This is a genomic window from Bacillus sp. AR8-1 (assembly GCF_008042345.1).
GTDB classification, from domain to species: Bacteria; Bacillota; Bacilli; order Bacillales; family Bacillaceae_G; genus Bacillus_A; species Bacillus_A cereus.
The window spans coordinates 1-56,429 of sequence record NZ_QNUB01000008.1 but is presented as its reverse complement, the minus strand read 5'-3'; the positions used below and the strand labels follow the sequence as shown (position 1 = coordinate 56,429).

Sequence of the window (56,429 nt, the reverse complement as noted above, 5' to 3'; positions counted from 1 at the left end):
AATAACCAAGGAGTAAATACTCCTTGGTTATTTTAATTGCTGAAATGCGTAATGTGCCATTTTCTTCGTATCAGGATACAGTTGCTTGCGGGTAGAAGATAATACAACATTAATGACACGTTTACCGTCTTTTTCATCCACTGTTACGACTGTATATTTGCCAAGTGCTGATAGACCGCTTTTACTTCCAATCGCATATGGATCGTCATATAGTTCTTCTCGTCCATAGTTTGCGATGTTTGGAGAGCGTTCTGAAGTATGTAGAGTTGTACGTGTTGAATTCATATATTCTAAAACAACTGGATACTTTAATGCTTCTTTCGTAATAATAGCAATGTCATATGGTGATACTTTATTCCCAATTGCATCAGCACCACTTGCGTTCTTGAAAGTTGCATGCTTTGTACCAAGTTCCTTTGCTCTAGCATTCATCATTTTCACAAATTCATTTTTTGATCCTGCGATATGTTCTGCAATTGATTCAGCTATTGGATCTGCACTAATGATAAGCATAAGTTTTAATGCCTCATCACGCTTTAATTTTTCTCCAGCACGAAGTTTAATTTTCTTGCTTTGACTTTCTGTTTTAATTGCATTTTCTGTAACCGTAATTTCTTCATCTTCTTTTACATTCTCTAGTAAAAGAAGGGTTGTCATCATTTTGGCTATACTAGCCGGATAAGAACGTTCGTCTTCGCGTTTCCCATATAAAATTTCACCTGTGTTTGCATCGATTGTAACCCCATATTGCCCAGTAATGTTAGGTTGATCAGCTCTTACAGCTTGTTGCCTTTGTGCATAAGAGAAGAAAATCATCCCTGTAAATAGTGTAGCAATCATTACAATCATAACTATTGTTCGTTTCATCATCGTTCCCTCTTTTGTTTTCCATATGTACAAATAAATTGGGCAGAAAAAGCAGCCATTAATCATTATGCCACGTTCTCTGCCCAAAAATATAGCGTTATTTTTCGCCCATATTATGCTTCTTATATTGTTGGTTATTACCTTGGCGTCCTTTTTCAACACCGTGATTATGTGGACCTGCGTTTCCAGTTACACTAGCTGCACTAATTCCAGCCTTTGAAGGGTTCTTCTTAAGTTTTGCCATATATATTCCTCCAGTTTCGTCAGATTATAAAAAGGAAAAGTGCATTTAAACAAAGAAAATACACATGTATAGCATAGCCAAATGAAAGAAAAATATTTATTTCAGAAAATTTTATCAATAAATATATTGCGAAAATTTAAATAGTATCATATATTTATTAGTAGAGGCTCACTCATTGATTGCGACTTATGTCGAAAAATTGAATGAGCATTCATTCAAGAATAGGGGGAGAATTGGATGTTCCAAATTAAAAAGGCTGCTGTTCTAGGTTCAGGCGTAATGGGTTCGGGAATTGCGGCACACTTAGCTAATATTGGTATTCCGACATTATTGCTTGATATTGTACCACCTGCGCTTACGAAAGAAGAGGAAGCGAAGGGACTTACATTAGAACATAGAAGTGTGAGAAATCGTTTTAGTAATACGGCTGTACAGAAACTATTGAAGCAAAAACCAGCTCCTCTGACAGTGAAAGGAAATCTAGCACTGATTGAAGCAGGTAACTTAGAAGATGATCTTGAGCTTCTTGCTGATGTAGATTGGATTATTGAAGTAGTAGTTGAAAACTTAGATATTAAAAAGAAATTATTTGAAAAAGTAGACGCTGTTCGTAAACCAGGTTCTATTGTAAGCTCGAATACGTCAGGTATTTCAGTTGAAAAAATGGCAGAAGGTCGTTCAGACGACTTCCAGAAACACTTCTTAGGCACACACTTTTTTAACCCACCACGATATTTAAAACTTCTAGAGGTAATACCGACGAAAGAAACAGATCCACAAGTATTAAGCTTCATGAAACTATTTGGCGAAGACGTTCTTGGAAAAGGCGTTGTTATCGCAAAAGACACACCAAACTTTATTGGAAACCGCATCGGTACGTACGGTTTATTAGTAACTCTTCAAGAGATGATAAAACGGGGCTACAGCATTGGGGAAGTTGATTCTGTAACAGGTCCATTAATTGGTCGTCCGAAGAGTGCAACGTTCCGTACATTAGATGTTGTTGGTTTAGATACATTCGTACACGTTGCAAATAACGTATATGAAAACGTACAAGAAGAAGAGCGTGATGTATTTAAAGTACCAGCTTTCATGCATGACATGCTTGATAAAAAATGGCTTGGAAGCAAAACAGGTCAAGGCTTCTTCTTAAAACAAGGAAAAGAAATTTTAGAACTAAATCCTGAAACGATGGAATATGAAGCGCGTAAAAAATTAAAAGCTGCATCCGTAGAGTTAAGTAAACAAGAAAAAGGATTAGCGAATAAATTGAAAGCGCTTGTATACGCAAAAGACCGCGCAGGAGAGTTATTATGGAACATCATTACACCAACTCTTTTATACTCTGCAAAACTTCATAAAGAAATTGCTGACGATATCGTTGCAATTGACCAAGCGATGAAGTGGGGCTTCGGCTGGGAGCAAGGGCCGTTTGAAGTTTGGGATGCAATCGGCGTTGAAAAATCTGTTCAAAAGATGGAAGAAAACGGCGTAGTCGTTCCTACTTGGGTGAAAGAAATGTTAGAGAAAGGTTTCACTACTTTCTATAAACATGATAACGGCGATAGCTACTATTACGATAATGGCGAATATAAGCTAATCGAGCGTAATAAAAAAGCAATTTCTCTTAAGCAATTAAAAGCGAAAAATGGTGTATTAAAGAAAAATAGCGGAGCGAGCTTAATTGATTTAGGCGACGGCATCCTTTGCTTAGAGTTCCATTCGAAGAGCAATGCAATCGGTATGGATATTACGCAAATGATTAACTACGCTGTTGATGAAGTAGAAAAGAATTATAAAGGTCTTGTTATCGGTAACCAATCGAAGAACTTCTGCGTTGGTGCGAACCTAGCAATGATCTTAATGGAAGCACAAGACGACAATTACTTTGAAATTGAGTTGGTTGTGAAAAACTTCCAAGATGCAATGACGAAAATTAAGTACTCTTCTAAGCCAGTTGTAGCAGCACCATACGGTATGACGCTTGGCGGAGGTACAGAAGTTTGCTTACCAGCAGCTAGCATTCAAGCTTCTAGTGAAACGTATATGGGCTTAGTAGAAGTTGGTGTTGGCTTAATCCCTGGCGGAGGCGGTAATAAAGAGCTATACATTAAACACTTAAATAAAATGCCAAACGGTGTAGAGTTTGATCTGCAAAAAGTTGCGAATAAAGTGTTCGAATCTGTAGCGATGGCGAAAGTTTCTACATCAGCACAAGAAGCTGTATCGAACAACTTCTTAGGCGATAAAGACGGTATTAGTGTGAATGGTGATCACTTACTATATGATGCGAAACAGAAAGCACTTGCTTTATATGAAGCGGGCTATAAAGCACCGATTCGTAAAAAGATACCAGTTGTTGGTGAAACAGGATATGCAACTCTTGTACTTGGTGCAGAAGCAATGCATTTATCAGGTTACATTTCTGAACATGATCTTCACATTGCGAAGAAACTTGCATATGTCATTGCGGGCGGAAAAGTGCCGTACGGAACAGAAGTTGATGAGCAGTATTTATTAGATGTAGAACGTGAAGCATTTATTAGCTTAGTAAGTGAGATGAAATCACAAGCAAGAATGCAGCACATGCTTGTAAAAGGAAAGCCATTACGTAACTAATAACGAGGGGAGATATCGTTCATGAGAGAAGCTGTCATTGTTGCGGGAGCAAGAACACCAATTGGAAAAGCAAAGAGGGGTTCATTAAAAACAGTTCGTCCTGACGATCTAGGGGCGTTAGTAGTAAAGGAAACGTTAAAGCGTGCAAATTATGAAGGACCAATCGATGATTTAATTTTCGGTTGTGCGATGCCAGAAGCAGAACAAGGTTTAAATATGGCTCGTAATATCGGCGGACTAGCAGGACTTTCTTACGATGTTCCAGCTATTACAATTAACCGTTACTGTTCTTCTGGTTTACAAAGTATCGCTTACGGAGCAGAGCGCATTATGCTTGGTCACTCTGAAGCTGTATTATCAGGCGGAGCGGAATCAATGAGTTTAGTTCCAATGATGGGACACGTTGTTCGTCCGAATAGTCGCCTTGTAGAAGCGGCTCCGGAATATTATATGGGTATGGGACATACAGCAGAGCAAGTTGCTGTGAAATATGGAATTTCTCGTGAAGAGCAAGATGCATTTGCAGTAAGAAGTCATCAACGTGCTGCCAAAGCATTAGCGGCAGGAAACTTTGCTGATGAAACAGTATCTGTAGATGTGACGTTACGCTCGGTTGGCTCAAACAATAAACTGCAAGAAGAAACAATCATTTTCGCACAAGATGAAGGTGTAAGAGCAGAGACGACGCTAGACATTTTAGGGAAATTACGTCCAGCATTTAACGTTCGCGGTTCTGTAACAGCTGGTAACTCTTCACAAATGAGTGACGGTGCAGCATCTGTACTATTAATGGATCGTGAAAAAGCAGTGAGCGATGGCATGAAGCCACTTGCGAAATTCCGTTCATTTGCAGTAGCTGGCGTACCACCAGAAGTAATGGGAATCGGCCCAATCGCTGCAATTCCAAAAGCGTTAAAACTAGCTGGCTTAGAGCTATCTGATATTGGCTTATTCGAACTAAACGAAGCATTTGCTTCTCAATCGATCCAAGTTATTCGTGAACTTGGTTTAGATGAAGAAAAAGTAAACGTAAACGGTGGTGCAATCGCACTTGGACATCCACTTGGCTGTACAGGAGCAAAACTAACACTATCTCTTATTCACGAAATGAAACGCCGCAACGAACAATTCGGTATCGTAACAATGTGTATTGGCGGCGGAATGGGAGCAGCGGGAGTGTTTGAATTACTATAAAAAAAGTGGAAGCGGCTTGTTCAGAATGTGAGGGGGATGGAGCTTCAGACGTAGAGGCGCTCTTTACCTCGTAGGAAGAAGCGAAGCCACCGAACATTCTAGCCGCTGGAACTGGATTATAAAAAAAGTGCAGGTGGCTCGCTCAGAACAGGAGGGCGTTGGAAGCCCTGACGAAGAGGCGCTTTTTGCCTCACAGGAAGGGGTGAAACGACCGACTGTTCTAGCCACTGGAACTGGATTATAAAAAAAGTGCAAGCAGTTCGCTCAGAACGAGACGACGCTAAAGCAAAGAATGGAAGCAACAAAGGTTTATAAAAAATAAACGGGAGAGCCAGCTTCTTTCAAAAAGAGAGAAGCTGCTCATGAAAATATGAAGGAGGAAATTTTCATGGAAAAAACAGTAGGAAATGCGGTTAAAGGCGGTAGCTTTTTAGTTGATGAGATTACGATTGATCAAGTGTTTACGCCAGAAGATTTTTCATCTGAGCATAAAATGATTGCAAAAACGACAGAGGACTTTATCGTAAATGAAGTTCTTCCAGAGCTTGAATATTTAGAGCAACATGAATTTGATCGTTCAGTTCGTCTTTTAAAAGAAGCTGGGGAGCTTGGTTTATTAGGCGCTGACGTACCAGAAGAGTACGGTGGGATTGGTCTTGATAAAGTAAGCTCAGCGTTAATCGCAGAGAAATTCTCTCGCGCTGGCGGCTTTGCAATCACTCACGGTGCTCACGTAGGTATCGGATCTTTACCAATCGTATTATTCGGTAACGAAGAGCAAAAGAAAAAGTATTTACCATTACTTGCAACTGGTGAAAAATTAGCTGCATACGCATTAACTGAGCCAGGTTCAGGATCTGACGCATTAGGCGCAAAAACAACTGCACGTTTAAATGCAGAAGGTACACATTATGTATTAAACGGTGAAAAACAGTGGATTACAAACTCTGCATTCGCTGACGTATTCGTTGTATATGCAAAAATTGATGGAGAGCATTTCTCAGCATTTATCGTAGAGAAAGAATACGCTGGTGTATCTACAAGCCCTGAAGAGAAGAAAATGGGTATTAAATGTTCTTCAACTCGTACGTTAATTTTAGAAGATGCGTTAGTACCGAAAGAAAACCTACTTGGTGAAATCGGTAAAGGTCATATTATCGCATTCAACATTTTAAATATCGGTCGTTATAAATTAGGTGTTGGTACAGTTGGATCTGCAAAACGTGCAGTAGAAATTTCAGCACAATATGCAAACCAACGTCAACAGTTCAAGCAACCAATCGCTCGCTTCCCATTAATTCAAGAGAAACTTGCGAATATGGCAGCAAAAACATATGCAGCTGAAAGTTCTGTATATCGTACAGTAGGTTTATTCGAAAGCCGCATGAGCACATTATCTGAAGAAGAAGTAAAAGACGGTAAAGCAGTAGCAGCTTCTATCGCTGAATATGCAATCGAGTGCTCTTTAAACAAAGTATTCGGTTCTGAAGTATTAGACTATACAGTAGATGAAGGTGTTCAAATTCACGGTGGTTACGGGTTTATGGCAGAGTACGAGATTGAAAGAATGTACCGTGATTCTCGTATTAACCGTATTTTCGAAGGAACGAACGAAATTAATCGCCTAATCGTACCAGGTACGTTCTTACGTAAAGCGATGAAAGGTGAATTACCACTTCTTCAAAAAGCACAAAAATTACAAGAAGAGTTAATGATGATGATGCCAGAAGAAGTAGGCGATGAGCCATTAGCACTTCAAAAATATTTAGTAACTAACGCGAAGAAAATCGGCTTAATGGTAGCTGGATTAGCTGCTCAAAAATACGGTAAAGCATTAGATAAAGAGCAAGAAATTCTTGTGAATATCGCTGACATTGTAAGCAATCTATACGCAATGGAATCAGCTGTTCTTCGTACAGAAAAAGCAATCAAAACAACTGGTCTTGAAAAGAATAAACAAAAAGTGTTATACACTGAAGTATTCTGCCAAGAAGCATTTAACGAAATCGAAGCAGATGCGAAAGAAACACTTATCGCAGTTGAAAACGGCGACATGCTGCGCATGATGTTATCATCATTACGTAAATTAACTCGCCACACACCACTTAACGTAATTCCGAAGAAACGTGAAATCGCTGCGAAAATTTTAGAAGATGAGCGTTACACAGTTTAATATCTTTAAAGAACAGTAGTCGTTTATACGGCTACTGTTCTTTTTTCTGAAAAAATGAAATTTTTAGTGGTATAAAACTAATACCATTAGTATAATAAAACTAATGGTATTAGTTTTCGTGAAGAGGGAGATGGGAATATGAGAATGATGCATGAAAAAACGGTATATCAATTGTCATTTTTGCCAAGAGCGTTTCCTGTGAATTGTTACTTTGTGGAGGAAGAGGATGGTTTAACTTTAATTGATGCTGCTTTGCCATATAGCGCAAAAGGAATTTTACAGGCGGCTGAGAAAATAGGAAAACCAATTACGAATATTGTATTAACACATGCGCATGATGATCACATCGGTGCATTAGACGCATTAAAGGAAGTACTTCCTCATGTTCCAGTCTACATTTCTAAGCGGGACGCAAAGCTGTTAGAAGGAGATACGACGTTACAAAAGGATGAACCAAATACGCCAATAAAAGGCGGTGTACCTAAAAAGATAAAAACGGTACCTGATGTTTTATTGGAAGATGGCGACCGAGTTGGATCGCTTCTTGCGATTATGACACCGGGACATACGCCGGGCTCCATGTCGTTTCTTGATGTACGAAATAAAGCTCTTATTGTTGGGGATGCATTTCAAACAAGAGGAGGTATGGCTGTTTCGGGACAAATGAAATTTTGGTTTCCGTTTCCAGCGATGGCAACGTGGAGCAAAGAAATATCATTACAAAGTGCACAGAAGCTAAGCGAATATGAACCTTCCTTGCTTGCGGCAGGGCACGGAAAAATGATAAAGGATCCAGGGGCTGTCATAGAGCTTGCTATTCAGGAAGCGAAGCGGAATATAGAAAGTAAGAAAGAGGGTTAATTTATGTCACCTAGAATCGGACTTACATTACAGAAAATTGTAGAAACAGCTGCAGAAATTGCAGATACAAATGGAATACAAGAAGTAACGTTAGCTTCATTAGCGCAAAGATTAGGGATACGTTCGCCCTCACTATATAATCATGTAAAAGGGTTACAAGATGTACGGAAAAATCTTGGTATTTACGGAATACAACAGCTGCATAACAAACTGGAAGAAGCAGCCGAGGATAAACAGATGGATGAAGCAATTCATGCATTAGGAGAAGCATATGTAGCATTTGTCCGAAAACATCCTGGACTATATGAAGCAACTTTTTTACGAGATGAAGAAGTAAGAAAAGCAGGTGACGGAATTGTAAAGCTTTGTCTTCGAGTTTTACAACAGTATGGCTTAGAAGGAGAGAATGCACTTCATGCGACACGCGGATTCAGAAGTATTTGTCATGGATTTGCTTCGATTGAACAGCAAGGCGGATTTGGTTTGCCGTTAGATCTGGATATAAGTTTACATGTATTATTGGAAACGTTTATTAAAGGATTACGTGAATAAGAAACGAGGCAAACAAAAACCTTAGAAGTGATTCTAAGGTTTTTTAGTGCATATAATTCGAAAAGAGCGGTAGGCTTTTTCTCATTACATGATATTATTTAGCAGGTTTGAAAAATGTGTATATAGCTACGGAAAGGCAAACGAAAATAAAAGCAATAGGATCTTGATATGGACTAGGCTCAGAGCCCTTCTGGATTTCTGTAAGGAAGTCATGTGTTTTCATGTTCATTGCTCCTTTAACTAATAAGTTTTATATGATGCGAGGGTTATGGTGGATATATAAGAAATTTTTGGAATTTCATCTAATAATTATTCTATAGTAATCTAATTCCAAAACTATATAATACAAAGCTTTCATGATATGTAAAATTGCATATTATTCTTTTTGAAAAATTTGTTATATTATCTATATATTTGTATTAAAGGGTTTTTGTTAAGGTAATGAAAACAAATGGAGGAATAGTATGAGAAAAACAGTATTAGACGCGTATAATGCAGAAAGAGAAGTAGATAACATAACATATAAAAATCTAGTTGTAACGATTGCAAGCATTCTAGGGTTCTCACTCTTAGGGGGATTATTCCTTGCTTTAGCCCTTGGGATTTTTGGAGAAGAGGTATTACGTGCTAATTTAGAGGGATATTATTTACTTCTATTTGATGCAGCTGTTGTTACTATTGTTTTATTTGCGTATAAACCAGTGCTTCATTTTATTAAGAACATATGGGATGTATCTATTTTAAAAAATGGGAAAACCTACTTGTATTTATTAATAGGTTTTATCATCATTGCATTAACTCAGTATGTAATGTTAGAGTTGTTTAGCTTTGAAAGTGCAGAGCAGCAACGAGATCAATTAGGGAGCTTAGGACTTCAAAATAGTCTACAAAGTATTATATATGTGTTAAGTGTTGCTATAATTACACCAATTAAAGAAGAAATTTTATATAGAGGTATTTTGTATCGATTTTTTGAAAAGAAATATAGTTTTCTAGTTGGTATCATTATTTCTTCCTTTATCTTTGGGATTCTTCATGGTGGTTTTCCGGTTACGGCAATGATTATGGGGATTGTATTTGCTATGTTATATAAGAAAACACAATCTATTTTACCTAGCATCATTTTACATATTGTATGGAACCTACTTGTGAGTATAAGTATGATTGTTTCTTTATAAAATTGAATGAATATTTAGCATAAAAAATGAATGGCCTAGCTATTCATCTTTTATTTTGTTTATATGTGCGAAAAGTTGATGAATACAATCCAAAAAGAACCAAATACTAATGATGAATGAACAAAGAAAGGCGGGTATGTTATATGCAAAACTTAACAGAGCTTGAAGTAGAAAACTTACGTCATTTAATTGGTGGACACGCAACAATTATTAACAAGTTGGAGCAGTATGCACAGACGTGTACAGATCCACAACTGAAACAAATGCTACAAAAAGATGCGCAAGATGCACGAAATACAAAACAGCAATTACTGACTTTCCTAGGATAGGAGGAAGAGAAAGATGAATGAAAAAGATATGGTAAATGATTATTTAGCAGGATTGAATGCAAGTTTAACAAGCTATGCAAATTATATTGCTCAGTCTGATAATGAACAGTTACATCAAACGTTAATTCAAATTCGTAATCAAGACGAGGCGCGCCAACGTAATATGTATGAGTACGCAAAGCAAAAGAGTTATTACAAACCGGCAGCACCTGCTAATCCAATGATTGTACAGCAATTAAAAAGTCAATTAAGTGCGGAACAATAGTGAAAAGAAAACGAGCGAATTTATTCGCTCGTTTTCTTTTTGTATATGTCAATAAATACATAATAAATATTTTTCCAGTTGTAACAAATATGACGAAAATGGAATATAACAATTCACAAAAAGGACAAAAACTTTGTTCGATATTTCACAAAGTATCCATGGTTTCTATCGTGAGAACCTCTATAATTAGGAGTGTAAAGAGCAAAAGAAATAGATTATATGATCAATTAGGAGAGATTGCTATGAAAAGACATACAAGAAAAATTGCAATTATCGGTACTGGATTAGTTGGATCAAGTTGTGCGTATTCTATTGTGAATCAAGGTATTTGCGAAGAGCTATTATTAATTGATATAAATCATGAACGTGCAGTTGGGGAAGCAATGGATTTATCACATTGCATTAACTTTACAAATACAAGAACAAAAGTATATGCAGGAAACTATGAAGACTGCAAAGATATGGACATTGTCATTATTACAGCAGGACCAGCACCAAAACCAGGGCAAAGTCGCTTAGATACTTTAGGAGCGAGTGCGAAGATTATGGAAAGTGTTGTTGGTGGCGTAATGGAAAGTGGATTTGATGGTATTTTCTTACTTGCATCGAACCCAGTTGATATTATTACATATCAAGTTTGGAAATTATCTGGATTACCTAGAAATCGCGTAATCGGTACTGGTACATCACTAGATTCTTCTCGCTTAAGAACAATTTTATCTGAAATGCTACATGTAGACCCTCGTAGTATTCATGGGTATTCATTAGGAGAACATGGTGATTCTCAAATGGTTGCTTGGTCTCATGTAACTGTTGGTGGAAAGCCAATTCTGCAAATTTTAGAAGAACAAAAAGAACGATTTGGAGAAATAAATTTAGATGAAATTGTTGAGAAAACTGCAAAAGCTGGCTGGGAAATTTATAAACGTAAAGGAACTACTTATTACGGAATCGGAAACTCTCTAGCGTATATTGCGAGTTCAATCTTTAACGATGATCACCGTGTCATTGCTGTATCAGCCATTTTAGATGGTGAGTACGGTGAATACGATATTTGTACAGGAGTACCAGCTATTATTACTAGAGACGGTATAAGAGAAGTTGTAGAACTCAATTTAACAGAGGATGAAGAATCTCGATTCGCAAAATCAAACGATATTTTACGTGATTATATGAAAACAATTGGTTACTAACTTATAGAAGAAGGTGAAACAAATGAAGGAATATATAATGTCTCGTGTATTTAAAGCATCTGCTGGAATCGCACAAGGTATTTTCGTATCCCTCGGAATTGGTTTACTAATCGAAAATATAGGAAGAATTGTTGATATTCCGTTGCTTATTACAATCGGAGTTGTTGCAAAATCACTAATGGCACCAGCGATTGGTGCCGGCATTGCTTTTATGCTCGGTGCAAACGGTCTTGTAATCTTCTCGGCGATGGTAGCCGGAGCGATTGGTGCCGGATCCATTTCAATTACTGAAGCTGGTCTAATTATTAAAACAGGTGAGCCAATCGGTGCATTATTAACAGCAACTTTAGCTGTATATATTGGTAAACGTTTAAGCGGAAAAACTGCTTTAGATATGATGCTCGTTCCATTTGCGGCCATATTAGGTTCTGGTTTAGTTGGTATTTGGTTATCTCATAATATTACTCCTGTTTTAAATGCAGTTGGAGCGTTCATTAAAGATAGCTCAGCTGGTAGCCCGTTTATCGCTTCTATCGTCATTGCAGTAGTTTGGGGACTATTACTTATCTCTCCAGCTTCATCAGCTGCGTTAGCGATCGCACTTAGCTTAGACGGTGTTGCAGGTGGTGCAGCTCTTGCCGGATGCGTCGCTCAGTTTATCGGATTCTCTGTCATCTCAGCAAAAGAAAACAATTTAGGTGGCATATTAGCTCAAGCTCTTTGTACTCCGAAAGTACAGTTGCCAAATATCACTAAAAATCCAATGATTCTCGTCCCAACTGTCGTCGCCAGTGCTATAGTTGGTCCGGTATCCGCATTAATTTTCCAACTGGAAGCAGGAAAAGAAATTGCAGGTCTTGGATTAAGTTCTCTTATCGCACCAATTAATTTAATTTCCAGCGAAGGATGGGAAGTTCTCCCGGCGATGGTAATTACTTATATCGTCATTCCAGTAGCTGTTTCTTATATACTTTACATTGCTCTTAAAAAAGCAGGTCGTATTCATTCTGGTGATATGACTGTACCACAATCTTAAATTGAAAATCTCCTTAATAATAGATAAAAGCAGACTGAGAAGCCACAGTCTGCTTTTTTGTCATGTTACATTCTATGATTTTGTTTTACTGGAACTCTTATTGGTTCTTTGGCCAATAAGAGTTGAACGCCGAAGTAAAGTATGCTTGCAAGTGTCATTCCAGAAACGGCATCTACAAAGGCATGTTGCTTCGTAAATAGCGTTGATAAAATAATAAGTGTACCGAAGAAAGTAAGGATGTAATATTCAAAAGCATGTTGTTCTCTACGCTTAAAGGCAGCTAACATAATTACAAATGTAGTAAGAACGTGAATGCTAGGGAAACAGTTTACTGGCTGGTCGATACTATAAATATAGCGAACTAGTTCAGAAAATACATCTGTTCCAACGACAGTCGGACGCGGTACAGTTGTTTGCCAAAAATAATAAATAGAAAAACAAGCAAGCTTTCCAAAAATAACACTACTTAAAGTGACATAATATTGCTTTCGGTCAGCGAAGCAGTAATAAATAAGTGCGCCGTATAAGTATGGAAACCAAAGTAAATAAGGAATAATAAATGCTTTTACAAATGGAATCCAATCATCTACTACAGTTGTAACGTCTACTGCGTGAACAGTCGATTTATTTAATACGTCGTAAAGGGGACTTACGAGTACGAGTAGAAGTATATAACTTAACGGAAGAAAAGATGAAAGTTTAAATTTCTTCATGTTGATCTCCTATGTTTAGTAATGTAAGTAAATTCAATTGATTATAATATAGAAACGTGAATTGGGCTATCGATTTTACTTACATTTTCTTGAATTAACCTTACGTTTTTGTCACTTGACTAAAAAGAAGGGGGAGGGTGCTAAATGAAGCGTTTATCATATTTTTTAGTTTTTATATTGTTATGCCTAGTAGGTGCTGGGTGTGCAAAGAATAACGAAGGAGAAAAATTAGAATATAACGGAAGAGCACTCGTAATTGGAGTTGTTGGAGAAAAGCCGAAAGATACGTTTAGGAATGTAAAGTTTGAAAGTATAAAGTTAGAAGAAATGCAGGAGAAATCAGCAAAAGTTGATGGTTTTTTCGTTATGAAAGAATACTTTAAAGAGGCATCAAAGGAGCAGTATACGGACTTATTTTTATCGTTAAAGAAGCCGGTATTTTTTATTGGTTTGCAAGATAGACCGTATTTAATTTTTACTAACAAGGATTTAGATTATGATAATACCCCAAAGGATAAAACGATGACGTATACGCAAGGGTTTGTAAATATGGGGAACCCTGAAGGGCAATATTGGGGTATGGGATTATATAATGATACTGTTTCCGATCGAAATATTCATAATATGTATATAGTAGTATTTCAAACCATTTCGGATTACTTAAGTCGATGATGAAGGAGCCTGTAAACGAGGCTTCTTATTTTTTTATGTAGAAGCTAGTTTAAGTATGGGGAATACAGAAGTTGCTGATAAAATAGATAAAAATGGTTTTGAACTTGGGGAGGAGGCCTCTTTAGCAAAATATGAAGTGGGTATAGATATACCTATACCATTTACAAATCATGATTTACATATCGGGGTTCACCCTCACTTGGACAAACGGGTGGTTCTTTTAAGGTAAGTTCAAGTGGATTTAAAGTAAATTTCCCTTGGGGACCTGGAGCTAGTCCTGTGGGTACAGGTGTTGAAGTAGAGATAAAGTAAAAAGGGGTATCTTTTATGACTTTAGAAAGTTTGAAAAAAATTTTAACAATTCTTTTTGTTATTTGTTTTTTTGGTACTATTATTTTTACAATGTTCGATGCTACATATAATTTAAAAGAAAAAATAATTTTTTCATTGATATATTTAATTACAGTTCCTATTAGTTTTTTAATTTTATATAAAATAGGTAAATTTTTCATTAAATAAAGAGGTGAATTAAAATGGAGAAGGTAGAGAAAGATACATTACTTCCGATTGGTTCAGTTGTGAGATTTAAAACATGGGAACAACCATTGATGATATATGGTAGAAAACAAGAAGATTCAAAAACTAAGAAAACTTGGGATTATGTAGCTTGTTATTATCCAATCGGAAATATTTCAACTGAATATAATATGTTTTTTAATCATGAACATATATCAGAAGTTATTTTTACTGGATATGTAAATGAAGATGAAATAAAGTTGCGTGAAGATTTAAACTAGCATTATTGATTTTACAACTATAATAACTATAATATATTCACTAGGGTATATTATAATTATTATAGTTTTTTTGAATATAAATAGAAGGATATTTATTGTGGGGATAAGGGGGAATGATATTGAAAACTATTAAAAACACATTATTGTTTGTTCTATGTTTGGTAGTTCTTAGTGGTTGTTTTACAAGAGAGGGAACGATTGTTGGTGGTAAAGTTCATGGTGCTTCAGATAGTATATCTGGGAAGTATAAAAGTTTCACAGGTTTTGCAACTCAAGATATGGATGTGAAAAAAGATGAAAGCTGGATATTCTCCTTTGATGATAAAACTAAGCAAGGAACCATAAAAGCTTATGTTTTAGATTCAAATGATAATACAATACTGGAAGTTAATAGTGGAAAAGGCGAAAATAATATTAAAGTGTCTAAAGATGATACATATAAAGTTAAAATTATAACAGAAGAACATGGTGGGGAATTTGAAATATCATGGAAAAAAGAAAAGTAGCTAGTTAATAAGTAGAGGATTATTGTTATGTTCTTAGGAGTTGAATGGCTTCCAAAGAGATGGGGAAAAAGGAAAATTTCAGAACAGTTTCTGTAAGCGAAATTTGCTGATGAAGGAAAAGGAATTTTGATTATTACTTATGCTATAGATTTATATGTGAATTATATTCCTTTAAAAGTAAAGAAATATAATTCACTTTAATTTCTATTGAATATAGAAGTGAGTATGCTATGAAAGTCATGTGTATGCATGGCTTTTTCTTTGTAGTAATTTCTTAATCATCATGGAATTCTCTCACTATTACGGCCAAAATCGTTAGTTCCTTTTATCTGTACGCCTTTGTCATGTGAATTGTTTCCAGGTTTTGTGACTATAGGAAGAAACCGATGCAGCCCAAGGGTTAGTAAAGAAAAATAGGGAGTTAATCAAACGTTTGTTTAAGCTGTATGTTCGGTAGGAAGAAACCGATGCAGCTCAAGGGTTAAGAAAGAAAAATAGAGAATTAATCAAACGTTTGTTTAAGTTGTATGTTCGGTAGAAAGAAACTCATGTAGTTCAAAGGTTTACAAAGAAAAATAGAGAATTAATCAAACGCTTGTTTAAGATATATGTTTGGTGCAGAATTTAAAAAAATTTATATATTTATTTTTTTCTTAATAAATGGCGGAAAAATAAGAAAAATTCGCAGGATTATTAAAAATTATCACGAAATAAGTAAAAGTTTAGCGAATAATGGTTTGAAATAATAAAACGTTTTCTATATGATAAAGGTAAAGGTTAGTAAAAAAGTAGGTGAATTTATGACAGTAACATTTTATTCATATCCAAAGTGTGGCACATGTCAAAAGGCAAAGAAATGGTTTGAGGCAAACGATGTAGCATATGAGATGATTCATATTGTTGAAAATCCACCATCAAAAGAAGATTTACGTAATTTACATGAAAAAAGTGAATTACCATTAAAAAAATTCTTTAATACAAGTGGAATGCGTTACCGTGAACTTGGTCTGAAAGATAAGTTGAAAGATGCAAGCGAAGACGAAATGTATGAGCTTTTAGCATCTGATGGCATGTTGATCAAACGTCCAATTGTAACAGATGGAACGAATGTAACACTTGGTTTTAACGAAGAGCAGTTTGAAAGTGTGTGGAAAAAGTACCAATAAGGTATTTTTACATAATTAATACATTCACTGGAGGTACAGTCATGAGCATTCCAAATAATTTACGTTACTCTGAAGAACACGAATGGGTAAAAACTGAAGGTAATGAAGTTGTTATCGGTATCACTCACTTTGCACAAGGTGAGCTAGGTGATATCGTATTCGTTGAACTTCCTGAAGTAGGTGCAACAATCGAAGCTGACGAGCCATTCGGAAGCGTAGAATCTGTTAAAACAGTTTCTGAGTTATACGCACCTGTAAGCGGTAAAGTTGTAGCAGTAAACGAAGAATTAAGTGACCAACCAGAACTTGTTAACGAATCTCCATACGAGGGTGCATGGATGGTTAAAGTTGAACTTTCTGATGCAAGCCAAGTTGAGAAGTTATTAACTGCAGAAAAATATGCAGAAATGACAAACCAAGACTAATTATAGTCGACTAAAGGACAGCCTTTGTGCTGTCCTTTTTTATTTTGTGTAAAATAATGAATGTAGAATCATATACTAATTATCGTGTAGGAGAACGTTTTTTGAAAAAACTTTTTCGTTTAATCTTTATGCAGGTCTAGCCGTTTTTGTTTTTCGTTGTCTAGCTCCAGCGACTAGATTGTTCGGTGGCTTCGCTTCTTCCTACAAGGCAAAAAGCGCCTCTACGTCAGAAGCTCCATCCCCCTCACAATCTAAATGAGCCGCTTGCGCTTTTCATTGTCTAGCTCCAACTCCTAGCCCTTCATGTCTAAGAACCTTCCGCACGAGAAGACAAAAAGCGTCTTCTGTACGGAAGAACCTTAGCCAACAGGGCTAAACAGTCGGTTTCGCTTTTCTTTTGCAAAAATAAACAGGAAACAACATGAAAATAACGAATATACTATATACTAAGTTCAAGGTTGTATAGTATATGGTGATCGGGTGATGACATATGATTTATGTGGAAAAAGTCATTATTGTAGAAGGTACATCAGATAGAAGAAAGATTGAATCTATTATTCGTGAACCAGTGGAAATTGTTTGTACAAATGGTACAATTGGTTTGTCGAAAATGGATGAGCTCGTTGATCAGTTTTTTGATAAGGAAGTGTATGTGCTAGTGGATGCTGATGATGCTGGAGAAAAGTTAAGGAAACAATTTCGAAAAGAATTTCCGCAAGCCGAGCATATCTATATTGATCGCTCGTACCGAGAAGTGGCAACTGCGCCATCTACACACTTAGCAAATGTATTATGGGGAGCCGACATTGACGTTTATACAGAATATTTACGGTAAGGAATGATAGAAGTGATCGATTGGACAGGAGCCGAAGCTACAGCCCTAATAGAGAATGAAGAAAAAACAGTGTTATATGTATATACTCCAATGTGTGGAACATGCCAATTAGCAAAAAAGATGTTAACAGTCGTTGAGATGACAATTGAAGGCCTCAAAATTGGGATGTTAGATTTAAATTATGCTCCGCATTTAGCGAAAGAGTATGGGATTGAAAGTGTACCTTGTTTACTTGTTTTTGAAAATGGGACACTGATGAAGAAGATATATGCATTTCATTCGGTTGAATATTTATATACGGAATTAAAGTAGGCGGCAAAATTTTTGCCGCCTCGACATATTTCTTGGGAAATATGTCGAGATGCAGGATGGATACAGTATTTGTCGAGCGAAAATAACAGGATTGCTCTTTATTGAGAGGGAATGGTATGTAATAGAAAGTGATATGAAGGATGTGATTTAGGGTGAAATTATATTCTTTGCTTCAATCATTTGTAAATTACGCTAATGGTCAATATCATTTAGAACCACTTTTAAGACAAGAAGAAAAAACTGTTAATTTCCGCTTTAGAGATGAAAGTTGTTCGTTACAAATTTCAAGAGATTATATAGAGCTGGTACATGAGGAAAGAGGAACGGAACAAATCATTTGCTTAGACGAAAAGGATATAGAACAATTGGTGAATGGAAATGTACGATTGCAAATGTTAATGAATGATGGACGTGTACAATATTCAGGAACGTACCGAACGATGTTATTAGTGGAATCGATGTTTCATATATGTAAACCGATGTCAGTAGGTGCTTAAAATTCTGAAGTTTCATTTTTTGCGAAAATTTCTGTTGACATGGTGAGCGTATATTGATACAATTCAAGTCATAAAATATAGACAATTTCATAAATTTCAAATCAGACGAAAATTGAATCTGATTTCTCTTATCAAGAGAGGTGGAGGGACTGTGCCCTGTGAAGCCCGGCAACCGTCAACTTATGTTGAAATGGTGCCAATTCCTGCAAAGCGAATGCTTTGAGAGATGAGAGAGAGGGATAATGTTGTTATATACGCATATAAACCTTTCTGCTTCTCTAAAGCGGAAAGGTTTTTTGTTGTTTGAATGTGGAGGACATTCAAATAATAAAAGTAGTGATAGCGGTGGACTACACGCATCAAAAATAAAAAAATGCGGAGTCTATCTAAACAAAAAAGGGGTGAACATCATGATTCTATTAGAGAATGTAAGGAAAATATATAAGGCGAAAAGCGGTGATGTCACTGCTGTAGATAACGCCAATTTAAAAATAGAAAAAGGCGAAATATTTGGTGTTATCGGATATAGCGGCGCTGGGAAAAGTTCTTTAATCAGATTGTTTAATCAGTTAGAGAAACCGACTTCTGGCCAAATTACAATTGCGAATCGTGTCATATCAGCAATTACAGGAAGTGAACTTCGTAAGGCAAGGCAAGAAATCGGAATGATTTTTCAGCACTTCAACTTACTTTGGTCACGAACTGTACGTGAAAATATAGAGTTTCCACTTGAAATTGCAGGTGTTGATAAAACGAAGAGAAGAAAACGTGTTGATGAATTAATTCATCTTGTTGGATTAGAAGGAAGAGGAGACGCGTACCCATCTCAGCTGAGCGGGGGACAAAAACAACGCGTTGGGATTGCAAGAGCATTAGCTAACAACCCACAAGTACTTTTATGTGATGAAGCAACGTCGGCTCTTGATCCAGAAACGACAGATCAAATTTTGGATTTACTATTAGACATTAATAAGCGCCTTGGTTTAACAATTGTACTCATTACACATGAGATGCACGTAATTCGAAAGATTTGTAATCGAGTGGCGGTAATGGAGAGAGGAAAGATTGTAGAAACGGGTCCAGTACTTGATGTATTCCGTAATCCGAAGCAAGATATTACGAAACGATTTGTACAGCAGTTAACAGATTCTGAAGATACAAATGAAACGATTGAAAGTTTAATTGAAAAATATCCAGATGGAAAAGTGATTCGTTTGCAGTTTATCGGTGAGGCTGTAGAAAGACCAGTGCTTCAACGATTGATGCAACGCAGTGATATAGAAGTTAGCATTTTGCAAGGAAATATCGCACAAACGAATAACGGTTCTTACGGTAGTTTAGTTGTTCATTTAAATGGTGAGGAAACAGCGATCCAGCAAGCAATAGAAGGAATTCATCAAGATCAAGTAGAGCTGGAGGTGATTGCACATGGATAAGTTACTCGCAAATGTTGATTGGAATCAAATGTTAGAAGCAACTGGTGAAACGTTATATATGACGGCAATCGCAGCTCTTGCGACATTTGTTTTAGGACTAATTTTAGGATTGTTACTTTTCATGACAGCGAAAGATAATTTATGGGAAAACAAATCAATTAATACGGTGATTGGAGCATTCGTAAATATATTCCGTTCTATACCGTTCATCATTTTAATTATTTTATTAATCCCATTCACAAAGATTCTTCTTGGAACAATTCTTGGAGCAAGTGCAGCGCTGCCAGCTTTAATTATTGGGGCGGCACCATTCTACGCGAGAATGGTTGAAATCGCACTTCGCGAAATTGATAAAGGTGTAATTGAAGCTTCAAAAGCAATGGGAGCAAAAACAAGCACAATTATTTTAAAAGTATTGATTCCAGAATCGTTACCAGCATTAGTATCTGGTATTACGGTTACAACAATTGCTTTAGTAGGCTATACAGCAATGGCGGGAGTTGTTGGTGCTGGTGGCCTTGGAACACTTGCTTACTTAGAAGGATTCCAAAGGGGAAATAACGATGTAACAATCGTTGCGACAATTTGTGTATTACTAGTTGTATTTTTAATTCAGTGGATTGGTGATAGTTTAACGACTCGAATAGATAAACGATAATAAAAACGGGAGGATGTTTCAAATGAAAAAATTATTACTTACGGCACTTATTTCAACTTCAATTTTTGGTTTAGCTGCTTGTGGCGGGAAAGATAAAGATGAAAAGAAACTCGTTGTTGGTGCTTCTAACGTACCGCACGCTGAAATTTTAGAAAAGGCAAAACCGTTACTTGAGAAAAAAGGAATCGAGTTAGAAATTAAAAAATTCCAAGACTACGTATTACCAAATAAATCGTTAGCGGATAAAGATTTAGATGCAAACTACTTCCAGCACATTCCGTATTTAGAAAAAGAAATTAAAGATAAAAAATATGATTTTGAAATAGCGGGGAAAATTCATTTAGAACCAATTGGTGTATACTCTCAAAAGTATAAGAGCCTAAAAGAACTTCCAGACGGGGCGACAATCATTATGAGTAATTCCGTTACTGACCATGGACGTGGTTTAGCAATTTTACAAAAAGAAGGCATTTTAAAAATTAAAGACGGAGTAGAGCCAGTTAATGCAACTCCAAAAGATATTGCAGATAATCCGAAAAACTTAAAATTTAAAACAGATATCGAGCCGGGTTTACTACCACAAGTGTATAACAATAAGGAAGGCGATGCTGTTTTAATTAACTCTAACTATGCAATTGATGCGAAATTAAACCCAGAAAAAGATGCAATTGCAATTGAAGGTGATGATTCACCGTACGCAAACATAGTAGCTGTTCGTAAAGGTGATAAAGATAAAAAAGAGATTAAAGAGCTTGTAGAAGTATTGCATTCTAAAGAAATCGAAGACTTTATTAATAAAGAATATAAAGGAGCGGTTGTTCCTGTAAAAGAATAATTGCTGAAAAGGCTGGTGTATGCCAGCCTTTTTTATAACTACATAACTATAGGGGAGAAGGGGACATCATATGAAAAAGATTCTATTGTCAGTTGTTACAGCGCTGTCTGTATTTACATTAGCTGCTTGCGGAGGGAAAGAGGAGAATAAGCTTGTTGTTGGAGCTTCTAACGTGCCGCACGCTGTTATTTTAGAAAAGGCACAGCCGATATTAGAGAAAAAGGGTATTAAATTAGAAATTAAAAAATTCCAAGATTATGTGTTGCCGAATAAAGCGTTAGTGGATAAGGAAATTGATGCGAACTACTTCCAACACATTCCTTACTTAGATAAAGAAATCCAAGAAAAAGGATATAAAATTGTAAACGCAGGAAAAATTCATTTAGAGCCAATGGGTATTTATTCTAAGAAATATAAAAGCTTAAAAGACTTACCAGATGGCGGGACAGTGATTATGAGTAATAACGTAGCGGAGCGAGGCCGTATGTTAGCATTGTTACAAAAAGGCGGCGTGATTAAGCTTAAAGATGGTGTAGATGTGGTTAAGGCGACAGTAAAAGATGTAGTCGAAAATCCGAAAAACTTAAAATTTAAAACAGATGTTGAACCTGGACTTTCACCGAAGTTGTATGAAAATAATGAGGGAGATGCTTTATTCATTAATTCGAACTATGCAATTGATGCGAAGTTAAATCCAAAGAAGGATGCAATTGCGATTGAAGGATCAGACTCACCGTACGCAAATATTATTGCAGTTCGTAAAGGTGACGAGAAGAAAAAAGAAATTAAAGAATTAGTAGAAGTACTGCATTCAAAAGAAATTCAAGACTTTATTAATAAAGAATATAAAGGTGCTGTACTTCCGGTAAGTGAATAAATATGAGGAAAGGACTGGAAAATTACCAGTCCTTTTTTCTTTATATGAATAAGAAGAAAGGTGTATCATATAAGGATGCAAGGGAAATACTTATATACATTTGTGAAAAAATTGTTACTTTTTTTCGTCGTTTGCGATATCATTTTATTTGATATAAGATTAGAATGAGAATAAAATGAGAATATGAACGTTTTAGGAATTTTTAAAATGTATATATAGGATTAATGGAGGTATTGAGATGGCTGGTTCTACATTAACGGTTAAAGACTTACACGTATCAATTGACGGCAAAGAAATTTTAAAAGGTGTAAACCTTGAAGTAAAAGGTGGAGAAATCCACGCAATTATGGGACCTAACGGAACAGGTAAATCAACTTTATCTTCTGCGATTATGGGTCACCCAAAGTATGAAGTAACAGAAGGTAGCATCATCATCGACGGTGAAGATGTATTAGAAATGGAAGTAGACGAGCGCGCACAAGCGGGTCTATTCCTAGCAATGCAATATCCAAGTGAAATTAGCGGAGTAACAAATGCTGACTTCTTACGTTCTGCAATTAACGCACGTCGTGAAGAAGGCGATGAAATTTCTCTTATGAAATTTATCCGTACATTAGATAAAAACATGGAATTCCTAGAAATGGATCCAGAAATGGCACAACGTTACTTAAACGAAGGTTTCTCTGGTGGAGAGAAAAAGCGTAACGAAATTCTTCAATTAATGATGATTGAGCCAAAAATCGCAATCTTAGATGAAATCGACTCAGGTCTTGATATCGATGCATTAAAAGTTGTATCTAAAGGTATTAACCAAATGCGCGGCGAAGAGTTCGGTTGCCTAATGATTACGCATTACCAACGCTTATTAAACTACATCACTCCAGACTTCGTTCACGTTATGATGAACGGTCGTATCGTTAAATCTGGTGGCCCTGAGCTTGCACAACGTCTAGAAGCTGAAGGTTACGACTGGATTAAAAAAGAATTAGGTATTGAAGACGAAACAACAGAGCAAGAAGCGTAAGAGAGGAGCATAAACATGACAATCGGTACATTACCTTTCGATCAAGAAACAATCCGTCAACGCGCAAGCGAAGTAAACGAAGCTGCTTGGTTGACTGAGTTCCGCTTACAAGCTCTTGCACAAGCAACAGAACTTCCAATGCCAACGCCTGATAAAACGAAAATTGAAAAATGGGACTTTATCGGAAAAGGCGACGCTGCTAAGCAAGAGCCTGTAAGTTCTTTAACAGAGCTTCCAGAAGCAGTGAAAAACTTAATCGATGAAAATAACAGCGTATTAGTGCAACGTACTGGTACAACTGCGTTCGTTTCTTTAGCAGACGAAGCAAAAGACAAAGGTGTTATTTTCACAGATATCGTAACAGCTGCAACGGAGCATGCTGAATTACTACAAAAGTATTTAATGAAAGACGGAGTGAAAGTAGACGAGCATCGTCTAACTGCACTTCATGCTGCATTAATCAACGGCGGTGCATTCGTATATGTTCCGAAAAACGTTGTTCTTGAAACTCCACTTCAAGCTGTATTCTTAGTAGACGGCGAAGAAGCTAACGTATATAACCACGTATTATTCGTAGCTGATGCGAACAGTACTGCAACTTATGTAGAAAACTATGTTGCAAATGAAAATGCTAAAGGTATTGCAAATATCGTAGCAGAAGTAATTGTGGAACAAGGCGCACAAGTGAAATTCGGTGCGGTTGATCTATTAGCAAAAGACGTAACAACTTACGTTAACCGCCGCGGTGTTGTTGGACGCGACGGCCGCATTGATTGGGCTCTAGGCCTTATGAATGATGGAAACACAATTTCAGAGAACGTTACGAACTTAATGGGCGACGGTTCATATGCTGATACGAAAACAGTAACAATTGGCCGTGGTAACCAAACACAAAACTTTACAACTAAAGTTGTTCACTTCGGTAAACACTCTGAAGGTTGGATTTTAAAACACGGTGTACAAAAAGATAGTGCAACATCTATCTTTAACGGAATTGGTAAGATTGAACACGGTGCATCTAAATCAAATGCACAACAATCTTCTCGCGTTCTTATGCTAGACGAAAAAGCTCGCGGTGATGCGAACCCAATTCTTTTAATTGATGAAGATGATGTTATGGCAGGTCACGCAGCTTCAGTAGGCCGCGTAGATCCGTACCAATTATACTACTTGATGAGCCGTGGTATTCCAAAACGCGAAGCAGAACGTTTAGTCATCCATGGATTCTTAGCACCTGTAGTTAATGAGCTTCCAATTGAAGGAGTAAAAGCACAGCTTGTTGAGGTAATTGAAAGGAAAGTTCGCTAATGAATATTCATGAAATACGCAAACAGTTTCCAATTCTTGATCAAAAAGTGAACGGCAAACAACTTGTTTATTTCGATAGTGCAGCAACTTCTCAAAAACCAATTCAAGTCATTGAAACGTTAGAACGTTACTATAAAGAATATAATTCTAACGTGCATCGCGGTGTTCATACGCTCGGTACGAAAGCTACCGACGCGTATGAAGGTGCACGTGAGAAAGTTCGCAAGTTTATTAACGCGAAATCAATGGAAGAGATTATTTTCACGCGCGGAACGACAACTGCATTAAATACAGTAGCGGCTAGCTATGGCCTTGAAAATGTAAAAGAAGGCGATGAAATCGTTATTTCTTACATGGAACACCATAGTAACATCATTCCGTGGCAACAAGTTGCGAAGAAAACTGGCGCAACTTTGAAATACCTTCCGCTTCAACCAGACGGTACAATTTCTTTAGAAGATGTTCGTCAAACTGTTACACCGAATACAAAAATCGTTTCTATTATGCAAGTATCAAACGTACTTGGAACGATTAACCCTGTAAAAGAAATCGGAGCAATCGCACACGAAAACGGAGCAATTATGGTCGTTGATGGTGCACAAAGTACACCTCACATGAAAGTGGATGTACAAGATTTAAACTGTGATTTCTACGCATTATCTGCTCATAAGATGTGCGGACCTACAGGTATCGGCGTATTATATGGTAAGAAAGAATTGCTAAACAATATGGAGCCAATTGAATTTGGTGGTGAAATGATTGATTTCGTAGATTTACAAGAATCTACTTGGAAAGAGCTTCCGTGGAAGTTTGAAGCGGGTACACCGATTATCGGTAATGCAATCGGACTTGGTGCGGCAATTGATTTCCTAGAAGAAATCGGTCTTGATAATATTGAAAAGCATGAGCATGAATTAGCGCAATACGCTTTAGAAAGACTATCAGAAGTAGATGGCGTTACAATTTATGGTCCAAAGCATCGCGCTGGTCTTGTTACATTTAATATTGAAGACGTACATCCTCACGATGTAGCGACTGTATTAGATGTAGAAGGCATTGCAGTTCGCGCAGGACATCACTGTGCACAACCGCTTATGAAGTGGCTAAAAGCTTCTTCAACAGCACGTGCGAGCTTCTATTTATATAATACAAAAGAAGAAATTGATACATTTGTTGAATCGCTAATCAAGACAAAGGAGTATTTCACAAATGTCATTTAATAATTTAGATACGTTATATCGTCAAGTTATTATGGATCATTACAAAAATCCTCGTAACCATGGCGTGTTAGAAGATAGTGTTACCGTTAACTTGAACAATCCAACTTGCGGCGATCGTATTCAACTTACGATGAAAGTAGAAGAAGGTATTGTGCAAGAGGCGAAGTTTGAAGGCGAAGGATGTTCAATCTCAATGTCTTCAGCTTCAATGATGACACAAGCAGTAAAAGGTAAGAAAATTGAAGAAGCACTTCAGCTTTCGAAAATTTTCTCTGACATGATGCTAGGAAAAGAGTACGATGACAGCATCGATTTAGGAGATATTGAAGCATTACAAGGCGTATGCAAGTTCCCTGCACGTATTAAATGTGCAACATTAGCGTGGAAAGCGTTAGAAAAGGGCTTAAACGAAGATAAGTAATGTTAAAGGTTCCTAAAAATGAGGTTATCTAAGGAGGGACACACCAACATGGCGAAGCAACTGCCAGATATCGGCGATTACAAATATGGTTTCAAAGACAAAGACGTTTCGATTTTCCGTGCTGGACGCGGTTTAACAAAAGAGATCGTTGAAGAGATTTCACGTATGAAAGAAGAACCACAGTGGATGTTAGACTTCCGTTTAAAATCACTGGATAAGTTCTATGAAATGCCAATGCCACAATGGGGCGGCGACTTAAACGACTTAGATTTCGATGAAATTACGTACTACGTAAAACCATCTGAGAAATCTGAGAAGTCTTGGGATGAAGTACCTGATGAAATTAAAGCAACATTTGATAAATTAGGTATTCCAGAAGCTGAGCAAAAATATTTAGCTGGTGTATCTGCACAGTACGAATCTGAAGTTGTATACCACAACATGAAAGAAGACCTAGAAGCTCTAGGAATCGTCTTCAAAGATACAGATAGCGCATTAAAAGAGAACGAAGATATTTTCCGTGAGCATTTCGGAAAAGTAATTCCACCAACAGACAACAAATTCTCTGCATTAAACTCTGCAGTTTGGTCTGGTGGATCATTCATCTACGTTCCAAAAGGTATTAAAGTTGATACACCACTTCAAGCGTATTTCCGTATTAACTCTGAAAATATGGGACAATTCGAGCGTACGCTTATCATCGTAGACGAAGGCGCACACGTACACTACGTAGAAGGTTGTACAGCACCTGTTTACACTACTAACTCACTTCACAGTGCGGTAGTAGAAATCATCATTAAAAAAGATGCGTATTGCCGTTATACAACAATCCAAAACTGGGCGAACAACGTATACAACCTAGTTACAAAACGTGCGGTTTGTGAAGAAAACGCAACGATGGAATGGATTGATGGTAACATCGGTTCTAAATTAACGATGAAATACCCAGCAGTTATCTTAAAAGGCGAAGGCGCTCGTGGTTTAACATTATCAATCGCGATTGCTGGTAAAGGCCAACACCAAGATGCTGGTGCGAAAATGATTCACTTAGCACCAAACACGTCTTCAACAATCGTTTCTAAATCGATTGCGAAGCATGGTGGTAAAGTAACTTACCGTGGTATCGTACACTTCGGACCAAAAGCGAAAAACTCTCGCTCTAACATCGAGTGTGACACGTTAATCATGGATAACCAATCTACATCTGATACAATTCCTTACAACGAAATCAAAAACGATTACGTTTCACTTGAGCACGAAGCGAAAGTATCGAAAGTATCAGAAGAACAATTATTCTACCTAATGAGCCGTGGTATTTCTGAGCAAGAAGCTACAGAAATGATCGTAATGGGCTTCATCGAGCCATTCACTCGCGAACTTCCAATGGAATACGCAGTTGAAATGAACCGCCTAATCAAGTTTGAGATGGAAGGTTCTATTGGTTAATAGATAAAGTAGAAGCGCCCTGCTGTGCAGGGCGCTTTTTTGTTTTACGGATTTGTCTTGGCTTGGGAGAGGATACCCGGGTGGGTGTTCAGTTAAATATATCAACGATTTTTCAAATATATCGATCATAAACGGGAATATATCAACGATTATTTCAATATATCAACGTTTCGACAAGGAATATCGATTTGTCGACAAGATAAGACAAAAGAAAATCCTCACATACCCTAAACATTTTATAAGAACAGAGAACGACTAGGTTTAAGACAAAGATACTGACAAATCCACTTGAACAACCACCCACTGAATTCTCTATTAAACTTTTTGACAAATCCACCCCTCCCTCCACTATCTGGAATTCTTTCCCGCATTAGCAAAAGTTTCTCATATGAAAAGGACAATCTTTTGCTTTTTCTCACAATGCGAGTACAATGTAAAATAGCAAGAAAAGACGAAAAGTATTTACAGGATTATTGTGTGCGCATAGCGTAAATGGCAGTAAGGAACTGAGAGGAGGTTTTTTCTCTGAATACAAATAAAGAAACAATCATCCACCTTTATCATACAAACGATATACATAGTCATTTTGAAAATTGGCCGCAAATTTCTCGGTTTGTTCTAGGGGAGAAAAAGCGAAGACAAGAAGCGGGAGAGACTGTTTTGACGGTTGATATCGGTGATCATGTGGATCGTTTTCATAGTATTTCGGAAGCGACAAATGGCCTTGGGAATACGAAGCTTTTAAATGAGGCGTTATATGATTATGTAACGATCGGAAATAATGAAGGCATTACGTTAGCGAAGGAGCATTTGAATCGTCTATATGATGATGCTGGATTTGAGGTGCTCGTTGCGAATTTATTTGAAAAAGAAGGGGTACGTCCAGCGTGGGCGAAGCCTTATAAATTACATACGACGACAGATGGGATTATCATTGCTTTTATCGGATTAACGGTAGCTTATCCAGAGTTTTATCATATGCTCGATTGGCATATTGAAGATCCGCTTATCCATTTAGAGTCTATTTTAGAAGAAGTGAAAGATGAGGCGCATATTACCGTTGTCCTATCTCACCTTGGAAAAAGTATGGATGAGTATATGGCAGAGCATTATGATATAGATGTTATTTTAGGTGCACATACGCATCATTTATTTGAGCGTGGTGTTCTACTGAACAATACTTTACTTTGCTGTTGTGAAAAGTGGGGACGTTACGTTGGCCACGTTCAGCTTACTGTGGATAAAGAGACGAAGAAGCTGTTGAAAAAAGACGGTAGAGCGATTAAGACGGAACGGTTAGGTGCTTATAGCGAGCCGTTATCCACAATTGAAATACTGCAGGAAGAAAGTAAGCATATAATGGCAGAGCCTGTCGTTCATTTAAAAGAGTCATTACCGGTTGATTGGTTTCAGGAGACGCCGTTTTCTCATATGTTAGCAAGTGCGCTGAAAACATGGTGCGATGCAGAGATTGGCATGGTGAACGCCGGTGTACTTCTTGAAGGGCTAGAAGAGGGTGTTGTAACGCGCGGAGATATTCACAGAATTTGTCCACATCCAATTAATCCGTGTGCTTTGAAAGTTCCAGGAAAGATATTAAGAGAAGTTATTTTGAAAGCACGTAAACCGAACATGGAGAATCTTGAGGTGAAAGGATTCGGATTTCGGGGGAAAGTGATGGGGAAAATGATTTATGCTGGTGTAGAAGTCATTCCAGATACGATTCCTGGCAATAAAATTTTATTAGAAGATGTATTGATTAACGGCGAATCGCTGGAGTTAGACCGTATATATACGGTAGGAACAATCGATATGTTTACGTTTGGATACTTATACCCAGAGCTATCCACACTTTCTGGCAAACAATATTATATGCCAGAACTACTTAGAGATGTGTTAACGGATATGTTAATAACTCATACAACTTCCGTTAAACTATAGGCTAGTTAACTTGTAACACTCATTTTTCTCTTGTCATACAGATAAGAAAGAGAGGAGTGTGAACTATGGTTAATGTGGAGCATTAGATGTAGGTCTTTTAAATGAGAAATTAGGTGATCGAGGAATTATTGCTGGGCGTGCGGTTGGTGTAAGAACGATTGAACAACTTCTTGAAGCGCCACTAGAATCGGTAACGACTGGAGCTGAAGCGTTAGGAATTCCAGTAGGAACGATTGGAAAAGAAGCATTATTAAAAATGAGATAAGCATATATCGTCCCTCCTTCTTGCATAGAAATGATATAAGAAGGAGGTTTTTTTATGAGTATATTTCGCTCGAAAAACTCGCGGTTTCGAAGGGGACCTATTGCCTTTCGGTATATACTGCTTATGTCGTTTATTCTTTTTGTTATATTACTTACGCAAGGGTTGTGGATTGTGAATAATAGTATTCAGCCGACCTTAATTAAATATGGGGAAGTAGAGACACATAAAATGGCGACAGCAATTATGACGAAGGCGGTAAAGGATAGAATTAATGAAGGATTCGATGTCGATTCATTAATGAAAGTACAGAATGATAAAAACGGAAAAGTATCCACAATTAATTTAAATACGAAGCAAGTAAATGAAATCGTAACGTCAACGACCACGTACATAGAAAAATATTTGCAACAAGTAGAACAAGGGAAGTTGAAGGAACTAGGTATTTCTGAAAAAAACGGGGCGACTATGGCAGTTCCTTTTGGACGTGTAATTGATAATGCACTCCTTGGTAATATAGGACCAGATATTCCGATTCATTTCACGCCAATTGGGCATGTGAATACAGATATTAAACAAAAAATTGAGCCGCATGGAATTAATACTACAGCGATTCAAATTGTGATGGAAATGGAAGTAACATTGCAAGTAATTATTCCATTTCATACGAAAGAGATAACTGTGAAACAAAATGTTCCGATTGCGACGCGTATCGTTCAAGGGGAAGTGCCTACGTATTATGGAAGCGGAAGTGTTACTGTACCTGATAAAAAGAAAACAGATAGTTAGTTGCATATAAAGTGAAACTCGGCTGAGCCGGGCTTTTACTGGATAAAAAATAACCGTAGCAATGCAGCTACGGTTATCTTTTTGTATTTGCTCGTTCTTTGCGTTCCCAAAGGCTTAAATGCATGTATGGATCGAAGGCCCATTCTGTATAGCCATTGTCTTTATATATGCCAAAATGTAAGTGGGGTGGGAATTTTCCGGCTGTACCAGGAGGTCCATAACCAGTGCTACCAACAAATCCAATTACTTTTCCTGGCTCAACAATTTGTCCAAGCTGTATTTCTTTTGAGAACCCGCCTAAATGAGCGTAATAATGGTAATTGTTATGAAGGTCTCGAATACCAATGCGCCATCCACCAAGGCGGTTCCAGCCTTTTGTTTCAATAATGCCATAGCAAGTCGATCTTACTGGCACGCCATATCCAGCGAAAATATCGGTGCCTTCATGAATTCGTCTTCCGCCAAAACTTCTTCCAGCGCCGAAAGTACTACGGTAGCTATGGTCACTACGAATCGGAAGAGGAAAAGCATTTCCTTCTAAATTAATACGTCCATAATGTTTATAAATTTGGGCGTACTCGCTAATTAAATCAACTGTTTTTGCACGTCTATAATATTCCCAAAGCATAATTTTAATACGGTCTTCTGACGTTCCTTGTTTCCTTAAAATAGTCGCTGCGGTATGCAGAAGATCACGGTCGCTATTTGCATTTGCAAATCCATCTTTGTCACCATCTAAACCTATTCCGCCAAATAGAGAAATTGTATGGGGGAGAGTATCGTTACTATTAACAGGTCCAGCCCATATTTCTGGTTTGAAATAAAGGGAAATGATGGCATCTGGTTTTTTTGGAATATCTTTTCTTACGCTCCGTATATTTCTTTCATATTGATCCATTGCAGCTAAGTAATACCATGGAATGCCTGAAGACTGCTCGGTTTCTTTATATAGTGCCATGCGCTTTTCGTATATGCTTTGCTGATTATCTTCACCGTAAGCGATGTTTTGGTGGAGAAGAAAACAAATAGAAAGCAAAAGAGAAATTTTTCGAAGCATGAAATAGACTCCTTTCACAACATCACTCTTTTTAGTGTGGGATATACGGAGTATTTCATTATAGGGAACGATTGGAAAAAATCTTAGAATCTTCATTTGAGCAAATCGCTTTCATACGTTAGAATAGATATGTTACATTGAAAGAAGCGAACACGGTAAACTATTTCATATTGTGCGGAGTTGATAACCATGACAAAACAAACAGAATATAAGCGCAAGCCCGAATGGTTGAAAATTAAGTTAAACACGAATGAAAACTATACAGGCTTAAAGAAAATGATGCGTTCTAAGAATCTTCATACCGTTTGTGAAGAGGCAAAATGTCCGAATATTCATGAATGCTGGGCTGTAAGAAAAACAGCAACATTTATGATTTTAGGTGCGGTTTGTACACGTGCTTGTCGTTTTTGTGCGGTTAAAACAGGCTTACCAACTGAGCTTGATTTACAAGAACCAGAACGCGTAGCAGATTCAGTAGTACAAATGGGCTTAAAGCACGTTGTTATAACAGCGGTTGCACGTGATGATTTAAAGGACGGCGGAGCAGCTGTTTTTGCTGAAACAGTACGAGCAGTACGTCGTAAAAACCCATTCACGTCTATCGAAGTATTACCATCTGATATGGCTGGGGTAGAAGAAAACTTAAAAATGTTAATGGATGCAAAACCAGATATTTTAAACCATAACATTGAAACAGTACGTCGATTATCTAACCGAGTTCGCGCTAGAGCAAAGTATGACCGTTCATTAGAGTTTTTACGTCGAGCAAAAGAAATGCAGCCTGATATTCCAACTAAATCGAGCATTATGGTCGGCTTAGGTGAAACAAGAGAAGATTTAATTGAAGCAATGGATGACTTACGTGCAAACAATGTGGATATTTTAACTCTTGGACAATATCTACAACCATCTAAGAAGCATTTACCAGTTATTAAATATTATCCACCAGCAGAATTTGCAGAGCTTAAAGAAATTGCACTTAGCAAAGGATTTAGCCACTGTGAAGCTGGCCCACTTGTGCGTTCTTCTTACCATGCGGACGAGCAAGTACGTTCTGCAAAAGAAAAAACAGCAGAAGCTAAATAATGAAAAAAGAGAGCTAACGATCAGCTCTCTTTTTGTTTGTACTCTAAAACGGTATTTGTACATGTTAATAAAATCTTTTTTAATTCTTCTGTGGATAATTCAATTGTAAATTCAGGTACACCAGGTGTAATTAAAATTTTATCGTACGTATAAACGGAACTGTCCACAATAATTGTTACTTCTTGTGAATAACCAAAAGGAGCTACACATCCTGGAGTACAGCCAGTTTCCATTCTTAGTTCATCAGGAGAACAGAGCGATAAGCGTTCTCCCGTTATTTCTTTCATCTCTCCGCGGTTAAGCCGATTTCCTTCTAACGTAAAAAACACATAAAAATTTCCAGATGTTGATTTTAAAAATAAGCTTTTACTTGGAGTACCTTGTAAGCCAAGTCTTTCACGTACAATCCGATCCGTCTCATAATCGAGTACTGGTTCGTGTTCGAATTTTTCATAAGAAACATTTGTTTTATGTAGTAAAGCAAGTACGTCTTCGTACATATGAAATGATACCCCTTTCTATTGTTAGAACAGTCTCTTCTCGTGGCGTCAACTGAATGTTTTGGAAAGGGATATTACTTGGACGATGCTTCCCATAAGCGTGTTATGATACATTGTTCGTCGATTGTAATTTCGTAAATATCAGGATTCGTTAAAGTTCTCCATTCATTAAAGCCAATCGTATGATCAAAATGCTTTAAAATGAGCGTAAGTAAATTGCCATGTGTAACAAGTAGTGTTGTCGTATGGTTTAATTGTAAAACGTCTTGAATAAGCGATATGGCACGGTCTGTTGCTTGTTTTGTTGACTCTCCGCCTGAAAAGGCAATATCTATATTCGTAAAAGTGGATTCTAGTTTTTGCATCCAATCATCCATTGGAACGTTGCTCAATATGCGTTCAGTTAATCGTTCATCTTCTTGGATAGATAAGTTAGCTTGGAGTGCATAGGGCCGAATGGAATCGATAGCTCGGACAAATGGGCTTGAAATAATATGATCGATTTGTAGAATATTTTCTAAGAGGAATGTAGCAAGGGTATTTGCTTGGTCTTTTCCATCGGTCGTTAATTCAGCATCACATTCTTGCCCAGTTGCTGAACAATGTCGTATTAAAATAATTTTCTTCATAATTCATCCCCATCTTTCAAGTTGACGCTATATACTTCGACAAATGTGGAAATAATTCCTTTTTATTGGAAACAGCATATGGATTTAAATATGTGGAAAAGTAATGTGGATAATAAAAAATTGAGGTGCAATGATGAAAAAAATGATATGTATCGTATTCATTATTTGTTTTCTTGCGCAATTGTCCACAACATATGCAGAATCCAACCGAAAACTAAATTATCCAAGCAATCAAAATAAGTCATTTGTGAGTGGGGATGTTTTTTATAAACAGTTAGATAAGAAAATTTATAAAGAGTACAAAAATGCAGCATATAGTGTTCGTAAAAAAATTTCATTTAAAGAAGTGGCTGATGAGGAATTTTCTTTCCTGCAAAAAACAGCTGTCGGTTGTCGAAGTAGAGTGGTGCTTCAAGATTTTTTTGTTCACCCTGATCGCCAAGTTTATTTTTTCGCTTCTTTTACTCAAAATGAAGTAGAAGCGTTTCATAAGTACATCGTTATAGATGCAGAAACAAAGAGGGAGCTGCAAGAGGGCAAAAGTTATCATCCATATAAAAAATAAACCACCAATTTTGGTGGTTTATTTTTTACTCCGGTACACTCATTAATTTCTCTTTCATTTTGCGAATAAGAACGACAGCGCCAATTGTACACAGAAGTGTAATTCCTTCGGCAACGAAGATGTTGATTGTTTTTGTTTGGTAAAGTGCCGCGAAAAAGTCTACAAATGCGTGGAATAGTATAGCGTATACTAGGAAGATGTATTTCTTCTGTTTTACTGCGTATAAAACAAGCATTGTAAAGGCGATTTGAAGCACGAGTGCCATAATTCTTTCTAAGCTACCAAGGAAGTATAAGTAGGCAGGTTGCTGAATTAACATGTCCTGTAAAATACTGAGCTCGGGTTTTTGTTCAATCAGTCGAGAGAAGCTACCATCGTTAATAGAATTAGCAAAAATTAATGCTTGTAATGCAGAAAAACCGCCAATTAAAATAGATTCAATTCCGCCGTGACCAATTCCATAAGCGAAGCCATCTTTATATTCTAGATATTTTTTTAGTAAGAAGAAGAAGGCAACGAAGCGTCCTAATTCTTCAAAAATACCAGCAGTCAATCCGCCATAAATTGCGAAGACAAACGGATTTTCTAAAAATGGAGCGATTGTTGGATTACCGCGCATAAATAGGTGGAATGGTGTTTCAAGAATTTGAGTGAATCCGATAAAGATAAGAACACCAACGCCGACTACTTTCCAATTAATATTATATTTTTTACGGAAATAAACGAGTACGATAATTGGGACCAGAATCGAGACAATGAGTTGAAAAATGATGCTGGCAATTATAGTATTTGAAACCATACTTTCACCGCTTTCTAATATATGTACATATCTATTATGCATGAAATAGGGGAGAGATGAAACTTTTAGAAAGAAAATGAATTTACTTATTGACTCTAACGTTGCGTCATACTTTATCGTATGTACTAAGGAGGAGATACAAATGACAATGAGAGTAAAAGAAGTAGCTGATTTAGTTGGAATTAGTGTGCGCACACTGCATCATTACGATGAAATTGGGTTGTTAACCCCAGACGAGACGACAGAGTCTGGATATCGTCTGTATTCCAATGAAAATTTAGAGACATTGCAGCAAATTTTGTTTTTTAAAGAGCTTGGCTTCCCTTTGAAGAAAATTAAAGAGATTATCATGAGTCCATCATTTGATCGCGAAGAGGCACTACAGCTTCATAAGAAGATGCTTCTTGAAAAGCGTGCCAGATTAGATAAGGTGATTGCGACGATTGATAAAACAATTCAGCATACAAAAGGAGAGATTGAAATGACGAATAAAGAGAAATTTGAAGGATTCGATTTCAGCCATAACCCATATGAAGAAGAAGCACGTGAAAAATGGGGAGATGCAGCTGTAGATAAAGCGAACGAATATGCAAAAGGTATGTCAAAAGAGAACCAAGAGGAGTTTAATGCTATTTATAGAAATTTAGCAACGCTTAGACACGATGCACCAGATTCTAAAGAGGCGCAGGCAGCTATCAAAGTATGGTACGATTACTTGCAAAACTTTAGTCACTATTCATTAGACGCTTTTAAGGGACTCGGTCAAATGTACGTCGCTGATGAGCGCTTTACGAAAAATATCGATAAGTTTGGCGAGGGGTTAGCGCAGTTTATGTGTGATGCGATGGAGATTTATGCGGATCGTAATAAAAAATAAAAAGTAAAACAGGTGGAGGTTCTCTCCACCTGTTTTACTTTTTAATCATATTATTTAAAGTCTGATCCCCCGTATTGTTCAAATGAGGATTTTTACTCATTTCACGTTTTAGCATATCGAGGCTTTGCGTATATTCTGTATCATTTAATGCGCCAGATTGAAGCCCTTGAATTTGAGAAATTAACTTTTGGTCTGTTGATACATATGCTTTATAATAGCGAGGGACGATGGACAAAGCGGTTTTATATACTTGATCTGCTACGAGTTTTGGATCCGTTGTGTTTGCACGATATACAACAAATACTTCATCATCGGTAACGAGTGTAGCAGCGTTTGTAACGTCAGGAAGTTTGACTGTCATGCTTGTAATCATTTCAGCGACTTTCTCGCGATTAATGGCCCCTACTTGTTTGTTAGATACTTCATGCTTTTGTTTAGAAGAATAACCGACTCTTGTGAGTCTTGTATTTGTATTTTCCGTATGATACATGTCGTTTTTATTGGAAACAAGAACACGGCTTCCTTCTTCACGTTCCATTTCAGCTTTGTTCGCTGATTGGCAGCCTGCAAATAAGGAAAGAGTGAGAAGGGAAAGTAAAATTTGTTTTTTCACGATGTATCACCTCCTTCTCCATAGCATGTACTAATTTGCAATTTTTTGTATTTGAAATTGTTGGTTGTTATGCTTTGTGATACGATAAAAAGAAGAATGCTTAGAGAGGAAGTTAATGATGGAGCAAAAGCAAGAGCAAGAGATTCATGCTACGGTGAGCATTAATAATGTTCAGTACGAAGTAATTAAAAACTTTCGTGACGGTTTTAGTGAAGAAGCATTTAAAGAGCGCTATGCAGAAATTTTAAATAAATATGATTATATCGTTGGAGACTGGGGATATGAGCAACTTAGACTGCGAGGATTCTTTGATGATAGTAACCAACGTGCGACATATGATACGAAAATTAGTACGTTAACGGAGTATTTATACGAGTACTGTAACTTCGGTTGTGCACACTTCGTATTACGAAAAGTGAAGAAATAAAAAAATCCTCTTACAATTGTAAGAGGATTTTTTACATATTCTCGCTTATAAACAAATCGAGATATGATCGCCTTCAGAAAGTATTGCATTTGGTTTCATTTGTTGTCCATTTAATTGAATATCCCCATTTTTAATTTTATCCACAATGCGTGTACGGCTCCAGTCGGAAATATATGTGGATAAGGCTTTATCAATGCGGTGGGAACCGAAAACGATATCTAATACGATCGTGATTTCAGCTACGCCACTTTCTTTATGTTGCGTAATAGAAATAGTAGTACTTGTTTCTGTTTGATCTTGCTGAGTCATATCAATCGTTTCAACGTGATCAGTAAATGATTTATAAATACGCAGTTTTTGATTCCACGTATGATCTTTCGAACATTTATAAATGGCAAAGCGGTATATGTTTTTTCCATTGGCGTTATGCCTACGAATATTCGTATCAGTAAATAGGGTAGTACGTCCGCAATTTTTACAATATTTTTCGATTGTGTGTTGCTGATTTTCATATAAACTCCAAGAAAGTTGTACTTTCTGCATTTTCCTTCACCTCTTATAGTAGTGGCAAAGAAACGTAATACAGCTATTTGGATGTCTTGTAGTATGAAGACATGAGAAAAAGACAAAAATAAAAGGAGGTTCCCCAAAGAGGAACCTCCGTAAACATCATACTACAGATGCAATACGTTCCTTTGTAATGGGAATGGGCAGACTACTCCCTTGAAAAAGCGTGGTGCTTTTTTGAGAGTAATGCTATCCAATTGCTGGTCCATTACAAAGTAAATGTTGGCATACGTAGATAACGTCCTTTCTATCCAAATAGATTTATTCTTAATTATAACATAAAAGATTGAAAATTCGAAACTCTTATAGCGGAAAAACACCAGCTAAAATAGCTGGTGCATACGATAAATTATATAAGTTCAAATAAAAATGAGCGTAATTCTTCTGCAATTTCTTCAGTCATAGAAAATGCGTGCTCTAAGTAGCCTGGTTCGTTTAAATCGTCAGCACCGATAATTGCAAATTTATTACTTTGCATATCAAGTACAATTGTTTTACCGTAATGACGATCGGAGTATAAAAGCGCTAAATCATGACGCTCATTTTCTCCCATAAAGCTAACGAAACGAGTTTTTGTAGCGACAGTGTCGTCGTACAGAAAGAAACGTTCTTCCATACACATGGCTCCTTTATTAAATATCTAAGTTTAAGTGTGGTTTATGATCTAAATGGTGATGCGTTTTAATGAATCGTACTGTTCTTGTTTTGTAACGCATTACGATAGAGTATGTTTCAGCTAAATCTCCGCCAAGGAATTTAACACCGTCTAATAACTCACCAGCAGATACACCAGTTGCTGAGAAGATTGCATCATCCCCAGATACTAAGTCATCTAACATAAGAAGTTGACGAGGGTCTTCTAATCCCATTTCACGACAACGAGCTTCTTCTTCTTCGTTCATTGGAACTAAGCGAGCTTGCATTTCACCTTCAAGGCACTTTAATGCTGCTGCAGAAATAACACCTTCTGGAGCTCCGCCAATACCTACGAATAAGTCGATACCCGTTCCAGGTAGTGCTGTTGCGATTGACGCACCAACATCACCGTCACCAAATAATTTTACGCGTGCACCTTTTGCACGAACACGGTCAATAATATCTTGATGACGTTCACGTTCTTGAACGATAACCGTTAGGTCACGAATCTTTTTATTGTTAGCTTCTGCTACAATTTCAATTGTTTTTTCAATTGGATCATCTAAGCTAATTTTACCAGCTGCTTTTGGACCAACCGCGATTTTTTCCATGTACATATCAGGAGCATGAAGAAGGTTCCCTTTGTCTGCGATTGCAATAACTGCCATTGCATTTGCAAGACCTTTTGCAACGATGTTTGTACCTTCTAATGGATCAACGGCGATGTCTACTTCCGGACCGTTACCTGTTCCTAGTTCTTCACCAATATACAACATCGGTGCTTCATCAAGTTCTCCTTCACCAATTACAACTGTACCTGCCATGTTTACTGAATCGAACATATCACGCATTGCTGTAGTTGCTGCATCATCTGCTTCATTTTTCTTTCCGCGGCCCATCCACTGTGCGGATGCTAAGGCTGCTGCTTCTGTTACACGGACAATTTCTAGTGCGAGTTCACGTTCCAAGATTCCATTCCTCCAATTTCAAAAATCATACAAATATAACTATAACAAATAACGGAGAAAAGGTGAATTCGAAAAATTGTCGATTTTTTCAGAAGAAAGCGTTACAATTAAAATGTAAATGCTTTAATTTCCAGGTAGGTGACATTCATGTATTTTGTAGACAGAAAGAAAATAGAACAAATGCTAGTATGTTTAGAACGAGCAACAAGTACATTTCAAGAGAAAAAGATATATGAAACCGAGTTTGAATTTTACGCATTAGAGCGCATAGCCCATCTTATTATTGATACTGTATTAGATGTAGGAAATGCGATGATCGATGGATTTATTATGCGCGATCCAGGAAGCTATGAAGATATTATTGATATTTTAATGGACGAGCGAGTGATAAGTGAAGAAGATGGCCAAGGGATGAAAGAAATTATCCTTCTTCGAAAAATGCTTACGCAAGATTATATTCAAATGAATCATGATGAATTATATAAGACGATTCAAAAACATATTGCAGTGGTGGAAAAGTACCCAGCAAATATTCGCAGTTATTTAGAAAAGGAATTAGGACCTGTATCTGCATTTGTACCAGAATAATTATGCTTATAAGATCCCCAGAGAATACCTTTTGGGGATCTTATATTGTATGTGAGAAAGAAAAGGGAGAAGGGTGAAGTATGGGGGAAGCACGTACTACGAAAGACGAGATTGTACAATTGTTGAAAGTAAAGGGAGAGCACACAGTAGCTGAACTAGCTGACGTTTTAGAGATTACAGAAATGGCAATCAGAAGACATTTAAGTAATCTTGAGAAAGACGGACTCATTTATTCTAAGATGGTAAGGCAACATGTCGGAAGACCAACTTATTTGTATGGATTAAGTGAAAAGGGAGAAGATACATTCCCGAAAGAGTATAAGCAATTTGCGATTGATATGCTAGAAGATTTAGCTCGAATGGGCGATGAAAAAATACTTCGTTACGTTTTAAAAGAGAGAACGAAGCGAATGGAAGAACAGTTGCAAAAGAGAGTAAGTAATCAAAAGAATTTAGCATATAAAGTGCAAGAGATAGCAGCTATGCAAGAGAAAAATGGTTATATGGTTCAAATAAAGAGAGATGGAGAGAACTCTTTCGTAATTGAAAAACAAAACTGTCCGTTAAAAGAAATTGCAGAGAGATTCCCGCAAGTATGTGAAGATGAAAAAGAGATGTATAAGCGTTTATTTACGAACGCAGATGTGAAAACGCTAGCAAACATGTGCGAGGGCGATTGTAGTTGTTCTTACCAAATAAAAGAGAAAAAATGAACGTTATGGGGCGCTTTAAGGTAAAGCGTTTTTTTCTTTGGAAAAAGCGGGTAATATAAGAGTGGTATGATAGGTGAGAACGTTAGCATAGAAGGAGAGACATAATGATGTATAAAGGTTACTTAATTGACTTAGACGGTACGATGTATCGCGGAGAAGAACAGATTGAAGAAGCGAGCGACTTCGTAAAAGCTTTAGGAGAGCGCGGCATTCCTTATTTATTTGTTACGAATAACTCAACGCGTAAACCAGAACAAGTGGCAGAAAAACTTGTTCGTTTCGATATTCCAGCGAAAGCAGAGCAAGTATTCACAACGAGTATGGCGACTGCGAACTTCATTTATGAACGTAAACAAGGTGCAACTGTATATATGATTGGTGAAGAAGGTTTACACGATGCACTTGTGGAAAAAGGATTTGAACTTGTGGATGAAAATCCTGATTTCGTTGTTGTTGGTTTAGATCGTGACATCACATATGAAAAGTTAGCAAAAGCGTGTCTTGCTGTGCGTAACGGTGCAACGTTTATTTCCACAAATGGGGACATTGCCATCCCAACTGAGCGCGGGTTATTACCAGGTAACGGTTCATTAACATCGGTTGTAGCAGTATCGACAGGTGTGGATCCAATCTTTATCGGAAAACCAGAATCAATCATTATGGAACAAGCTTTAAAAGTTCTTGGTATAGGAAAAGATGAAGCATTAATGGTTGGGGATAACTATGATACAGACATTTTAGCAGGAGTAAATGCTGGTATGCATACGCTTCTTGTCCACACTGGAGTCACAACTGTGGAGAAGTTAACAGAATACGAAGTTCAACCGACGCAAGTTGTGCATAACTTGACGGAGTGGATTGAGAAGATGTAATGAAAAAAGCTGTTCCAAACTTTGGAACAGCTTTTTTTATTTCGTTGTGACTAGTGTCGATTTTTGTCGGTAAGTCGATATATTTGAAAAATCGCCGATATAATCTGAGTTACGCCGATATATTTAGAAAATCGCTGATATAATCTGAGTTGCGCTGATATATTAAAAAAATCGCTGATATAATTTTATTAGAATGCACGATTCACAACGTCTTTTACTTCTTCAAGATATTGTTTACGCACATCATTATCCACAGAAGGGACACTTGTATAGAATGTATGCTCAAGTGTTTCAATACCTGTAAAGTCAAAAATACCAACATCCGCTGTTTTCTTCATTGCATCAAACATGCCGCCTGCTGTGTATGCCTCTTTCGTATTACCCATTGTAGATAATAACAATCCTTTTTTACCGCTTAATAACTTTTCAATGCCGTTTTCACCGTAAGCATAAGCAAATCCATGGCTAAACACACGGTCAACGTATCCTTTTAAAATAGCAGGAAGTCCCGCACACCAAACTGGATAAATAAATGTAATGCTATCAGCCCAAGAGATATGCTCTTGTTCTTCTTTAATATCTTCGGGTGTATTTCCTTGAGAAAATGAGATGAAATCGGAAGCGCCTAATACTGGATTGAAGTTTAATTCGTATAGATCGCGAACGCGTACTTCATGACCTTTTTCTTCTAATTCACGTTTTACCGTTTCTAAAATCGCATGGTTGAAGCTTTCTGTATTTGGGTGTGCATAAACGATTACATGTTTCATTGTTCTTCCGCCTATTTGTGGATATGTGAATAGCTATTTGTATATCTGTAACTATTATGGTTACTACTTTTATAGAAGTCAAGTAATACATATGTATGTATAAAAAGACGCTCGAAAATCGCCTTTTTATACCCCGCTCATACAAAGTACAAAGAAGACGAATAAAATGATAACAATACCAATGCCAAAGTTAAATACGAGAGTACTATCCATATATGTAGCCTCCTTGTTTGAAAGTAAAAAGCACTCTAGTTAAGAGTGCTTTTTTTATTTTGAATCTACTTTATAACTTTTAGAAAGTGATTCATGCGTGTAATGATTTACATTATTTTATGTATTTATACTTTGAAATGAGTAAGTCCTTGTTGGATATAGAAAAAAAGACACTCGTTCGAGTGTCTTTTAAGATGACAAAATGTGCCAATTGCTTGAGGTTGATAAGACGCTAATTTCCGTGTTAACGCCTTTTCTTTAATCAAGAAGTGTAGCAACAGCGATTCAAATAAATTGTACCATCTGTTTAATCGCGGTGCGTATGCAATTGTGCATATTATGATCATGAGGTAGGTAATGAACTGTGAATAATTTGAAGTGATTTATTTACGATTTCTTCTGCGGCATATATGCCGATTGCGTCTGTTTTTAAAATATGGGGTTGTAAGTTATCATGCATTGCCCCTAACTCACCATGAAGTGGTGCGAAGGCATGGTTCGCCTTTTCAAGCATGCATAAATCAAGTAAAGAATCCCCAGCTGTAATAATCGTATCTATTTGCAAAATTTCTTTTATATATTGCACGGCGTCCCATTTATTAATTGGTTTTGGTACAAAGTATAGCTTTCTACCTTGAAGTGAATGATTCCAGCCTTGTTTGTCTAACCAGGAAGTGAAAGATGATAATTCATCATAAGGAATGTTCTCCCGTTTAATAATGCAATAATGGAATAGATCATCGGCTGTTTTTTGTGATATAACCCAATCTTTATGAGCTATTTGTCCAAATTCCTTTAGTATGTCGTTTCTCTCTATACATTCAACCGATAGTCTTTCTTTTACTGTCCTGTTCCAAGTACCATCTTGTTTCCCGTTATGAAGGATATTACCGCCATTACTTGTAATGACGTATTCGGGAATGATTTCGTCTTGGAATAAAGCAATCCGCTGAAACTGCTCAATAGTTCTTGTTGTAACTGGGATGAAATGTGAGTGCAGTTGCAATTTTTTTAGTAGTGAAATGGTTTTATGTGATATGAAAGAAATTTCTTTCCCATCTAAAGTTTCAATGAGTTGAATTGATTCATCTTCTATAGGGGCACGAAACGATTTCCGGGAATAAATAAGCGTCTGATCAAGATCACTGGCGAAAATCATATCGTTTCCCTCTTAAGAGGCTTAATGAGCCCGCAACATGAATAAGCCATATTCTCATAGATTTCAATAGGGACATTCTTTTCTTTAGCAAGAAGTAAAATATGCTTTAAATCGGGATTGTTTTGCTTACGTATTAAAATTTTCCACGGTATTCTCCGGAGTAATACGCGAGTTGTTTCACCGACTCCTGGTTTAATTAAGTTAATATCGTCAATTTCAAAGTGATTTTGGATAGACTGTATATCTTTTAATCCTTGCCAAGAGGGATCAGTGTAAGTTGAAGTAATATAACGTAATTGATTATCTATATGAGAATGAACAGAAGGGAATAAATCTGTTACCTCATCAACGAAGAAATTTGATAAGTCTTCTTGCTCTAGCTCTTTATAATATTTAACACCATGAAAATCATTTGGACCGATATAGGTGTCATTTAGTATAGTGCGGCTAATTAGTCCAGAGACTGTTGCATTTAAGCAAGCGCTAGGAATAAGAAAATCTTCACGTGTACCGTAAATTGAAGTACAGTAACCGGGATCAGCAAGTACAGCCATACAATGAGAAATGTGTGTATTATTTCGTTCGTTAAATGTGTGTACTGCATATTCTAATTCTTTTTTTATTGCACCTTTTCCAGTCCACCCATCAATGAATTGAATTGTTTCTTTAGGGTGATGTTCCAAAATATAATGGAGTGCATTTTCATCAATACCGCGTCCGCGAACAATAGAAATACAATAGTGAGGTACATCAAGGTTGTATTGATAGCGTATGTAGCGTTTGATAAGAATGCCAATAGGTGTACCAGCACGAGCTAATGAAACGAGGGCAAGGTTAGTTCCTTTAGTTTGTATAATCTGTTCGGCGACAACTCCAACAGCGATGGCTAGTTTGTGTTTGTATTGTTGCAGGGAAGAAAAGAATAAATCCATATATGCTTTAGATGGTTTATATTCCATTGGTAACGTTTCGGAATAATGTGTGCCAGCTTGAATTGCTTGTTCTCTAGTTTCCGTGGAACTTTCTTTCATTAAATTACTAATATCTTTTAATAGAAAAATAGCATCATTTGGATCATAACTACTAATATGAGAATTTACTTTTACCATAATTATCAACCTTCCTTTTCTATGCTATTTGAAAATGAGACGATATGAATAAAAGGAATAACTGTTTGTAACTGCTGTAGAAGAGGAAACAGGGCTTCTTCTCCTAAATCACGCTCAATAAAAACAAATACTTCATCGTAATCATGAGGTGAAATATTATAAAAGTAATTTGTAATAGTAGAATCTTCAGGACTTGGATATGAGAAATGATTATGAATGGCATAGTTCACATCATTTGAAACAGGATGGATAGGGCTTCTCGTTGTAGATTGATATAAAATATTTTCACCCATTTCAGCAGCAATTTTCATTGGGATATACATAAATTCACCCGTTCCGAGACAGAGTGTTCGTTTTCCCATTCTTTCTCTTTTTAAAGCTTTTCCTGCTTCTTGAGCGAAAGAATGAATGTGCTTTTGTTCATATGCTGAAATGCCGAATCGCCCGGTATATTTTATATAATTTAATGTATAGGGTGATGTTGGGCAGATAAGGGTATGCTTTTTGAAATCAGGTTTTGTTTCTTCAATTTGAATATCTGTTTTTGAAATATTCAATGGTTGGCCAGTTGTATGAATACTGCCTTCTAATAAAGAAATAACATGAATCTTAATTTGAAGTTCTTCTTCTAATTGTTTAAATTGTTTTCTATTAGTATGAGAACGCCAGTCTAATAAAGAAGCAATTATATATTCTTCTCGTGGGAATTTATTTTGAATAGATCTAATAATATTTAATGCTGTTTTTCCTGTTGTCATCTCATCATCTACGAGAACAATTGGATTGTTGTTTTGAAAAAAGCTTTCATCTACATAACAACGGTGCGATGTTGCATGAGAATGTTCTTCCTCAAATGTAATGACAGATTCTAGGTGGGGTATCGATTCCCTAGTTGTATGTACATACTTTGCATTTTGAAAGCATTGAAACATAGAATGACCAAGTGATGTCGCTGTTTCAGCGAATCCGATGAACAAAACTTCTTCTTGCAGAGGATATTGATAACGAAATACTTCCTCTGGGATTTCATCAATTTCTAATGAAATGAGATTTAAAATTTCTTTTTGAAATGGATGAGAAATATTATGTAGTATTTCCATATATCTTGCAGCGAGAGCAACTCCACTTGATAGAGAGACTGCAGGTTTAATAGGAAGATGCTTTCCAAGGATTGTACTCACAAATAAAAAACTACGTTTCTTATTTATTCTCGCAGCCATTTGAAAAAGATTGTCTAGCGCTAAATTATATGGATTATCACGTACTTCTACATGAACTTGTATATTATTTAAAACGTTATACGTGTTGCTTTGCTTTTGCAATAAGGAGATCGGTGAATTGTTTGTTTTCATGTAGCACCCCGTAAATATTAGATTTTAAAATGGTTTTGCGAGCCCAGCCATAATGAGGTTTTACTTCATTCATTTTGTTAGAAAAACTGCTTTTTAGCACTCCATTATACGTATCTGCATTTTGTAAAATTAATCTTGCATCTAAATAATCTTCCATTGTGACAATGTGCATTGCCTGTACAACTTTAATATGAGATGGGTGAATAACTGTCTTTCCGATTAAGCCATTTGCATGGTCAAGTGATACCTCTTGAATAAGCCCTTCTTCATGATCATTAGAAAAATATTCCCATACACATCCTGAAATAATATATTCATTTGTTGCCCTTGAGAAAACGTTAATAATGTCTGAAATACAATCACGGACAACAGTAATATGATAGATAGGTGTGTATTTATTGCGCCGAATACTAAATATACTTGAAAAATCAGTAGCACCAATACGTACATTTAAGATGTAATCGTGATAAGAATCTAGTAAATCCTTTATTTGTAATAATGATTCTGCCCGTGTTTCCTTATACATAATTTCGGGTGATTCTAAAATCGGCATGCCATATAGCGATAATGAGTATAACTCGTTTATATATGCAAGCTGATCGATATAAGTCTTTCCGTTAATCGGTGTGAATTTTGGAAAGACAAAACCACATAAACAATGAACAGCACTACCTAATTCAGTAACAATTGTCTTCATTTGACTTGGCTGTCGAACTCTAATAAAAAGAAGTGGGATGTCTGCTTGATTTAGTATGTTGGCACTGACTAAGTTAGCGATTTGCTGTATTTGAACGACGATGTTTTGCTCTGCAAGTTTTACTTCCTCATCGCTTATAGCGTCCTCTAGACAAAGAATAATTGAGATAGCATCCACATGTTTCCTTCTAATTATATCTTCCGCAATCGTTTCTTTCGTGCCAGGAGTATATAGTGTAGCGCCTAGTGCGTAAGCTAGTTGTTCTTTTTCTATATTTTTTGAAAAACTAAGAGGTTCTTTATAGAAAAAATTTTGCCGTTCTTCTGAGGAGAGATAAGAAAAGTAATTCAAATTGTCACCACCTTATTTATAATGATTCTGTTTAATCGTAACATAATAAGAAAAATCTTCCATTAAAATAAAGCGGTAAATTAAAAAAACATATTGAGAAAGATGAATTATAAGATGAATATCGAATATTGTTAATAGAAATATAATAGGGGGAAAGAGAAAGTGGATATACATAAGTTAACAGAGGAAGAAGCAAATGAGATAAATATGTGGGCGTACGAGGAACCATATAATTTATATAGTTTTTCAGGCGAGAAAGAAGTAATAAAAGAATTATTAGATGGAACTTATTATGGCTGTTGTGACGATCAAGGAGAGTTCATCGGCTATTTTTGTTTTGGAGAAAATGCACAAGTACCAGGTGGAAGAGATGCTAATTTATATGGTGGAGAAGATGTGATTGATATCGGACTTGGTATGAAGCCGGCGTTAGCTGGGAAAGGAATGGGGAAAGAATTTTTCCAAGCTGGAATAGCGTTTGCTGCTAAGGAATTTAATTCGAAAATGTTTCGATTAAGTGTAGCAACATTTAATACAAGAGCGATTACGTTATATAAAAATATCGGATTTAAGCAAGGGCTTATTTTTTTGAGCCGCGGAAGAGAATTTATGCTTATGGAATACGAAAGACCGTCAGCATGAAACTGACGGCCTAGAAAACATTATTATTCTGAGTGCTCAGCTCGGTGCGCTAAACGGCTTGATGCAGCGGCAGCGATTCCGCCAACGATATCATCAAGGAACGTGTGCACCTTTCCAGTTGATTTATCATTTAAGTATTCTAAAATACCAGGTTTTAATTTATCAATATATCCAAAGTTTGTGAAACCGATAGAGCCGTACACGTTCACGATAGAAAGTGCGATAACTTCATCAATTCCATATAAGCCTTCATCACGTTTTACAATATCTTGTAACGGTTCACTTAGCATTCCTTTTTCAGCAAGGACATCAAGTTCGATACCTGTAATCAGTGCGTTTTGTACTTCACGTTTTGATAGTACACGTTCTACATTGTAACGGCATTCTGACATCTCTAAATTTGGATGGTATTTTTTTTGAAGAAAATGAACAAGTTCAGCAATATCGTCAATTGTTACACCGCGTTCTTGTAATAGTTGTAATGCTCTTTCTTGTAGTTGATTTGATTCTTTCATGTTTATCACCTTTTTTTCTTTTTAGTATTTGTATACGTTTCGTTGCTTTATCATGTGCATAGGAATGAAAGGCGAGCACAAGCTCATATATATAAAGAAAAACCATAGGTGGCGACTGCGATGATTCAGCATATTTATGAGCATTATCACATGCATGTTAAAGAATTAATCCCCCTTGGCCCCTATAAAAGCTTTTGGATTCGCAACAAAATTTATGTACTTGTTCCAATTGGAGAAATGGAGGAAGAAGTACTTGTAGAGATGAAAAAGCTCAGTGATTATATGAACCAGCAAGGGGATATAACTGTAGCGACTTTCGTTCCGACTATACACGGCTACTATGTAAGTGAGATAGAAGAACAAAATTATTGCTTATTAAAAGGTATGCGCACGTTAGAACGACATGCTATGTCATTAGGAAATGAACTTTCTATATTCCATAAACGAGGTGCATTCTTTCCAGAAGAAATCGAGCAATTAAGCCGCATTGGTGAATGGAAAGCGTTATGGGAAAAGAGACTCGATCAGTTAGAAAAGTTTTGGCAATCGCAAGTGATGAACCACCCTACAGACGTATTCGATCAATTGTTTATTGAATCCTTCCCGTATTACTTAGGAGTTGCAGAAAATGCCATTCAATATGTTGTTGATACAGAAATGGATGATACGCCGCAACTAACGGATGCAGCGACAATTTGCCAAGAACGATTCACACCTTTATTATGGCATCAAACGAAGCGTCTCAAACTCCCTTTTGATTGGGTGTATGATCACCCAACTCGAGATATAGCAGAATGGATTCGCTATATGATGATTGAAAAAAAGAAAGACTGGGATCAAACAATCGTTCAATTTGTTACAGATTATGAACGAAATTACTCGCTGTCCTCATTTGGTTGGCGCTTATTATTTGCAAGGCTCCTGTTCCCGCTTCACTATTTTGAAACGGTCGAACGATATTACCAAACTGGAAACGAAGAACAAAAAAGCATATATAGAGATCGCTTAGAAGCCATTTTACACGATGTGAACCGCTCAGAGCAATTTATGAAGCATTTTTATGGCTCACTTCGTTTACCAGTAGATAAGCTCGGGATTAGAAAATTAGATTGGCTATCTTAAAAATATAAAAAAGAGACCGAGTGAGGTCTCTTTTTTATATACCACAATTTTATGTAATACATTATGCCCCTACCTGCTGATCTGTACATATATTTAAAACGAATTGATGCCTTTCGAGCTTTTCATTTACTTTACCCAATAATTCTTGCTGGATTTCTTTAAATAAAAATTGATAGCTTGTATTCCATGTTGGTATAACGGATGAAAGGCCTAATAAATACTCTTTTTTCTTTTCTAGTTCTTGAATTGTTACAAAAGTGTTCCCCATTTTTGGCATCTGTCGTCCCCCTATGTTTTTTTACTGTATATGTGTGAACGATTCACTATATAGTATTAATTATCGCATTTTTTGAGAAGGATTTCCAATTTTGTTTTATGATGTTAACGGATAAATGTGATTTGAATAAAAAAAGGAGACCAAATTTGGTCTCCTTTTAGAAGGCGATTCTGAACGAGCCGCTTCCGCTTTTAGATTAATATCCAGCTCCAGCGGCTAAAATGTTCGGTGGCTTCGCTTCTTCCGCCGAGGCAAAAAGCGCCTCTATGTCAGAAGCTCCATCCCCCTCACATTTTGAGCGAGCCGCTTCCGCTTTTAGATTAAAATACTTGTTCTACTTCGATAACACCTGGTACTTCTTCAAGTAACGCGCGCTCGATACCAGCTTTTAGTGTGATTGTAGAACTTGGGCAGCTTCCGCATGCACCCATAAGGCGTAGTTTTACGATACCTTCTTCAATGTCTACTAATTCAACGTCTCCGCCATCGCGAAGTAAGAATGGACGTAATTTATCTAATACTTCTAATACTTGTTCTTGCATATGTGGGTTTTCCATTTTTATCGACTCCTTTCATCAGTTTTATTATAATCAAGATAGAGGGGAAAATCTATTTTTTCTCTTCTTGTTTTATTGTCGAAATATTGTATCGTGTTTTTTCAGTATAGGGGTATGGGATAAGATTGTAAAATGATGTGCTTATGTAATAAGACATCTGAATATACTGTTGGAACAAGAAGTGGGGGAGAAGAAATGGTTAATGTTCAAGTGTATGGGACGAAAGTAATTTGTGCGAGCTGCGTCGGAATGCCATCTTCAACAGAAACGTTTGAATGGTTACAAGCGGCAATTGGTCGTAAATATGAAGGACAAGAAAATAAATTTAATTTCGAGTATATTGATTTCCAAGAAGAACAAGAAGATGCAGATAAAAAAGCATTCGCAGAGCGCGTAGTGGAAGAAGATTTATTTTATCCGGTCGTTCTTGTAAATGGAGAAATTGTTGGAGAAGGAAATCCTCGTTTGAAGGATGTTTATGAAGAAATCGAGAAATATTTATAAAACAAGAAGTCTTTGCGAATTTGCAAAGGCTTTTTTTATTGGAGGGATAGATATGAAAAATGGAGTGAAGCATGCGTTACCAACGGAAGTACAACAGTTAATGGAGCGGTACACAGTAGAATTAAAAGAAATTTTTTTAGATGAAAAAATAGTAGGGGTATATATTTACGGCTCCATCGCACTTGGTGCATTTTATGCAGAAACGAGCGATGTTGATTTTGTTACAGTGATAAGTGATTCCGTGAATGAAGCTGAAAAAAAGCAGCTTGTGGAACTACATAAGAAACTTAGTGATAATACGCTAGGTAAAAGAATGGACGGTATGTATATTCCGCTTGCTGACTTAGGGAAATACAATGATGAAATGAACGAGTACGTGTATTGTGCAGATGGTAAAGCTAATGTTGGTCATTGGGACATTAATGCGGTCACATGGTGGACGTTGAAAAATCAAGGCATTACAGTTACAGGAAAAGAAGCAGAAGATCTTCCGCTGCAAATACAATGGAATGATGTAGTAAATACGATGAAATACAACGTAGAACAGTACTGGAGTGAAAAGGTGAAGAAGCCATATTTATTTTTTATAGAAGAGTGGGTAGAATCAGCTGTCGTTACGATGGGACGCATTTTATATACACTAGATTATAAAACAATCGTTTCAAAAGATAGAGGATTGCAATACTTGTCAGAACGTTCAGCGGAAGAATGGGAGCTCTTATTAAAAGAAGTAGCGAGAATACGGCACAATCCAAAAGAAAAGCGAATGCTCTCAAGGTGGAGAAGAGCAGATATGACGAAGAGGTACTTACTGCATTTAATTGAGACGTGTAGAGAGAAATGGTAGGGACGAAAATGGACAATACAGTGGGGTGTATTGTCTTTTTTTATGTTGAATTTGGTATATAATGGTTTAAAAGGTTTAATTATACTGGAGGGGATAGGATGAATATAGAATTAGCTACATATGAAGAAAAGAATGAACAAATGAGTATGCGCCAAGTAATTAGCATTCTATTAATTATTTTTGGGGTCATGCATGGAATTGGTTTTTTGAACCTTTTATATGATTCTTCCTTATATCCATGGTATGTAGATCATCTTATTCCACCTTTCACGTTTTGTATGATTATCGTAATGTATGCACCGGCAAGAAATTGCTGCTTACATTTAATAAAATCATTACAATTCAATAATTTTAAACACTATGTAACGATAGTAATGACAGCGATTGTAATGCTTATATATCTTGCAATATTAAATTTAGTTTTACCACATGGGATTGGTGTGGACGAGTCTAGTATAGTAATAAAGCCTACTAAAAGTGAAATCATTTTATATGTAGTTGTGCTCACCATTTTTGCACCGATTTGGGAAGAACTTTTATTTCGGGGGATGTTTTTTACGAAATTATCCCAGCGCTTTTCTGCACTTACTAGTGCCGTTATAAGTGCTTTCATATTTACTTTTGGCCATCCCCTTACAGTAGGTAGTATTTTATATATTTTTGGTATGGGTATATGTTTAGCATACACATATAAGAAAACGAAGAATTTACTCGTTCCAATTGGGATTCATTTATTAAATAATTCGTTTTATTTATTAGTAAATTTTCAACTATAAAAAGACGCCTTTTAAAAAGGAAGTCTTTTTTATTTTGTAGTAGATAGAAAAGTATTTACAAGTATTGTGTAGAGGAAAGATAATAGAAAAAAATATGCGCATGGGGGAAGATGATGAGTAAATATAAATTACATATAGATAAAGAACAACTATGGAAAGGCTGCGTTTTAAATTCGATTGCCCATGCAATTAATGTAGCGCATTGTCCAGATTTCTCACATGAAAGTTCATGGGATGGATTTAACTATAGTATGCAAGATAGCCAAGGCGGACAAGGGACAATTACGTTTCATCCGAATTACACGATTGTATGTCTTCAAGATGTGAATAGCGAGAGAATTGATGAGTGGATTGATGCGAAAAATTATTTTGAAGGGGCACCTTCGGAAGTAATAGATATTGCGAAAGAAGAAGCACTTCAATACGTATTAGAAGAAGTAGAAGGCGAAACAGTTCCTTTGATTACAACTGCATTTTGGATTGAGGATAGCGGTGCGTATTCAATTGATTCATTTGAAGAGATGGAAGAGCACGGCGGATTCTTATTAGAAATTCCATTACTTGATACAGAATCAGCAATAGAAAGACTGGAAGAAGAGTATGAACTGACAGAGGAACAAATAGAGCTTTTACAACTCGTGTATAAGAAAAAAATCCAAAGTCCAAATGAGGAAATTAAGTTGTCTAAAGAAGAAATAGCAATGATTGGAACGGAAGATAGCGAAGGATTGGAATTTAGTAAGGAGTCATTTGAAGAAATGAATATTACTTGGGAGTTGTAGGGGAGGATAATATGTTTCCGATTGGTGATCAGCCGAAGATTACGAAAGACTTAGCAAGTATAGCTGGTGAGTTAGAAGAAGTAGCGATTGAGGGGAAAACAAAAAATATAGAACGATTAGCATCTTTGCAAGTTAAAAAGTTATGGGTGTTCACAGTAAATCAAAAGCAGTTTGATCATATTCTTACGTATGTTTGTCCTGATATATTATACGTTTACGAAATGAGGGTCGAGGATTTAAGTAGCCTTCAGAAATTGTCTAATTTACAACAGTTATATATGTGCTGGAATACAAAAGCAAAGATGTTATGGGATATTGAGTATAATAAAAAACTCAAATCCTTACTAATTGATGATTTTTCTAAGTTAGAAGATTTAAGTGCTTTAAGTAAGTGCACACAACTCAATACCTTCTATATGGGCGGTGGGATAAATACAGCGATGAAAGTACAAACTTTAAAACCACTCGCTGAATTACAGCAGTTGCAAAAGCTTACTATGATGAATTTAAAGGTTAAAGATGATTCATTAGAACCGTTAATGCAATTGAAAAATTTAAAGGAGTTAAGCTTATCTAATCAATTTAAGGTGGAAGAGTATGCAAAACTTTCTGTAGCATTGCCATATACGGTATGTGAGTCTTTTAAACCTTACGTATATATGGGCGATGCAATAGATGGGAAACATATAATGGTGACTGGGAGAAGAAGGCCAGTCCTTAATTCAAAAACGGATACTGTGAAGATGCAAAAATATGAAGAACAATTTAAAAAATTACAAGAAGAATATAAAGCACTAGTAGAAAGTACAATGTGAAATTACATTGCACTTTTTACTAGTTTTTTCATATACATATCAACTTCATGAAAGAATATGGGCTCTTTTTCCTCGGTATTCAGATGCACGGCGCAATGTAAATATTGCTGTAAGTAGCGAGTAGCTTGTTCGTACTGTTTTAATTTGTAGAAAGAAAAACAGGTAAGAAGTAGAAACGCTTTTTCTTCTAATATTGGAACGACAGCTAGTACGGGAGTAATGGAATGCATATTTGTTTCCACTAAATTTTCATAAGATACCCACGTTTGAAACCAGTCGAAAATAGTAGAAAGGTAATTCGGAATTTCGATAGTTTCATGTGAAACATTATGCAGAGGAAGTTAATAATGGACTATTCATTAGTTGTATAAGTGGAAATATGTTTGAAATAGCAGAAGGCTAATTTGTGAGTTTTCTTAAGTCGAGATGTTTGTTTTAAAGTAGTAGTATATATTCACTAAAAAAAATGTATAAAAATGATTTTGATGCATCCTTTTTAGTGAATATATAAAATAATTAACTTAGTGTATTAAAGATATGATACATGATTATTTTAATATATTTAAAAGTAAAATGAAATAAGAAACGGATAATTGTCGGAATATATTCGATTTCCGTTCATTTTTATGAAATATGTGTACTTTTTGTTAGATTCCTTCATTTTGTCCATATACAATAAATGTATATAGAAATAAGAAAAGGATGATGTACGTGAAGGACACTGTTTTACAAGAAACGATTTCTCCACAAGAATTACATAAAGTTGTTCAAAAGAATACAGCTTATTATGATTTTAAGTGGGGTAAAGTAGAAAACCCTGCGCAAGGGAATACATGGAATTGGGTAGCCTTTTTCTTCCCAACCTTTTGGTTAGCTTATCGCAAAATGTATAAGTTATTTATTATATTTGCGTTATTGGCTATACCTAGTATAGTTATAACCCCTTTTATAGATATTCCAGAGGGGATTTATGTAACATTTAGTTTAGCTCTTCAATTAGGAATGATGATATTTACTGGATGGCAAGGAAACCGTTTATATTATAAGCAGGCTGTTCGTGTTTTTCGTAAGGGAGAAGATGCGTCTGATCATGAGAAGGCGTATTTCTTACAATCTAAGGGTGGCGCTAGTGTAGCTGGTATGATTGGTTTACAAGTTATAGTCGGGATTGTGTTTGGCGGAGCTATGCTCGGACTTTCTCTTTTACCAACTGAGCCGAATATTAAAAACGTTGTTCGTTCAACTGGTGAAGGGGTTACTTTAGAGATTATGACTGATAATCCAACCTGGAAGTTTGTGAAGAAAGAAAAAGATTATGATGTAGTAGAGTTTACTGGTTATGATTATACAGAGAAGAAAAACGTGAAAATTAAATTTGCTGTTTATTTCGATGAAGATTATTTCGAGTGGCAAGAGGTATATGAAAATAATAAGAAGTTAAGTGAAGAAGAAGTAGAAGAATATCAAATTTATATTGAAGAAAATAATTGGGGTTTCTAGAGGGAACTCGTTCATTTTGAAAAGAAGAATCTTGTGAAGGTTCTTCTTTTATTTATTAGGGGGAGAGAAATGATTTCAGCATTAATAGAAGCTCTAATAGGATCTATTAGTTTAAGTACGGGTTTACACACGAAAAAGATTGATGCTAACATACTTTACTTGCAGCAGTATGAATGGTTTCGAATCATATATGAAGACGAGAAGTATCGAAAGTTATTTATTACGAACTACAAAGTTCGCTCATATTTACAAAGTAAGTTAAGAGTTCGATTGCTCGTAAAAAATAAAAATGCACAACGAAGATTTTTAAAATTAGTAGAAGAGCAAATAGAAAAACGGCATACGAATTGAAATTTTGTAAAATACAATAAAAAATGAGAATTTGAGGTAGGCTTGTCAATAACGTGAGACTATGGCACTATAAAGAAATGCTATACAAATTTTATTTATCGAGATGTAAACATCAATTTTGATTTTTACGTATAAATAATGAACGGAGGAAATGAATTTATGGCTACTTTACCAAATTGTCCAAAATGTAATTCAGAATATACGTATGAGGATGGCGTTCTTTTCGTATGTCCAGAATGTGCTCATGAGTGGGGCCAAGACGCAGAAGCTGAAAATAATGATGGTGCAAAAGTTGTAAAAGATGCGAACGGAAACGTTCTTCAAGATGGCGATGCAGTTACTGTTATTAAAGACTTAAAAGTAAAAGGAACTTCTTCAGTTGTGAAGATCGGTACGAAAGTAAAAAGTATCCGTCTAGTTGATGGCGATCACGATATCGATTGCAAAATCGACGGTTTCGGAGCTATGAAGTTAAAATCACAGTTCGTTAAGAAGGCGTAAGTAAATAAAAGAGGAGGCGAATTGGTCATCTCCCTGTCAAG

Annotated in this window: 68 protein-coding genes, 2 pseudogenes and 1 riboswitch (1 of these 71 running past the window's edge); of the genes and pseudogenes, 50 read left to right on the top strand and 20 right to left on the bottom strand. The window is 36.4% G+C overall.

Translation table 11 applies throughout. The annotated features are described in order from the left end of the window. Positions 1-5: the end of a proline dehydrogenase family protein gene (locus DN400_RS04030; protein WP_000436780.1), read on the top strand. The gene continues 913 nt to the left of window position 1, outside the view; only the last 5 of its 918 coding nucleotides appear in the window; the start codon falls outside the window, past its left edge; the stop codon is at positions 3-5. A 22-nt stretch (positions 6-27) separates the two neighbouring features. On the opposite strand, the gene DN400_RS04025 is transcribed toward DN400_RS04030, so the two are convergent. Beyond that, complete coding sequence (locus tag DN400_RS04025) at positions 28-867, bottom strand: D-alanyl-D-alanine carboxypeptidase family protein (RefSeq protein ID WP_000831466.1); 840 nt, start codon at positions 865-867, stop codon at positions 28-30. 97 nt (positions 868-964) lie between these two features. Beyond that, positions 965-1,111, bottom strand: a complete 147-nt coding sequence (locus DN400_RS04020) for a YuzL family protein (RefSeq protein WP_001096344.1) — start codon at positions 1,109-1,111, stop codon at positions 965-967. A gap of 237 nt (positions 1,112-1,348) precedes the next feature. On the opposite strand from DN400_RS04020, the gene DN400_RS04015 reads away from it, so the two are divergent. The 10 genes from DN400_RS04015 (at position 1,349) to DN400_RS03970 (ending at position 12,511) form a co-directional block, all read left to right on the top strand. Beyond that, positions 1,349-3,730 carry a 3-hydroxyacyl-CoA dehydrogenase/enoyl-CoA hydratase family protein gene (locus DN400_RS04015; RefSeq protein WP_098312695.1) on the top strand — a complete coding sequence of 794 codons (2,382 nt, stop codon included), beginning with the start codon at positions 1,349-1,351 and terminating at the stop codon, positions 3,728-3,730. A gap of 21 nt (positions 3,731-3,751) precedes the next feature. Then, positions 3,752-4,924: an acetyl-CoA C-acetyltransferase gene (locus tag DN400_RS04010; RefSeq protein ID WP_001206331.1), complete on the top strand. Its 1,173-nt coding sequence runs from the start codon at positions 3,752-3,754 to the stop codon at positions 4,922-4,924. Between the two features lie 388 nt (positions 4,925-5,312). Further along, complete coding sequence (locus DN400_RS04005; protein ID WP_000416293.1) at positions 5,313-7,097, top strand: acyl-CoA dehydrogenase family protein; 1,785 nt, start codon at positions 5,313-5,315, stop codon at positions 7,095-7,097. 138 nt (positions 7,098-7,235) lie between these two features. Beyond that, positions 7,236-7,958 carry an MBL fold metallo-hydrolase gene (locus tag DN400_RS04000; RefSeq protein WP_001242581.1) on the top strand — a complete coding sequence of 241 codons (723 nt, stop codon included), beginning with the start codon at positions 7,236-7,238 and terminating at the stop codon, positions 7,956-7,958. A 3-nt stretch (positions 7,959-7,961) separates the two neighbouring features. After that, positions 7,962-8,510: a TetR/AcrR family transcriptional regulator gene (locus DN400_RS03995; RefSeq protein ID WP_000074940.1), complete on the top strand. Its 549-nt coding sequence runs from the start codon at positions 7,962-7,964 to the stop codon at positions 8,508-8,510. A gap of 464 nt (positions 8,511-8,974) precedes the next feature. Next, positions 8,975-9,688: a CPBP family intramembrane glutamic endopeptidase gene (locus tag DN400_RS03990; RefSeq protein ID WP_001232991.1), complete on the top strand. Its 714-nt coding sequence runs from the start codon at positions 8,975-8,977 to the stop codon at positions 9,686-9,688. A gap of 143 nt (positions 9,689-9,831) precedes the next feature. After that, the gene (locus DN400_RS03985; RefSeq protein WP_001180554.1) at positions 9,832-10,017 is read left to right on the top strand and encodes a hypothetical protein; all 186 of its coding nucleotides are present in this window, start codon (positions 9,832-9,834) and stop codon (positions 10,015-10,017) included. 13 nt (positions 10,018-10,030) lie between these two features. Next, positions 10,031-10,282: a spore coat protein gene (locus DN400_RS03980; RefSeq protein WP_001002982.1), complete on the top strand. Its 252-nt coding sequence runs from the start codon at positions 10,031-10,033 to the stop codon at positions 10,280-10,282. A 242-nt stretch (positions 10,283-10,524) separates the two neighbouring features. Continuing rightward, positions 10,525-11,475, top strand: coding sequence for an L-lactate dehydrogenase (locus DN400_RS03975; protein ID WP_000820647.1), 951 nt, complete (start codon positions 10,525-10,527; stop codon positions 11,473-11,475). 22 nt (positions 11,476-11,497) lie between these two features. Further along, positions 11,498-12,511, top strand: a complete 1,014-nt coding sequence (locus DN400_RS03970) for a PTS sugar transporter subunit IIC (protein WP_000666168.1) — start codon at positions 11,498-11,500, stop codon at positions 12,509-12,511. Positions 12,512-12,576: 65 nt separating this feature from the next. On the opposite strand, the gene DN400_RS03965 is transcribed toward DN400_RS03970, so the two are convergent. Beyond that, the gene (locus DN400_RS03965; protein WP_000713772.1) at positions 12,577-13,224 is read right to left on the bottom strand and encodes a phosphatase PAP2 family protein; all 648 of its coding nucleotides are present in this window, start codon (positions 13,222-13,224) and stop codon (positions 12,577-12,579) included. A gap of 144 nt (positions 13,225-13,368) precedes the next feature. On the opposite strand from DN400_RS03965, the gene DN400_RS03960 reads away from it, so the two are divergent. The 22 genes and pseudogenes from DN400_RS03960 to yunB all read left to right on the top strand — a co-directional run bounded on the left by DN400_RS03960 (position 13,369) and on the right by yunB (position 30,651). Beyond that, on the top strand, positions 13,369-13,896 hold the full coding sequence (locus DN400_RS03960; RefSeq protein WP_000826910.1) for a hypothetical protein: 528 nt from the start codon (positions 13,369-13,371) through the stop codon (positions 13,894-13,896). Positions 13,897-13,951: 55 nt separating this feature from the next. Continuing rightward, positions 13,952-14,208, top strand: a pseudogene (locus DN400_RS03955) (hypothetical protein). 15 nt (positions 14,209-14,223) lie between these two features. After that, positions 14,224-14,415 (top strand): hypothetical protein, encoded by a 192-nt coding sequence (locus DN400_RS03950; protein WP_000171579.1) that lies wholly within the window; start codon positions 14,224-14,226, stop codon positions 14,413-14,415. A gap of 14 nt (positions 14,416-14,429) precedes the next feature. Next, entirely contained in the window at positions 14,430-14,693 is a 264-nt protein-coding gene (locus DN400_RS03945; protein ID WP_000416551.1) for a DUF4176 domain-containing protein, read from the top strand. Positions 14,694-14,806: 113 nt separating this feature from the next. Then, on the top strand, positions 14,807-15,199 hold the full coding sequence (locus DN400_RS03940) for a hypothetical protein (RefSeq protein ID WP_147801551.1): 393 nt from the start codon (positions 14,807-14,809) through the stop codon (positions 15,197-15,199). 800 nt (positions 15,200-15,999) lie between these two features. Next, positions 16,000-16,365, top strand: coding sequence for an arsenate reductase family protein (locus tag DN400_RS03935; RefSeq protein ID WP_000218968.1), 366 nt, complete (start codon positions 16,000-16,002; stop codon positions 16,363-16,365). 41 nt (positions 16,366-16,406) lie between these two features. Next, positions 16,407-16,790 carry a glycine cleavage system protein GcvH gene (gene gcvH, locus DN400_RS03930; RefSeq protein WP_000026896.1) on the top strand — a complete coding sequence of 128 codons (384 nt, stop codon included), beginning with the start codon at positions 16,407-16,409 and terminating at the stop codon, positions 16,788-16,790. A gap of 490 nt (positions 16,791-17,280) precedes the next feature. Beyond that, positions 17,281-17,625 (top strand): toprim domain-containing protein, encoded by a 345-nt coding sequence (locus DN400_RS03925; RefSeq protein WP_000640870.1) that lies wholly within the window; start codon positions 17,281-17,283, stop codon positions 17,623-17,625. Between the two features lie 3 nt (positions 17,626-17,628). Beyond that, on the top strand, positions 17,629-17,937 hold the full coding sequence (locus DN400_RS03920) for a thioredoxin family protein (protein WP_002025020.1): 309 nt from the start codon (positions 17,629-17,631) through the stop codon (positions 17,935-17,937). A gap of 152 nt (positions 17,938-18,089) precedes the next feature. Further along, complete coding sequence (locus DN400_RS03915; RefSeq protein ID WP_098312693.1) at positions 18,090-18,434, top strand: hypothetical protein; 345 nt, start codon at positions 18,090-18,092, stop codon at positions 18,432-18,434. Between the two features lie 125 nt (positions 18,435-18,559). Next, positions 18,560-18,667: riboswitch (SAM riboswitch) on the top strand. 177 nt (positions 18,668-18,844) lie between these two features. Next, on the top strand, positions 18,845-19,870 hold the full coding sequence (locus DN400_RS03910) for a methionine ABC transporter ATP-binding protein (RefSeq protein WP_000601791.1): 1,026 nt from the start codon (positions 18,845-18,847) through the stop codon (positions 19,868-19,870). Next, positions 19,863-20,528, top strand: a complete 666-nt coding sequence (locus DN400_RS03905) for a methionine ABC transporter permease (protein WP_000359401.1) — start codon at positions 19,863-19,865, stop codon at positions 20,526-20,528. The genes DN400_RS03910 and DN400_RS03905 overlap by 8 nt, the downstream gene beginning before the upstream one ends. Before the next feature lie 22 nt (positions 20,529-20,550). Next, entirely contained in the window at positions 20,551-21,363 is an 813-nt protein-coding gene (gene metQ / locus DN400_RS03900) for a methionine ABC transporter substrate-binding lipoprotein MetQ (protein WP_000735080.1), read from the top strand. A gap of 70 nt (positions 21,364-21,433) precedes the next feature. Continuing rightward, entirely contained in the window at positions 21,434-22,240 is an 807-nt protein-coding gene (gene metQ / locus DN400_RS03895; protein WP_097912926.1) for a methionine ABC transporter substrate-binding lipoprotein MetQ, read from the top strand. A gap of 238 nt (positions 22,241-22,478) precedes the next feature. Further along, positions 22,479-23,264: a Fe-S cluster assembly ATPase SufC gene (gene sufC / locus DN400_RS03890; protein WP_000929163.1), complete on the top strand. Its 786-nt coding sequence runs from the start codon at positions 22,479-22,481 to the stop codon at positions 23,262-23,264. A gap of 15 nt (positions 23,265-23,279) precedes the next feature. Beyond that, the gene (gene sufD, locus DN400_RS03885) at positions 23,280-24,572 is read left to right on the top strand and encodes a Fe-S cluster assembly protein SufD (protein ID WP_000152173.1); all 1,293 of its coding nucleotides are present in this window, start codon (positions 23,280-23,282) and stop codon (positions 24,570-24,572) included. Further along, positions 24,572-25,792 carry a cysteine desulfurase SufS gene (sufS, locus tag DN400_RS03880; protein WP_001020767.1) on the top strand — a complete coding sequence of 407 codons (1,221 nt, stop codon included), beginning with the start codon at positions 24,572-24,574 and terminating at the stop codon, positions 25,790-25,792. The genes sufD and sufS overlap by 1 nt, the downstream gene beginning before the upstream one ends. Continuing rightward, positions 25,782-26,213 carry a Fe-S cluster assembly sulfur transfer protein SufU gene (gene sufU, locus DN400_RS03875; protein WP_000009523.1) on the top strand — a complete coding sequence of 144 codons (432 nt, stop codon included), beginning with the start codon at positions 25,782-25,784 and terminating at the stop codon, positions 26,211-26,213. The genes sufS and sufU overlap by 11 nt, the downstream gene beginning before the upstream one ends. A gap of 48 nt (positions 26,214-26,261) precedes the next feature. Then, positions 26,262-27,659: a Fe-S cluster assembly protein SufB gene (gene sufB / locus DN400_RS03870; protein ID WP_001118824.1), complete on the top strand. Its 1,398-nt coding sequence runs from the start codon at positions 26,262-26,264 to the stop codon at positions 27,657-27,659. A gap of 525 nt (positions 27,660-28,184) precedes the next feature. Beyond that, the gene (locus DN400_RS03860) at positions 28,185-29,600 is read left to right on the top strand and encodes a bifunctional metallophosphatase/5'-nucleotidase (RefSeq protein WP_327890577.1); all 1,416 of its coding nucleotides are present in this window, start codon (positions 28,185-28,187) and stop codon (positions 29,598-29,600) included. Between the two features lie 73 nt (positions 29,601-29,673). After that, positions 29,674-29,865: pseudogene (locus DN400_RS03855) on the top strand (DUF1805 domain-containing protein); the annotation flags it as partial. A 54-nt stretch (positions 29,866-29,919) separates the two neighbouring features. Beyond that, positions 29,920-30,651 carry a sporulation protein YunB gene (yunB, locus tag DN400_RS03850; RefSeq protein WP_098312691.1) on the top strand — a complete coding sequence of 244 codons (732 nt, stop codon included), beginning with the start codon at positions 29,920-29,922 and terminating at the stop codon, positions 30,649-30,651. A gap of 73 nt (positions 30,652-30,724) precedes the next feature. On the opposite strand, the gene DN400_RS03845 is transcribed toward yunB, so the two are convergent. After that, the gene (locus tag DN400_RS03845) at positions 30,725-31,708 is read right to left on the bottom strand and encodes a M23 family metallopeptidase (protein ID WP_000944681.1); all 984 of its coding nucleotides are present in this window, start codon (positions 31,706-31,708) and stop codon (positions 30,725-30,727) included. Positions 31,709-31,897: 189 nt separating this feature from the next. Between DN400_RS03845 and lipA the strand changes: the two genes are divergently transcribed. After that, positions 31,898-32,794, top strand: coding sequence for a lipoyl synthase (gene lipA / locus DN400_RS03840; RefSeq protein WP_000166367.1), 897 nt, complete (start codon positions 31,898-31,900; stop codon positions 32,792-32,794). A gap of 20 nt (positions 32,795-32,814) precedes the next feature. Here the strand turns inward: lipA and DN400_RS03835 are convergent, their stop codons facing one another. Both DN400_RS03835 and DN400_RS03830 read right to left on the bottom strand, forming a co-directional pair. Next, positions 32,815-33,294 carry a YbaK/EbsC family protein gene (locus DN400_RS03835; RefSeq protein ID WP_000272751.1) on the bottom strand — a complete coding sequence of 160 codons (480 nt, stop codon included), beginning with the start codon at positions 33,292-33,294 and terminating at the stop codon, positions 32,815-32,817. 74 nt (positions 33,295-33,368) lie between these two features. Then, positions 33,369-33,923, bottom strand: coding sequence for a histidine phosphatase family protein (locus tag DN400_RS03830; RefSeq protein ID WP_071714570.1), 555 nt, complete (start codon positions 33,921-33,923; stop codon positions 33,369-33,371). 133 nt (positions 33,924-34,056) lie between these two features. Here DN400_RS03830 and DN400_RS03825 point away from each other — a divergent pair, with 133 nt between their 5' ends. Then, on the top strand, positions 34,057-34,488 hold the full coding sequence (locus DN400_RS03825; protein WP_000738182.1) for a hypothetical protein: 432 nt from the start codon (positions 34,057-34,059) through the stop codon (positions 34,486-34,488). A 25-nt stretch (positions 34,489-34,513) separates the two neighbouring features. Here DN400_RS03825 and DN400_RS03820 read toward each other — a convergent pair whose 3' ends face one another. After that, positions 34,514-35,329 carry a YhfC family intramembrane metalloprotease gene (locus DN400_RS03820; RefSeq protein WP_141560663.1) on the bottom strand — a complete coding sequence of 272 codons (816 nt, stop codon included), beginning with the start codon at positions 35,327-35,329 and terminating at the stop codon, positions 34,514-34,516. Between the two features lie 100 nt (positions 35,330-35,429). Here DN400_RS03820 and DN400_RS03815 point away from each other — a divergent pair, with 100 nt between their 5' ends. Next, on the top strand, positions 35,430-36,164 hold the full coding sequence (locus tag DN400_RS03815) for a MerR family transcriptional regulator (RefSeq protein WP_000178777.1): 735 nt from the start codon (positions 35,430-35,432) through the stop codon (positions 36,162-36,164). A gap of 34 nt (positions 36,165-36,198) precedes the next feature. On the opposite strand, the gene DN400_RS03810 is transcribed toward DN400_RS03815, so the two are convergent. Next, a complete protein-coding gene (locus DN400_RS03810) occupies positions 36,199-36,777 on the bottom strand; it encodes a YhcN/YlaJ family sporulation lipoprotein (RefSeq protein ID WP_000744131.1) in 579 nt (192 codons plus the stop codon). A gap of 115 nt (positions 36,778-36,892) precedes the next feature. Here DN400_RS03810 and DN400_RS03805 point away from each other — a divergent pair, with 115 nt between their 5' ends. Beyond that, entirely contained in the window at positions 36,893-37,204 is a 312-nt protein-coding gene (locus DN400_RS03805) for a YutD family protein (protein ID WP_000970508.1), read from the top strand. A gap of 45 nt (positions 37,205-37,249) precedes the next feature. Here the strand turns inward: DN400_RS03805 and DN400_RS03800 are convergent, their stop codons facing one another. The 3 genes from DN400_RS03800 to glpX form a co-directional block, all read right to left on the bottom strand. Beyond that, positions 37,250-37,747, bottom strand: coding sequence for a hypothetical protein (locus DN400_RS03800; protein ID WP_001174588.1), 498 nt, complete (start codon positions 37,745-37,747; stop codon positions 37,250-37,252). Positions 37,748-38,120: 373 nt separating this feature from the next. After that, positions 38,121-38,387, bottom strand: coding sequence for a DUF3055 domain-containing protein (locus tag DN400_RS03790; protein ID WP_000392611.1), 267 nt, complete (start codon positions 38,385-38,387; stop codon positions 38,121-38,123). 16 nt (positions 38,388-38,403) lie between these two features. After that, the gene (glpX, locus tag DN400_RS03785; protein WP_000439090.1) at positions 38,404-39,375 is read right to left on the bottom strand and encodes a class II fructose-bisphosphatase; all 972 of its coding nucleotides are present in this window, start codon (positions 39,373-39,375) and stop codon (positions 38,404-38,406) included. Positions 39,376-39,522: 147 nt separating this feature from the next. Here glpX and DN400_RS03780 point away from each other — a divergent pair, with 147 nt between their 5' ends. From DN400_RS03780 to DN400_RS03770, 3 genes are all read left to right on the top strand, one after another. Continuing rightward, positions 39,523-39,963 (top strand): DUF86 domain-containing protein, encoded by a 441-nt coding sequence (locus DN400_RS03780; RefSeq protein ID WP_000274010.1) that lies wholly within the window; start codon positions 39,523-39,525, stop codon positions 39,961-39,963. Between the two features lie 80 nt (positions 39,964-40,043). Next, a complete protein-coding gene (locus tag DN400_RS03775; protein ID WP_000503347.1) occupies positions 40,044-40,676 on the top strand; it encodes a helix-turn-helix transcriptional regulator in 633 nt (210 codons plus the stop codon). Positions 40,677-40,783: 107 nt separating this feature from the next. Beyond that, the gene (locus DN400_RS03770) at positions 40,784-41,548 is read left to right on the top strand and encodes a TIGR01457 family HAD-type hydrolase (RefSeq protein ID WP_065229547.1); all 765 of its coding nucleotides are present in this window, start codon (positions 40,784-40,786) and stop codon (positions 41,546-41,548) included. 188 nt (positions 41,549-41,736) lie between these two features. Here DN400_RS03770 and DN400_RS03765 read toward each other — a convergent pair whose 3' ends face one another. The 5 genes from DN400_RS03765 to DN400_RS03740 form a co-directional block, all read right to left on the bottom strand. Next, complete coding sequence (locus DN400_RS03765) at positions 41,737-42,318, bottom strand: NAD(P)H-dependent oxidoreductase (RefSeq protein ID WP_147801550.1); 582 nt, start codon at positions 42,316-42,318, stop codon at positions 41,737-41,739. Positions 42,319-42,874: 556 nt separating this feature from the next. After that, positions 42,875-43,690: an HAD family hydrolase gene (locus DN400_RS03755; protein WP_065229514.1), complete on the bottom strand. Its 816-nt coding sequence runs from the start codon at positions 43,688-43,690 to the stop codon at positions 42,875-42,877. Next, positions 43,687-44,799 (bottom strand): cysteine protease StiP family protein, encoded by a 1,113-nt coding sequence (locus DN400_RS03750; protein WP_147801549.1) that lies wholly within the window; start codon positions 44,797-44,799, stop codon positions 43,687-43,689. The genes DN400_RS03755 and DN400_RS03750 overlap by 4 nt, the downstream gene beginning before the upstream one ends. A gap of 5 nt (positions 44,800-44,804) precedes the next feature. Further along, positions 44,805-46,151 carry a phosphoribosyltransferase family protein gene (locus tag DN400_RS03745; RefSeq protein WP_061660697.1) on the bottom strand — a complete coding sequence of 449 codons (1,347 nt, stop codon included), beginning with the start codon at positions 46,149-46,151 and terminating at the stop codon, positions 44,805-44,807. Next, complete coding sequence (locus tag DN400_RS03740) at positions 46,096-47,199, bottom strand: HpcH/HpaI aldolase/citrate lyase family protein (protein WP_061660696.1); 1,104 nt, start codon at positions 47,197-47,199, stop codon at positions 46,096-46,098. The genes DN400_RS03745 and DN400_RS03740 overlap by 56 nt, the downstream gene beginning before the upstream one ends. A 162-nt stretch (positions 47,200-47,361) precedes the next feature. On the opposite strand from DN400_RS03740, the gene DN400_RS03735 reads away from it, so the two are divergent. Further along, the gene (locus DN400_RS03735; protein WP_065229512.1) at positions 47,362-47,841 is read left to right on the top strand and encodes a GNAT family N-acetyltransferase; all 480 of its coding nucleotides are present in this window, start codon (positions 47,362-47,364) and stop codon (positions 47,839-47,841) included. Between the two features lie 23 nt (positions 47,842-47,864). Here the strand turns inward: DN400_RS03735 and DN400_RS03730 are convergent, their stop codons facing one another. Further along, the gene (locus tag DN400_RS03730) at positions 47,865-48,356 is read right to left on the bottom strand and encodes a phosphatidylglycerophosphatase A family protein (RefSeq protein WP_000665103.1); all 492 of its coding nucleotides are present in this window, start codon (positions 48,354-48,356) and stop codon (positions 47,865-47,867) included. A gap of 120 nt (positions 48,357-48,476) precedes the next feature. Between DN400_RS03730 and yutH the strand changes: the two genes are divergently transcribed. Next, complete coding sequence (gene yutH, locus DN400_RS03725; RefSeq protein ID WP_000614216.1) at positions 48,477-49,478, top strand: spore coat putative kinase YutH; 1,002 nt, start codon at positions 48,477-48,479, stop codon at positions 49,476-49,478. 61 nt (positions 49,479-49,539) lie between these two features. Here the strand turns inward: yutH and DN400_RS03720 are convergent, their stop codons facing one another. Both DN400_RS03720 and DN400_RS03715 read right to left on the bottom strand, forming a co-directional pair. Continuing rightward, complete coding sequence (locus tag DN400_RS03720) at positions 49,540-49,755, bottom strand: hypothetical protein (RefSeq protein ID WP_001125507.1); 216 nt, start codon at positions 49,753-49,755, stop codon at positions 49,540-49,542. Between the two features lie 320 nt (positions 49,756-50,075). Further along, positions 50,076-50,312: a NifU family protein gene (locus DN400_RS03715; protein ID WP_000431159.1), complete on the bottom strand. Its 237-nt coding sequence runs from the start codon at positions 50,310-50,312 to the stop codon at positions 50,076-50,078. Positions 50,313-50,507: 195 nt separating this feature from the next. Between DN400_RS03715 and DN400_RS03710 the strand changes: the two genes are divergently transcribed. From DN400_RS03710 to DN400_RS03690, 5 genes are all read left to right on the top strand, one after another. After that, positions 50,508-50,816: a YuzD family protein gene (locus tag DN400_RS03710; RefSeq protein WP_000248588.1), complete on the top strand. Its 309-nt coding sequence runs from the start codon at positions 50,508-50,510 to the stop codon at positions 50,814-50,816. A 52-nt stretch (positions 50,817-50,868) separates the two neighbouring features. Further along, positions 50,869-51,663, top strand: a complete 795-nt coding sequence (locus DN400_RS03705) for a nucleotidyltransferase domain-containing protein (RefSeq protein ID WP_016513193.1) — start codon at positions 50,869-50,871, stop codon at positions 51,661-51,663. A 98-nt stretch (positions 51,664-51,761) separates the two neighbouring features. Continuing rightward, positions 51,762-52,439 (top strand): CPBP family intramembrane glutamic endopeptidase, encoded by a 678-nt coding sequence (locus DN400_RS03700; RefSeq protein WP_065229511.1) that lies wholly within the window; start codon positions 51,762-51,764, stop codon positions 52,437-52,439. 113 nt (positions 52,440-52,552) lie between these two features. Beyond that, positions 52,553-53,221, top strand: coding sequence for a hypothetical protein (locus DN400_RS03695; RefSeq protein ID WP_072940848.1), 669 nt, complete (start codon positions 52,553-52,555; stop codon positions 53,219-53,221). A gap of 11 nt (positions 53,222-53,232) precedes the next feature. After that, entirely contained in the window at positions 53,233-54,036 is an 804-nt protein-coding gene (locus DN400_RS03690) for a leucine-rich repeat domain-containing protein (RefSeq protein ID WP_072940845.1), read from the top strand. Positions 54,037-54,038: 2 nt separating this feature from the next. Here DN400_RS03690 and DN400_RS03685 read toward each other — a convergent pair whose 3' ends face one another. Then, a complete protein-coding gene (locus tag DN400_RS03685) occupies positions 54,039-54,371 on the bottom strand; it encodes a hypothetical protein (RefSeq protein WP_065229508.1) in 333 nt (110 codons plus the stop codon). Between the two features lie 367 nt (positions 54,372-54,738). Here DN400_RS03685 and DN400_RS03680 point away from each other — a divergent pair, with 367 nt between their 5' ends. The 3 genes from DN400_RS03680 to phnA all read left to right on the top strand — a co-directional run bounded on the left by DN400_RS03680 (position 54,739) and on the right by phnA (position 56,388). Further along, positions 54,739-55,536: a DUF2628 domain-containing protein gene (locus tag DN400_RS03680; RefSeq protein WP_072940842.1), complete on the top strand. Its 798-nt coding sequence runs from the start codon at positions 54,739-54,741 to the stop codon at positions 55,534-55,536. 69 nt (positions 55,537-55,605) lie between these two features. Next, a complete protein-coding gene (locus DN400_RS03675) occupies positions 55,606-55,887 on the top strand; it encodes a hypothetical protein (RefSeq protein WP_033657549.1) in 282 nt (93 codons plus the stop codon). A 159-nt stretch (positions 55,888-56,046) separates the two neighbouring features. Then, positions 56,047-56,388: an alkylphosphonate utilization operon protein PhnA gene (phnA, locus tag DN400_RS03670; protein WP_000212735.1), complete on the top strand. Its 342-nt coding sequence runs from the start codon at positions 56,047-56,049 to the stop codon at positions 56,386-56,388. Positions 56,389-56,429: the final 41 nt, after the last annotated feature.

Coding starts and splice junctions, on each gene's coding strand:
- DN400_RS04025 (WP_000831466.1), bottom strand. CDS start 867: ATGAAACGAACAATAGTTATGATTGTAATGATTGCTACACTATTTACA.
- DN400_RS04020 (WP_001096344.1), bottom strand. CDS start 1,111: ATGGCAAAACTTAAGAAGAACCCTTCAAAGGCTGGAATTAGTGCAGCT.
- DN400_RS04015 (WP_098312695.1), top strand. CDS start 1,349: ATGTTCCAAATTAAAAAGGCTGCTGTTCTAGGTTCAGGCGTAATGGGT.
- DN400_RS04010 (WP_001206331.1), top strand. CDS start 3,752: ATGAGAGAAGCTGTCATTGTTGCGGGAGCAAGAACACCAATTGGAAAA.
- DN400_RS04005 (WP_000416293.1), top strand. CDS start 5,313: ATGGAAAAAACAGTAGGAAATGCGGTTAAAGGCGGTAGCTTTTTAGTT.
- DN400_RS04000 (WP_001242581.1), top strand. CDS start 7,236: ATGAGAATGATGCATGAAAAAACGGTATATCAATTGTCATTTTTGCCA.
- DN400_RS03995 (WP_000074940.1), top strand. CDS start 7,962: ATGTCACCTAGAATCGGACTTACATTACAGAAAATTGTAGAAACAGCT.
- DN400_RS03990 (WP_001232991.1), top strand. CDS start 8,975: ATGAGAAAAACAGTATTAGACGCGTATAATGCAGAAAGAGAAGTAGAT.
- DN400_RS03985 (WP_001180554.1), top strand. CDS start 9,832: ATGCAAAACTTAACAGAGCTTGAAGTAGAAAACTTACGTCATTTAATT.
- DN400_RS03980 (WP_001002982.1), top strand. CDS start 10,031: ATGAATGAAAAAGATATGGTAAATGATTATTTAGCAGGATTGAATGCA.
- DN400_RS03975 (WP_000820647.1), top strand. CDS start 10,525: ATGAAAAGACATACAAGAAAAATTGCAATTATCGGTACTGGATTAGTT.
- DN400_RS03970 (WP_000666168.1), top strand. CDS start 11,498: ATGAAGGAATATATAATGTCTCGTGTATTTAAAGCATCTGCTGGAATC.
- DN400_RS03965 (WP_000713772.1), bottom strand. CDS start 13,224: ATGAAGAAATTTAAACTTTCATCTTTTCTTCCGTTAAGTTATATACTT.
- DN400_RS03960 (WP_000826910.1), top strand. CDS start 13,369: ATGAAGCGTTTATCATATTTTTTAGTTTTTATATTGTTATGCCTAGTA.
- DN400_RS03950 (WP_000171579.1), top strand. CDS start 14,224: ATGACTTTAGAAAGTTTGAAAAAAATTTTAACAATTCTTTTTGTTATT.
- DN400_RS03945 (WP_000416551.1), top strand. CDS start 14,430: ATGGAGAAGGTAGAGAAAGATACATTACTTCCGATTGGTTCAGTTGTG.
- DN400_RS03940 (WP_147801551.1), top strand. CDS start 14,807: ATGATATTGAAAACTATTAAAAACACATTATTGTTTGTTCTATGTTTG.
- DN400_RS03935 (WP_000218968.1), top strand. CDS start 16,000: ATGACAGTAACATTTTATTCATATCCAAAGTGTGGCACATGTCAAAAG.
- gcvH (WP_000026896.1), top strand. CDS start 16,407: ATGAGCATTCCAAATAATTTACGTTACTCTGAAGAACACGAATGGGTA.
- DN400_RS03925 (WP_000640870.1), top strand. CDS start 17,281: ATGATTTATGTGGAAAAAGTCATTATTGTAGAAGGTACATCAGATAGA.
- DN400_RS03920 (WP_002025020.1), top strand. CDS start 17,629: ATGATAGAAGTGATCGATTGGACAGGAGCCGAAGCTACAGCCCTAATA.
- DN400_RS03910 (WP_000601791.1), top strand. CDS start 18,845: ATGATTCTATTAGAGAATGTAAGGAAAATATATAAGGCGAAAAGCGGT.
- DN400_RS03905 (WP_000359401.1), top strand. CDS start 19,863: ATGGATAAGTTACTCGCAAATGTTGATTGGAATCAAATGTTAGAAGCA.
- metQ (WP_000735080.1), top strand. CDS start 20,551: ATGAAAAAATTATTACTTACGGCACTTATTTCAACTTCAATTTTTGGT.
- metQ (WP_097912926.1), top strand. CDS start 21,434: ATGAAAAAGATTCTATTGTCAGTTGTTACAGCGCTGTCTGTATTTACA.
- sufC (WP_000929163.1), top strand. CDS start 22,479: ATGGCTGGTTCTACATTAACGGTTAAAGACTTACACGTATCAATTGAC.
- sufD (WP_000152173.1), top strand. CDS start 23,280: ATGACAATCGGTACATTACCTTTCGATCAAGAAACAATCCGTCAACGC.
- sufS (WP_001020767.1), top strand. CDS start 24,572: ATGAATATTCATGAAATACGCAAACAGTTTCCAATTCTTGATCAAAAA.
- sufU (WP_000009523.1), top strand. CDS start 25,782: ATGTCATTTAATAATTTAGATACGTTATATCGTCAAGTTATTATGGAT.
- sufB (WP_001118824.1), top strand. CDS start 26,262: ATGGCGAAGCAACTGCCAGATATCGGCGATTACAAATATGGTTTCAAA.
- yunB (WP_098312691.1), top strand. CDS start 29,920: ATGAGTATATTTCGCTCGAAAAACTCGCGGTTTCGAAGGGGACCTATT.
- DN400_RS03845 (WP_000944681.1), bottom strand. CDS start 31,708: ATGCTTCGAAAAATTTCTCTTTTGCTTTCTATTTGTTTTCTTCTCCAC.
- lipA (WP_000166367.1), top strand. CDS start 31,898: ATGACAAAACAAACAGAATATAAGCGCAAGCCCGAATGGTTGAAAATT.
- DN400_RS03835 (WP_000272751.1), bottom strand. CDS start 33,294: ATGTACGAAGACGTACTTGCTTTACTACATAAAACAAATGTTTCTTAT.
- DN400_RS03830 (WP_071714570.1), bottom strand. CDS start 33,923: ATGAAGAAAATTATTTTAATACGACATTGTTCAGCAACTGGGCAAGAA.
- DN400_RS03825 (WP_000738182.1), top strand. CDS start 34,057: ATGAAAAAAATGATATGTATCGTATTCATTATTTGTTTTCTTGCGCAA.
- DN400_RS03820 (WP_141560663.1), bottom strand. CDS start 35,329: ATGCATAATAGATATGTACATATATTAGAAAGCGGTGAAAGTATGGTT.
- DN400_RS03815 (WP_000178777.1), top strand. CDS start 35,430: ATGACAATGAGAGTAAAAGAAGTAGCTGATTTAGTTGGAATTAGTGTG.
- DN400_RS03805 (WP_000970508.1), top strand. CDS start 36,893: ATGATGGAGCAAAAGCAAGAGCAAGAGATTCATGCTACGGTGAGCATT.
- DN400_RS03800 (WP_001174588.1), bottom strand. CDS start 37,747: ATGCAGAAAGTACAACTTTCTTGGAGTTTATATGAAAATCAGCAACAC.
- DN400_RS03790 (WP_000392611.1), bottom strand. CDS start 38,387: ATGGAAGAACGTTTCTTTCTGTACGACGACACTGTCGCTACAAAAACT.
- DN400_RS03780 (WP_000274010.1), top strand. CDS start 39,523: ATGTATTTTGTAGACAGAAAGAAAATAGAACAAATGCTAGTATGTTTA.
- DN400_RS03775 (WP_000503347.1), top strand. CDS start 40,044: ATGGGGGAAGCACGTACTACGAAAGACGAGATTGTACAATTGTTGAAA.
- DN400_RS03770 (WP_065229547.1), top strand. CDS start 40,784: ATGTATAAAGGTTACTTAATTGACTTAGACGGTACGATGTATCGCGGA.
- DN400_RS03765 (WP_147801550.1), bottom strand. CDS start 42,318: ATGAAACATGTAATCGTTTATGCACACCCAAATACAGAAAGCTTCAAC.
- DN400_RS03755 (WP_065229514.1), bottom strand. CDS start 43,690: ATGATTTTCGCCAGTGATCTTGATCAGACGCTTATTTATTCCCGGAAA.
- DN400_RS03750 (WP_147801549.1), bottom strand. CDS start 44,799: ATGGTAAAAGTAAATTCTCATATTAGTAGTTATGATCCAAATGATGCT.
- DN400_RS03745 (WP_061660697.1), bottom strand. CDS start 46,151: ATGAAAACAAACAATTCACCGATCTCCTTATTGCAAAAGCAAAGCAAC.
- DN400_RS03730 (WP_000665103.1), bottom strand. CDS start 48,356: ATGAAAGAATCAAATCAACTACAAGAAAGAGCATTACAACTATTACAA.
- yutH (WP_000614216.1), top strand. CDS start 48,477: ATGATTCAGCATATTTATGAGCATTATCACATGCATGTTAAAGAATTA.
- DN400_RS03720 (WP_001125507.1), bottom strand. CDS start 49,755: ATGCCAAAAATGGGGAACACTTTTGTAACAATTCAAGAACTAGAAAAG.
- DN400_RS03715 (WP_000431159.1), bottom strand. CDS start 50,312: ATGGAAAACCCACATATGCAAGAACAAGTATTAGAAGTATTAGATAAA.
- DN400_RS03710 (WP_000248588.1), top strand. CDS start 50,508: ATGGTTAATGTTCAAGTGTATGGGACGAAAGTAATTTGTGCGAGCTGC.
- DN400_RS03705 (WP_016513193.1), top strand. CDS start 50,869: ATGAAAAATGGAGTGAAGCATGCGTTACCAACGGAAGTACAACAGTTA.
- DN400_RS03700 (WP_065229511.1), top strand. CDS start 51,762: ATGAATATAGAATTAGCTACATATGAAGAAAAGAATGAACAAATGAGT.
- DN400_RS03695 (WP_072940848.1), top strand. CDS start 52,553: ATGAGTAAATATAAATTACATATAGATAAAGAACAACTATGGAAAGGC.
- DN400_RS03690 (WP_072940845.1), top strand. CDS start 53,233: ATGTTTCCGATTGGTGATCAGCCGAAGATTACGAAAGACTTAGCAAGT.
- DN400_RS03680 (WP_072940842.1), top strand. CDS start 54,739: ATGATGTACGTGAAGGACACTGTTTTACAAGAAACGATTTCTCCACAA.
- DN400_RS03675 (WP_033657549.1), top strand. CDS start 55,606: ATGATTTCAGCATTAATAGAAGCTCTAATAGGATCTATTAGTTTAAGT.
- phnA (WP_000212735.1), top strand. CDS start 56,047: ATGGCTACTTTACCAAATTGTCCAAAATGTAATTCAGAATATACGTAT.